43 protein-coding genes and 1 pseudogene (1 of these 44 cut by a window edge) are annotated in these 55,398 nt (G+C 67.8%); 28 read left to right on the top strand and 16 right to left on the bottom strand.

Going from position 1 to position 55,398, the window contains the following annotated elements; all coding sequences use genetic code 11:
• Positions 1 to 322, bottom strand: partial view of a nuclear transport factor 2 family protein gene (locus tag NM2_RS24460; RefSeq protein ID WP_067673220.1) — the 5' portion only. It extends 113 nt beyond the left edge of the window; 322 of the gene's 435 nt are visible here — the first part of the coding sequence; the start codon lies at positions 320 to 322; its stop codon lies off the left edge, out of view.
• Positions 323 to 413: 91 nt separating this feature from the next.
• Here NM2_RS24460 and NM2_RS24465 point away from each other — a divergent pair, with 91 nt between their 5' ends.
• Positions 414 to 899, top strand: coding sequence for a MarR family winged helix-turn-helix transcriptional regulator (locus NM2_RS24465; RefSeq protein WP_067673223.1), 486 nt, complete (start codon positions 414 to 416; stop codon positions 897 to 899).
• 545 nt (positions 900 to 1,444) lie between these two features.
• On the opposite strand, the gene NM2_RS24470 is transcribed toward NM2_RS24465, so the two are convergent.
• The 5 genes and pseudogenes from NM2_RS24470 to NM2_RS24485 form a co-directional block, all read right to left on the bottom strand.
• A complete protein-coding gene (locus NM2_RS24470; protein ID WP_067673224.1) occupies positions 1,445 to 2,395 on the bottom strand; it encodes a class I SAM-dependent methyltransferase in 951 nt (316 codons plus the stop codon).
• Between the two features lie 198 nt (positions 2,396 to 2,593).
• Positions 2,594 to 2,793 (bottom strand): annotated as a pseudogene (locus NM2_RS47775) (type I glutamate--ammonia ligase); the annotation flags it as partial.
• Positions 2,794 to 2,862: 69 nt separating this feature from the next.
• The gene (locus tag NM2_RS24475; protein ID WP_067673226.1) at positions 2,863 to 3,780 is read right to left on the bottom strand and encodes an acetoacetate decarboxylase family protein; all 918 of its coding nucleotides are present in this window, start codon (positions 3,778 to 3,780) and stop codon (positions 2,863 to 2,865) included.
• A gap of 149 nt (positions 3,781 to 3,929) precedes the next feature.
• Positions 3,930 to 4,643, bottom strand: coding sequence for a type 1 glutamine amidotransferase domain-containing protein (locus NM2_RS24480; RefSeq protein ID WP_067673228.1), 714 nt, complete (start codon positions 4,641 to 4,643; stop codon positions 3,930 to 3,932).
• Positions 4,644 to 4,919: 276 nt separating this feature from the next.
• A complete protein-coding gene (locus tag NM2_RS24485) occupies positions 4,920 to 6,212 on the bottom strand; it encodes an NADH:flavin oxidoreductase/NADH oxidase family protein (RefSeq protein ID WP_067673230.1) in 1,293 nt (430 codons plus the stop codon).
• 108 nt (positions 6,213 to 6,320) lie between these two features.
• Between NM2_RS24485 and NM2_RS24490 the strand changes: the two genes are divergently transcribed.
• Both NM2_RS24490 and NM2_RS24495 read left to right on the top strand, forming a co-directional pair.
• On the top strand, positions 6,321 to 6,905 hold the full coding sequence (locus NM2_RS24490; protein WP_067673232.1) for a TetR/AcrR family transcriptional regulator: 585 nt from the start codon (positions 6,321 to 6,323) through the stop codon (positions 6,903 to 6,905).
• Positions 6,906 to 7,239: 334 nt separating this feature from the next.
• Entirely contained in the window at positions 7,240 to 7,641 is a 402-nt protein-coding gene (locus NM2_RS24495; RefSeq protein WP_067673322.1) for a nitroreductase/quinone reductase family protein, read from the top strand.
• 187 nt (positions 7,642 to 7,828) lie between these two features.
• Here the strand turns inward: NM2_RS24495 and NM2_RS24500 are convergent, their stop codons facing one another.
• Positions 7,829 to 8,605 carry an IclR family transcriptional regulator gene (locus NM2_RS24500; RefSeq protein ID WP_067673234.1) on the bottom strand — a complete coding sequence of 259 codons (777 nt, stop codon included), beginning with the start codon at positions 8,603 to 8,605 and terminating at the stop codon, positions 7,829 to 7,831.
• Between the two features lie 250 nt (positions 8,606 to 8,855).
• Between NM2_RS24500 and NM2_RS24505 the strand changes: the two genes are divergently transcribed.
• The 9 genes from NM2_RS24505 (at position 8,856) to NM2_RS24545 (ending at position 17,440) form a co-directional block, all read left to right on the top strand.
• On the top strand, positions 8,856 to 9,899 hold the full coding sequence (locus NM2_RS24505; protein WP_067673236.1) for an NrtA/SsuA/CpmA family ABC transporter substrate-binding protein: 1,044 nt from the start codon (positions 8,856 to 8,858) through the stop codon (positions 9,897 to 9,899).
• Between the two features lies 1 nt (position 9,900).
• A complete protein-coding gene (locus NM2_RS24510; protein ID WP_067673238.1) occupies positions 9,901 to 10,740 on the top strand; it encodes an ABC transporter permease in 840 nt (279 codons plus the stop codon).
• On the top strand, positions 10,737 to 11,489 hold the full coding sequence (locus NM2_RS24515) for an ABC transporter ATP-binding protein (RefSeq protein ID WP_067673324.1): 753 nt from the start codon (positions 10,737 to 10,739) through the stop codon (positions 11,487 to 11,489). Before NM2_RS24510 ends, NM2_RS24515 begins: the two co-directional genes overlap by 4 nt.
• Positions 11,490 to 11,505: 16 nt before the next feature.
• Positions 11,506 to 12,531 carry an ABC transporter substrate-binding protein gene (locus NM2_RS24520; protein ID WP_067673241.1) on the top strand — a complete coding sequence of 342 codons (1,026 nt, stop codon included), beginning with the start codon at positions 11,506 to 11,508 and terminating at the stop codon, positions 12,529 to 12,531.
• Positions 12,528 to 13,658 (top strand): LLM class flavin-dependent oxidoreductase, encoded by a 1,131-nt coding sequence (locus tag NM2_RS24525; RefSeq protein WP_067673243.1) that lies wholly within the window; start codon positions 12,528 to 12,530, stop codon positions 13,656 to 13,658. Before NM2_RS24520 ends, NM2_RS24525 begins: the two co-directional genes overlap by 4 nt.
• Complete coding sequence (locus NM2_RS24530; RefSeq protein WP_067673245.1) at positions 13,655 to 14,824, top strand: LLM class flavin-dependent oxidoreductase; 1,170 nt, start codon at positions 13,655 to 13,657, stop codon at positions 14,822 to 14,824. Before NM2_RS24525 ends, NM2_RS24530 begins: the two co-directional genes overlap by 4 nt.
• Positions 14,825 to 14,832: 8 nt before the next feature.
• Positions 14,833 to 15,540, top strand: coding sequence for a class II aldolase/adducin family protein (locus NM2_RS24535; protein WP_067673247.1), 708 nt, complete (start codon positions 14,833 to 14,835; stop codon positions 15,538 to 15,540).
• 31 nt (positions 15,541 to 15,571) lie between these two features.
• Positions 15,572 to 16,513, top strand: a complete 942-nt coding sequence (locus NM2_RS24540) for an ABC transporter substrate-binding protein (protein ID WP_067673249.1) — start codon at positions 15,572 to 15,574, stop codon at positions 16,511 to 16,513.
• 183 nt (positions 16,514 to 16,696) lie between these two features.
• The gene (locus NM2_RS24545; protein ID WP_174575671.1) at positions 16,697 to 17,440 is read left to right on the top strand and encodes an IclR family transcriptional regulator; all 744 of its coding nucleotides are present in this window, start codon (positions 16,697 to 16,699) and stop codon (positions 17,438 to 17,440) included.
• On the opposite strand, the gene NM2_RS24550 is transcribed toward NM2_RS24545, so the two are convergent.
• Positions 17,403 to 18,671, bottom strand: coding sequence for a multidrug effflux MFS transporter (locus tag NM2_RS24550; protein WP_084531513.1), 1,269 nt, complete (start codon positions 18,669 to 18,671; stop codon positions 17,403 to 17,405). The two genes, NM2_RS24545 and NM2_RS24550, sit on opposite strands and share 38 nt — an antisense overlap.
• Positions 18,652 to 19,503 carry an alpha/beta fold hydrolase gene (locus NM2_RS24555; protein ID WP_174575672.1) on the bottom strand — a complete coding sequence of 284 codons (852 nt, stop codon included), beginning with the start codon at positions 19,501 to 19,503 and terminating at the stop codon, positions 18,652 to 18,654. Before NM2_RS24555 ends, NM2_RS24550 begins: the two co-directional genes overlap by 20 nt.
• A gap of 103 nt (positions 19,504 to 19,606) precedes the next feature.
• On the opposite strand from NM2_RS24555, the gene NM2_RS24560 reads away from it, so the two are divergent.
• The 14 genes from NM2_RS24560 (at position 19,607) to NM2_RS24625 (ending at position 32,273) form a co-directional block, all read left to right on the top strand.
• Positions 19,607 to 20,092, top strand: a complete 486-nt coding sequence (locus NM2_RS24560) for an FAS1-like dehydratase domain-containing protein (protein WP_067673251.1) — start codon at positions 19,607 to 19,609, stop codon at positions 20,090 to 20,092.
• Positions 20,089 to 20,511: an HTD2 family dehydratase gene (locus tag NM2_RS24565; RefSeq protein ID WP_067673253.1), complete on the top strand. Its 423-nt coding sequence runs from the start codon at positions 20,089 to 20,091 to the stop codon at positions 20,509 to 20,511. The genes NM2_RS24560 and NM2_RS24565 overlap by 4 nt, the downstream gene beginning before the upstream one ends.
• Positions 20,512 to 20,591: 80 nt before the next feature.
• The gene (locus NM2_RS24570) at positions 20,592 to 21,881 is read left to right on the top strand and encodes a Rieske 2Fe-2S domain-containing protein (RefSeq protein WP_067673255.1); all 1,290 of its coding nucleotides are present in this window, start codon (positions 20,592 to 20,594) and stop codon (positions 21,879 to 21,881) included.
• Between the two features lie 122 nt (positions 21,882 to 22,003).
• A complete protein-coding gene (locus NM2_RS24575) occupies positions 22,004 to 23,347 on the top strand; it encodes a M20 family metallopeptidase (protein WP_067673257.1) in 1,344 nt (447 codons plus the stop codon).
• Entirely contained in the window at positions 23,347 to 24,315 is a 969-nt protein-coding gene (locus tag NM2_RS24580) for a DODA-type extradiol aromatic ring-opening family dioxygenase (protein ID WP_067673259.1), read from the top strand. The genes NM2_RS24575 and NM2_RS24580 overlap by 1 nt, the downstream gene beginning before the upstream one ends.
• A complete protein-coding gene (locus tag NM2_RS24585; RefSeq protein ID WP_067673261.1) occupies positions 24,312 to 25,184 on the top strand; it encodes an alpha/beta fold hydrolase in 873 nt (290 codons plus the stop codon). The genes NM2_RS24580 and NM2_RS24585 overlap by 4 nt, the downstream gene beginning before the upstream one ends.
• A 387-nt stretch (positions 25,185 to 25,571) precedes the next feature.
• Positions 25,572 to 26,489 (top strand): ABC transporter substrate-binding protein, encoded by a 918-nt coding sequence (locus NM2_RS24590; protein WP_245718194.1) that lies wholly within the window; start codon positions 25,572 to 25,574, stop codon positions 26,487 to 26,489.
• A complete protein-coding gene (locus NM2_RS24595; RefSeq protein ID WP_157121284.1) occupies positions 26,489 to 27,295 on the top strand; it encodes an ABC transporter ATP-binding protein in 807 nt (268 codons plus the stop codon). Before NM2_RS24590 ends, NM2_RS24595 begins: the two co-directional genes overlap by 1 nt.
• A complete protein-coding gene (locus NM2_RS24600; RefSeq protein WP_067673266.1) occupies positions 27,292 to 28,128 on the top strand; it encodes an ABC transporter permease in 837 nt (278 codons plus the stop codon). The genes NM2_RS24595 and NM2_RS24600 overlap by 4 nt, the downstream gene beginning before the upstream one ends.
• Positions 28,129 to 28,139: 11 nt before the next feature.
• Positions 28,140 to 28,925: a class II aldolase/adducin family protein gene (locus NM2_RS24605; RefSeq protein ID WP_067673268.1), complete on the top strand. Its 786-nt coding sequence runs from the start codon at positions 28,140 to 28,142 to the stop codon at positions 28,923 to 28,925.
• Positions 28,926 to 29,075: 150 nt separating this feature from the next.
• Positions 29,076 to 30,086 (top strand): NAD(P)/FAD-dependent oxidoreductase, encoded by a 1,011-nt coding sequence (locus NM2_RS24610; RefSeq protein WP_067673270.1) that lies wholly within the window; start codon positions 29,076 to 29,078, stop codon positions 30,084 to 30,086.
• Positions 30,087 to 30,089: 3 nt separating this feature from the next.
• Complete coding sequence (gene fdxA, locus NM2_RS24615; RefSeq protein ID WP_040832015.1) at positions 30,090 to 30,410, top strand: ferredoxin; 321 nt, start codon at positions 30,090 to 30,092, stop codon at positions 30,408 to 30,410.
• Positions 30,410 to 31,258, top strand: a complete 849-nt coding sequence (locus tag NM2_RS24620) for an alpha/beta fold hydrolase (protein WP_067673273.1) — start codon at positions 30,410 to 30,412, stop codon at positions 31,256 to 31,258. Before fdxA ends, NM2_RS24620 begins: the two co-directional genes overlap by 1 nt.
• A 199-nt stretch (positions 31,259 to 31,457) precedes the next feature.
• On the top strand, positions 31,458 to 32,273 hold the full coding sequence (locus tag NM2_RS24625) for an IclR family transcriptional regulator (protein ID WP_084531517.1): 816 nt from the start codon (positions 31,458 to 31,460) through the stop codon (positions 32,271 to 32,273).
• 5 nt (positions 32,274 to 32,278) lie between these two features.
• On the opposite strand, the gene NM2_RS24630 is transcribed toward NM2_RS24625, so the two are convergent.
• The 5 genes from NM2_RS24630 to NM2_RS24650 form a co-directional block, all read right to left on the bottom strand.
• Positions 32,279 to 33,841 carry an AMP-binding protein gene (locus NM2_RS24630; RefSeq protein WP_067673274.1) on the bottom strand — a complete coding sequence of 521 codons (1,563 nt, stop codon included), beginning with the start codon at positions 33,839 to 33,841 and terminating at the stop codon, positions 32,279 to 32,281.
• A complete protein-coding gene (locus tag NM2_RS24635; protein WP_067673276.1) occupies positions 33,838 to 34,785 on the bottom strand; it encodes a quinone oxidoreductase family protein in 948 nt (315 codons plus the stop codon). Before NM2_RS24635 ends, NM2_RS24630 begins: the two co-directional genes overlap by 4 nt.
• 28 nt (positions 34,786 to 34,813) lie before the next feature.
• Positions 34,814 to 37,162 (bottom strand): CaiB/BaiF CoA-transferase family protein, encoded by a 2,349-nt coding sequence (locus NM2_RS24640; RefSeq protein WP_067673278.1) that lies wholly within the window; start codon positions 37,160 to 37,162, stop codon positions 34,814 to 34,816.
• A gap of 114 nt (positions 37,163 to 37,276) precedes the next feature.
• Positions 37,277 to 38,248 carry an ABC transporter substrate-binding protein gene (locus tag NM2_RS24645; RefSeq protein ID WP_067673279.1) on the bottom strand — a complete coding sequence of 324 codons (972 nt, stop codon included), beginning with the start codon at positions 38,246 to 38,248 and terminating at the stop codon, positions 37,277 to 37,279.
• A 26-nt stretch (positions 38,249 to 38,274) separates the two neighbouring features.
• The gene (locus NM2_RS24650) at positions 38,275 to 39,066 is read right to left on the bottom strand and encodes an enoyl-CoA hydratase/isomerase family protein (protein ID WP_067673281.1); all 792 of its coding nucleotides are present in this window, start codon (positions 39,064 to 39,066) and stop codon (positions 38,275 to 38,277) included.
• A gap of 325 nt (positions 39,067 to 39,391) precedes the next feature.
• On the opposite strand from NM2_RS24650, the gene NM2_RS24655 reads away from it, so the two are divergent.
• Positions 39,392 to 40,090, top strand: a complete 699-nt coding sequence (locus NM2_RS24655; RefSeq protein ID WP_067673283.1) for a DUF8020 domain-containing protein — start codon at positions 39,392 to 39,394, stop codon at positions 40,088 to 40,090.
• A 262-nt stretch (positions 40,091 to 40,352) separates the two neighbouring features.
• Here the strand turns inward: NM2_RS24655 and NM2_RS24660 are convergent, their stop codons facing one another.
• Complete coding sequence (locus NM2_RS24660; protein ID WP_067673286.1) at positions 40,353 to 41,243, bottom strand: alpha/beta fold hydrolase; 891 nt, start codon at positions 41,241 to 41,243, stop codon at positions 40,353 to 40,355.
• A 371-nt stretch (positions 41,244 to 41,614) separates the two neighbouring features.
• The gene (locus NM2_RS50970; protein WP_369690336.1) at positions 41,615 to 41,824 is read right to left on the bottom strand and encodes a helix-turn-helix domain-containing protein; all 210 of its coding nucleotides are present in this window, start codon (positions 41,822 to 41,824) and stop codon (positions 41,615 to 41,617) included.
• Between the two features lie 588 nt (positions 41,825 to 42,412).
• Between NM2_RS50970 and NM2_RS24665 the strand changes: the two genes are divergently transcribed.
• On the top strand, positions 42,413 to 55,398 hold a 12,986-nt coding region (locus NM2_RS24665), incomplete at its 3' end, for a type I polyketide synthase (protein WP_245718195.1).

Below are 55,398 nucleotides of genomic sequence, written 5' to 3' on the forward strand. Positions count from 1 at the left end.
CGGCCTCGGTTTTGTCGTCGATGACGAACACGGCGATGTCGTGAGCGCGCACCGTAGCGGTGTCACCGTCGAGGTCGATGACGAGGTTGCACTTGTTGTGCAGAGTCCCTGCGTAGGTGCCGTGGCCCGCGTGCACGAGTCCGATGAGCGCCTCGATGCCGCTGGCTTGCCCGCGCGGGGAGGTGACGACGACATCCTCGGTGAAGAGCCGGTCGGTCTCATCGAAGCTGCCCTCGTCGATCCACAGGCTGTGGCGGGCGACCAGGTCGGTGAGTTCGGCACGGTCGGCGAGGTCGCGGATCAGGGTTTCGGTGCTGGTCATAACAACATCCTCATTTGTTCGTAACTCTAACGTTTATGGCACTAACGAATCTAGATCGTTAGTGGCTCTAACGCAAGGGTATGCTGACTCCGTGCAGACCAGCGATGAACTGCGATTCGACGATGGTGAGCAGACCCCCGCCCGACTCAAAGGACAGCTGTCACGCCTCGTCGGAATGACAGCCGCCCAGACGCACCGCGTCGCGGGCGACGCCCTGCGCACGGTCGGCGCTCACAAGGACCACTTCGTGGCACTGGCCGCCCTCGCCGAGTTCGGCCCCGCGAGCCAGGCGGCCCTGTCCGGTCGCACCCGCATCTACAAGAGCGACCTCGTGTCGGTCCTCAACCACCTCGAAGACCATGGCTGGGTCCGCCGCGCCCCCGACCCGGCCGACAAACGACGCAACGTCATCACCATCACCGACGACGGCGAACACCGGCTCGCCGAACTCGACCGTGTCCTCGACCGGGTCAACGAACACATCATGGCCCCGCTCAGCCACGAAGAACGCACGCAAATGTTCGACCTGCTCGGCCGCATCAACGACCACCTCGCGAACCCCACCGACCACACCTGATCGCCAAACTCGCCTCGACCTAACCGGAACCCGTCACGGCCTCCACCGCCGAATGGTGAAAACCATTGGGAGATACGACCTAGGTGGCGGAAAGTCCGTGGCAGGTCGATCAACATCACTGACCAACCGGACAATCGTCCGGGCTCACGGCTTCTTCAGGTTCGCGCACTGAGAACGAGGTGACGAAATCGGTAGGCATGGATTCTACGCGAACGGGGTGTACAGCCTGTCGCGCTGAAAGCTGTTGCGGGTCAGCGGGAATGCTGATACCTGAGCCTCCGACAACATCAGATTCACCGAGGCCCGCCGCCCACAGCACGGTTTGCGAATATCGAGGACCGCGGCGACCCGACGGCACCAAGATCCCGGCACGGGCGCTTCGCTTCGCTGTCGAGAACCAGATCCCGCCCACCGAACGGCGCGGCGATCGCCGCTGCTGGTTTCCGGATAGGAACCAGTGACATTGCGTTGATTCCTCCGCATATCGCGACAAGAGTCCGCGGCCTCGGTCGCTCGGCTGCAGCCCGGTAGCGCCATGAGCATCGTTATGCCGATTCGGCGAGCACCGGGTCCGGAATGTCTCGGAGCGTGCCCGAGCGCGGCGCGGGCCGGTGCAGTCCGGTGTGCTTGGTGCAGGTGAACTGCATGACGTCGAGCCGGCCGTTGCGGAAGTGGTCGGCGCACGCGGTCATGTGGCCGATGTAGGCGTTGTAGGTGTCGTGCCCGGCGAGTTCGATCGCCCGATCGCGATGCTCCTGCAGCGCCGAGGCCCAGCACTCCAGTGTGGTGGTGTAATGCTGTCCCAGTCTCTCGATTCCGGTGATCATGAATCCGGCATCCTCCGCGTGCTGGGTGACCCCTTTGGGGTTGCGGCCGTTCGGTGGCAGGAGTCGGTCGCCCGGGAAGATGGTCCCGGGCGTGGACACCGCATCGGCAGCCGCGAACTCCGTCTGGTGGGCATCGGGACGGTCGGGGCCCGGTGCGACGACGGTCTGGATCAACAGCACGCCGTCCTCGGGCAGGGTCCGGTAGGCGAAATCGAAGAAATCGGGGTAGCGCTGCGGGTGGAGGTGTTCCAGCCTGCCGATACACACGATGCGATCGGGGCGGCGATCGAATTCCTCCCAGCCTTGCCGACGTACCCCGCCGTAGGGGTGGCCGCGGATCAGGCGGTCGACGAGCTGATTGCGGACATATCGGTGCTGGTGGCGGTTGCTGGTCAGCCCGATCGCGTTCACCCCGTAGGTGTCCATGGCGCGCAGCATGGTCGACCCCCAGCCGCAGCCGACGTCCAGCAGGGTCATCCCCGGCCGCAGATCGCACTTGTCCAAGGCGAGGTCGATCTTCGCGAACTGGGCTTGTTCCAGGGTGTCGTCCGGGTGCGTCCACAGCGCGCAGCTGTAGGTGCGGGTCTTGTCGAGGAACAGGGTGAAGAAATCATCCGGGAGTTCATCGCGAGACCGGACCGTACTGGGGATTGGTCCGGCAATAGTCATAATGGCGGATCCTCTTCGCAATCGAACACTGCCGTGTACGGGAAGCGGGGTAGCCCGCTCCCTGCGTCATCACCTGCACCTGGGAGGCACAACATCCTGTCAACGCTAAGCAATCTCACATGATGGACTGAATGCCTGTGAGCAGAATTTCACCTGCATGTAACTGTGCCGGGTGCGCAACGCGGGCGCGCGTCTGGTGGATGACTGAAAAATTCTTCGGCTAACTTCTTGCATTCGGGTGTTCGCTCCGGTGATGGGGGTGCGCACGGCGGCGGAGCGGTTGCGTTGGGAGTACACCAGGTTGATCGGGGCCTCGAAGCCGGGACCAGGCGGTGGTAGGAGTTCCCCGTCGGGTTGGTGAACGCCGGCAGCGACGGCGCGTGGTACAGGATGCCGCCTCGCCGGCCACGAGGAGATGTGGCGGCTTGATCTCGGTGCCTGTTGGTGCGTTTGTTGTTGCGGTGCAGCTATTTTCGGCTGGGAACCGAGGTGGGGACGGGCATGTGCAGGGCGAGCTGGCCCTCGGTCATGACATCGAGCCGCAGAGTTCTGATCGGGTTGAGTGAACGCAGGTCCTCGGCCAGCCGGCCGTGCCCGAGTTCGAGGTCGATGTTGCGTGGCAGCAGCGCGCTCCCGCCCGAGAGCATGTTGATCTCACTCTTGGTGGAATGCCAGGCGTCGTCCATCCGTGTGTAGGAGGTCAACGTCGACACACGTTCGCCGGTGCGATGCGCTTTCTGGGCGGGGGTCGGCGCGGAGAAGGCGATATCGGTCCGCCCGTCGGCGGCGGCTACCCGTGCGGTAGTGCGGCCGGGGTCGATCTGCACATCGATATCGGTGACCCATTTGGGGAAGCCGTACCCGTCATGCCCGCGTACCTGGGCGATCTGGGTGGATACCGGGAGCGAGAGCACGTACGAATGCAGGTGGTCGTCGCTGAGTCCGGCGAGCAGATCCACCAAGCCCGGGCCCCTGTGCCGGGCCGGGCGGACCGCGACGCCGATGCCGACTTCGGTGTAGAAGTCGATATCGCACACGTCGTAGCGGAAGAACATGACCGAGGCCAATCCGAGTCCCGGCGCGATCTCCAGCGGTGTCAACTCCACGGGCAGCCGGGCGCGGATAGTGCGGGAGCGGGCCAGGATCACCAGGCGCGCGGTCGAGATGCGGTAGTAGAAGTTCGGGGTGAGTGTCTTGCCGATACGGGAATCGACCTCGGTCTTGGGGGTGTTCCGGAAGAAGTCGACGCTGCTGACGTGCGGATCTCGGGCGATATCGTCCAGATCGGTCCTCATCCGGTATCTGTCGTAGAGGCCGCCCGCGGGGACGCTGAGGGTGCGGGTGCCCAGGATGACCTCGACAGTGTCCTGGCTGGTGGATGGCATGGGATGCAACTCGCTCACTCGAATGTAGGCGGTGTAAAGATCGGGTGGATGGCTGTATGTACGCGGAGTCGACAATGGATCCGCGGTCGATCTCGCAGCGGTGCGGTGCGGGCGAGAGTGCTACCCGATCGATGGCAGCGATGCTCGGTCTAGGTCGTCGAGTGCGTGCCGATATCGGCGACGAGCCGCTCGGCCAGTTGCCGCGAGGACTGGGGATTCTGTCCGGTATAGAGATTTCGATCGACAACGATATAGGGCCGCAACGGAATTAGCGCCTTGGAGTAGTTCACGCCGGTCTCTTTCAGTTTGTCCTCGAGTAGCCAGGGTGCTTTCTTCGCGAACCGGTTCAGCAGTTCCTCGCGGTTGGACAGCCCGGTCATCCGGTAGCCGGCGAACGGGGAATTGCCGTCGGGGGTGGTCCCGGCGAGAATCGCGGCCGGTGCGTGGCACAGCAGGGCGAGAGGCTTGCCGGACGTCAGGCGTTCGGTCAGTAGCGCACCGGAGGTCTCGTCGTAGGCGAGGTCTTCCATCGGGCCGTGGCCGCCGGGGTAGAACACGAGATCGAAGGCGTCCGGATCGACGCTGTCCAGCGCCACTGGATGGGCGAGGGCGTCAGCGATGCGCTCGAGGTAACTTCGCACCTCCCGGCGTTTCCGCGGCATGCCGCCGGCGATGCCGAGGCTGAGCCGGTCGAGTGTCGGCGCTTTCCCGCCTGGTGTGGCCACGGTGATGTGCCAGCCGGCTTCGGAGAAGATCCGGTGGGGAACCGCGACCTCTTCGGCCCAGTATCCCGAGGGGTGTACTGTGCCGTCGTTCAGGGTCCAGCGGTCCGCGGCCGAAATCACGAACAGCACTTGTGTCATAGCCCTTATACCTCCTGGGGCGGCGGTGGGGAGACTCGAAAATCTGTGTTTCAGCGTCCGGTCACAATCATGGCGACAATGCCGGTTCTCGTTTCGAACGATCGGGGGTGACCGGCGGGAAGTTTGCACTGTTAACATTAATGGTTCGAAGGGTGCGGGTCAATCCTGTTGCGATATCGCCGAGTTCGGCTGATGGATCCTCACCGAATCCCTGTGTAGGTTGCTCGCAGATTCTTTCGAGTGGCGGTCGGTTCGCGGGGACGACCGTGCGTGGACTCAGCGCACTGCCGCACGGGCGGTCGGGGTTGTGGTCTGTTCCCGTTGCTCGGATGTCAGCCATCGGGAGTAGTGGCGCAGTGCGCGCGCCTTCGCACGCTGGTCGGCGATGAGTGCGAGCGTCGGCCGGATGCCGGGGGCGGGCTCCTTCCCGGCCGCCATCCGCCGCATCTGGTAGCGGACCTGCGCCATCTGCGCCAGGGAGGCGAGCGGTTTGTCGGACCAGTTCACCGGTTTCAATGTTCCGGCCGCGCCGAGTCCTTCGCGCCACCGGTTGGGCAGATCGGGGGTGACCGCAAGCGCGGTGCCCATCCCGATGACGGCGACCTTCTCGGCCAGCACGTGTTCGGCGGTGTCGCTGCGCGTGATACCGCCGGTGAGCATGAGCGGGATCGGGCTGCTCTTTGCCAGGTTTGCGGCCAGTTCCAGGAAGTATGCCTCGCGCGCGGCCGTGCGTCCGTCGGTGGGCCGGCCGGACATGGCGGGGCTTTCGTAGCTGCCGCCGGATACCTCCACCAGGTCGACGCCCAGCGCGGCGAGCATGCCGATGACCTGGTGCGCGTCGTCGGCGTCGAAGCCGCCGCGCTGGAAGTCCGCGGAATTGAGTTTCACCGCCACGGCGAATTCCGGTGACACCACCGAACGGGTGGCGCGCACGATCTCGGTCAGCAGTCGTGCTCGGTTCTCGAGCGAGCCGCCCCACTCGTCGATGCGGTTGTTCACCAGCGGGGACAAGAACTGGGACAGCAGATATCCGTGTGCGGCATGGATTTCCACGCCATCGAATCCGGCCAGCTCGGCCCGCTCGGCGGTGATGGCGAACCGGTCGATCGTCTCGCGGATCTGGTCGACGGTCATCGCCACGGGCTTGGCGAATCGTTTGGAGTGCCGGCCCACGTCGACGGCGATATCCGAAGGGCCCCAGGCGACTCCGGGCATATTCGCCTGTACTTGGCGACCGGGGTGGCTGATCTGCATCCACATCGCCGCCCCGGCGGCCTTACCCGCCCACGCCCACGCCGCGAACGGCTCCAGTGGGGAGTCGGCGTCCAGGACGATGCCGCCGGGGCCGGTCAGCGCTTCCGCGTGCACCATCACATTTCCGGTGATCAGCAGTCCCGCGCCACTGGCTCCCCACCGCCGGTACAGGGCGATGGATCGCTCGTCCGGCAACTGCCCCTGTCCGGCTAGACCTTCTTCCATGGCCGCTTTCGCGATTCTGTTCGGTAACACCGAACCGGACCGCAGCTGAACCGGTGAGAACAGCCCGTCCTGTGCTGAAGCGCTGGGCATCGGCGATCTCCTTCGAATAGGGGATGGTCACAACACTCATATCGAGTATGCGGTGCTAACATTAGAGCAGAATGTAAGCGGCGTCAACACTTGTTAAAGTGGTTAGCTATGGCAACGTCGACCACGTCGTATCACCACGGCGATCTGCCCAATGCCCTGGTACGCGCTGCGGTGGAGCTGCTGGAGGAGGGCGGGGCCGCCGAACTGTCGCTGCGCGCGGCGGCGCGGCGGGCGGGGGTGTCCACCGCTGCGCCCTACCGGCACTTCGCCGACCGCGACGCACTGCTGTCCGCGGTTGCGGCGGTGGGCTACCGTGAGCTGGCCGAAGAGCTGGCCGCGGCGCACTCCGCGCAGGCGACGCCCGAAGGTCTGGCCGCGGTCGCGAACGTCTATGTCCGCTTCGCTCTGACACGTCCGGGAATGTTCCGGGTGATGTTCGCCGAACCGTGTGATCCGACCAGCCCCGAGCGCGTCGCGGCTGCGGAGGCGATCAATGAATACCTCAAATTACTTGTGCAGCAAGCATTTCCGGATGCAGATCCGGAGCCGATGGCCACTGCGGTATGGGCCCTGGTCCACGGTCTGGCCTTCTTGCATCTCGACGGCAAATTGGATGCCTCGTCGCCGGCGGCCGTCGCCGAACGCGTCGATTCGGCGGTGGCCGCAGTACTCGGAGCGGTGGGGCGAGGGTAGCGAACGCGACTTCGGCCGGGTGCGGTCGAGCGCACGTGACCGATGGGGATTCATCCAGCGAAACCGACCATGGGTCGAAGCCGGGCCGGCCGCTCGGACATGCTCTGGCGTCCTTGGGGGTCGCGGATGGTGAGCGAACTTCCCTCATGCGCGCGATGAAGATCGATCGAATGTTGACGTCGCTCACACCTCTGCTAATGTATGCGCCGTTAACTCCTGCTTCGGTGGTCGACTGGGGTCGCGAGCGGCGGCCCGGTCGTGAGCCGTGGCGAAGATTCGCGACAAGGGGCATGCGGTGGGTAAGAACGCGGTAAAAGACGGCGGGGCGAAGTTGATGAACCTCGCGCACCGTGTGGTTCTCACGGTCAGTGGAAACAGGTTGCTGGCCAATCCATTCGGGATGCCGGTGGTCGAATTGCATACCATCGGGCGGAAGTCCGGGCAGCCACGGTCCTGCTACCTCACCTCTCCGGTGCACGACTCGGATCGGGTGGTCCTGGTCGCATCGAAGGGCGGCGACGATCGGCATCCGGATTGGTACCGCAATCTCCAAGCTCACCCGGATGCCGAACTGGTGATCTATGGTCGTCGGCGCAGGGTGCGCACCCGCACCGCGAATCCGAAGGAGCGTGCGCAGCTGTGGCCGCAGATCACCAAGGCGTACAAGGGGTACGCGAATTACCAGACTCGGACCACGCGTGAGATTCCTGTGATCATCTGTGAGCTGGAGAGCTGATCGCACCTCTGCGACCCGCCGATTCGGGGGAAGTCGCACGCGGCGAATGCCGATGTCGGCAGCCCGGCCACCGCTGGTGGTCTGTCCCGGGTAGCCTGCCCCCAGCCGGGGCTCGACCGGTGCGCTCCGCGAGCAACAATTGTCGGGCGAAGGGCGTGCTGGATCGAGCATTATCCGTGATGTCTTCTCAGGATGTGGCGAAGCGGGCGGCAATGTCGGCGGCTGTCACCGTGGCCAGTTCGACGAGGAACGGGACTCGTTCGGGGATCATGAGGGTGGTCGGGCCGCGGAGGCCGAGGGCGAAGCGGCAGTCTCCTGCCGGGGTGAGGATGGGCAGGCCGATGGTGCGGAAGCCGGGGTCTAGTTCTTCGTCGTTGTAGGCGTAGCCGCGGGCGCGGGTGTTGTCCAGTTCGGTGCGGAGTTCGGTTGGGGTGGAGACGGATCGGGTGGTGCCCTCGTCGTAGGGGAGTGTGTCGAGGAAGTCATCGGGGGTGTCGGACCAGGCGAGCAGGGCCTTGCCCAGGGCGCTTGCGTGCAGGGGTAGGCGCACGCCCATCAGGCGGTGTCCGTCGGTTTCCCGCCAGCGACTGGTGCCGAGCAGAACGGCGTGAATGCTGTGGCGGATGGCGACCGAAGCATTCGCGCCAGTGGTGGCCGCGAGCTGCTCGAGGCTGGGCTCGGCGAGATAGATCCGATGCTGGCGGTACGCGATCTGACCGTATTCGGCCAGCGCTCCGCCCATGCGATACCGACTCGAGGCTTCGTCCTTGTCCAGGAATCCGGCCTGGACGAGGGCGGTGAGCAGTCTGTGAGTGGTACTGATCGCCAGCCCTTGCTGACGGGCGACTTCCGATACGCCGCGGTCCTCGCCGTCGCGGAAACAGTCGAGGACCGATAGGGCGCGGGTGACGGTCTGCACACCGGAGGATTCCACGAGCCCGACCGTAACACGGTCGGGCAGCATGGACGGTACAAGCTTTCCGATATTCGGAATGATGTCCGAAGGCCGATTTGTATTCACGATGCGTGAAAACCTGTACCGCTGAGTAAAATTGGTCAATAACCGGGACTTCGGCACCCCTGCATCTGAACGGCTGATCTGTCAAGCTTTCCGATCTTCGGAAAGCATTACCTCGTATCGAATCTCGCGCGGACCTACTGTCGCCGAGTAGTCGCTCGACTTCGGTCGATGAATTCGGAAGAGGTGCTCCACGATGTTCCGCACGCGCAGGCCACACGGCTGGCGTCTCGCGCTCGCGCTCGCTCCCGTCGTCGCTCTGGCCGCGGCGTGTGGCTCCGGAGCCGCTACCGACGCGGGCCCGGGTAAAGAATTGGTCTTGAAGGTGGCCGATCCGGGAAATTCGGGTCCGCTGGCGGTGGCCAAACGGGACGGGACCTTCGACAAGGCGCTGGCCCCACTCGGCGCGAAGGTCGAATGGGTCACCACCACACCGGGTTTCAGCTCCATGCTGAAGCTGTTCAACACCCGGCAACTCGACGTGTCCGGGGCCGCGTTCAGTCCCGTCGTGGGCGCACTGTCCAAGGACGTGGCCGTGCGGATCGCGGCGGTGCAGGATCCGGCGGGTAAAGACCAGAGCGGCATCATCGCCACCAAGGCTTCTGGTATCCACTCCGTGACCGATCTGGTCGGCAAACGGGTCGCGGTGAATCCGGCGGGCAAGGGCGAATATATCCTGCTCAAGGCGCTGGCCCAGGCCGGAGTCCCGGCCGACAAGGTGACGCGGGTTCAGTTGCAGCAGAAGGACGCCGCCTCTGCCTTCGCCACCGGCAAGGTCGACGCGTGGGCCTCGTTCCTGGTGCCGTACCAGGAGGCCAAGGCCAACGGCGGCGTCGAGATCGCCACCGAACAGAGCATCGGTTCCAAGGACAACACGGTGGTGGTGTTCCGCACCGAAATCCTCGACAAGCGACCGGAAGTCGCCGCCAAATATCTCGAAGTGCTGCAAGGGCTGACCGCCCAGCAGCACGACAATCCGACCGCGTTCGAGAACGTCTTCGAGCGCAGCGGGCCCACGGCGCTCAGCGGCGCCCGGCTGGCGGATGCGCTGCGGGTCGACGCGGAGGCCACCATTCCCCGGCTGCCGCGGGACTCCGATGCCGCGGACCTCGCCGATGTGGTGAACCTGTTCGCCGACAACGGCGTCATCAGCCGCAAGATCACCGCCGCCGACATCTTCTACGACCTGAAGGCCAAGCTGAGCCCCGATCAGCTGGCCGCAGTGCAGAAGGGGCGCTGAGATGACCGCCGTCGTCGCTCGTGCCGAATCGGCGGGCCCGCTCGCACCACCGCGCAGCAGAGTCGAGAAGCGCAGGCCCGCATGGCTTTCGGTGCCACTGCGCATCCTGCTGCCGGCACTGATCGTGGCCGGCTGGTGGATCGGTTCGGCGACCGGCGCACTGTCACCGCAGGTGCTGGCGGGGCCGCCGAAGGTCTGGTCGGCGTTCACCGAACTGGCGCGCAGCGGCCAGCTCGCCGACTTCGCGCTCGCCTCGTTCACCCGCGCGGCCTTCGGCGTCCTGCTGGGCGTGACCGCGGGTCTGTTACTCGGGCTCGCGGCCGGATTATCCAGTCTCGGTGAGGAATTGGTCGACTCCACGATGCAGATCGTGCGCGCGGTCCCGTTCCTGGCGCTGGTGCCGCTGTTCATCGCGTGGTTCGGTATCGACGAGCTGTACAAGGTGCTGCTCATCGCGGTCGCCACCATCGCGCCGATGTACGCCTACACCTACCTCGGGGTGCGCAATGTGGACCGCAAGGTGGTGGAGGCTGCGCGCGGATTCGGTCTGACCGGTACGCGGCTGGTGGTCGAGGTGATCCTGCCCTCGGCGCTGCCGGGCGTGCTCATGGCGCTGCGAGTGTGCCTGTCCATCAGCATCACCGGTCTGATCGCCGCCGAACAGGTCGGTACCAGCAAGGGCGTCGGATACCTGGTCACCCTCGCACAGGAATACAACCGGACCGACTACATGGTCCTGTGTGTCGTGCTCTACGCGCTGCTGGGTCTGATCTTCGACGGTGTGGTGCGGCTGATCGAACGCTTCGCGATGCCATGGCAGCGACAGGTGGCGATCCGATGACCATCGTGGATGAAACTCGCACCGTCGCACCGGCGGCCGTGCGCATCGAAGGGTTGCGAAAAGCGTTCGGCGACAAGGTTGTTCTCGACGGTGTGGATCTGACCATCCGCCGCGGCGAATTCGTGGTGCTGCTCGGTCCCAGTGGCACCGGCAAGACGACCCTGCTGCGTCTGCTCACCGGGCTGGAGGTGCCGGATGCGGGACAGGTGCTGGTACCTGCCGTCCGCACCACCGTCTACCAGGAGCCCCGGCTCATTCCGTCCAAGCGGGTGTTGGCCAATGTGGTTGTCGGGCAGCGCCGCGCGAAGTCGACGCGTGACGCGGGCCTGCGCGCCTTGGCCGAGGTGGGGCTCGACGGGAAGGCGCGCCAGTGGCCGGCCACCCTGTCCGGCGGTGAGGCCCAGCGTGCGGCGCTGGCCCGTGCCCTGGTCCGGGAACCCGAACTGCTGTTGCTGGACGAGCCGTTCGCCGCCCTGGACGCGCTGACCCGTTTGCAGATGCAGGATCTGGTCGGCGACCTCGTGGCCCGGCATCGCCCCGCCGTGCTCATGGTCACGCACGACGTGGACGAGGCGGTCCGGCTCGCCGACCGCGTCCTGGTCCTGGACCGCGGCCGCTTCGCGGTCGACATCGATATCGATCTCACCCACCCCCGGGACCGCACGGACCCCGAGGCCCTGCGCTATCGGGCGAGTCTGCTCGCCGAACTCGGCGTTGGACGCGTCGCCGACAACCACCGAACCCCTTGACCTTCAGGAGTATTCGATGACCGACACACTCTGGTACACGCGCTGCCCGGTCCCCACCGCCAGCGGTCTTGCGCACAGCCTCGGCTGGCTGGGGGATACCGCCCAGCGTAACGGCCTGCGGTTCGGTGTTCTGCAGGACGCCGGGCCGGAACTGGCCGGATCCCACTTCGATCACGGACTGCCCGGACTGATCCGCGAGGGCGGTAATGTGCCCGCGATCGCCGCCAGGGCGCAGGGCTCGCCGACCCGGCTGATCGGTCTGACCTGGATCGACGAGGCCCAGGCAATTCTGGTGGGCCCGGATTCGCCGGTGCGCACGCCCGCCGAGCTGGCCGGCCTGCGGATCGGTATTCCGGCCTGGGCGCAGGACCAGGCGCGCAGCTTCCCGCGAGCCATGGCGCTGCACGGCTTCACCAGCGCCCTGCGCCTGGGTGGGCTCGGCCTCGCCGACGTCACCGTCGTCGAGCTGGGCGTCGAACGAGATCCGCAGGTGCGCACCGAAATTCAACAGCGTGCTCGTCGAGTGACCTGGGGTGCGGAGGAACTCGTGCGCGGTGAGGTGGACGCCATCTATGTCAAAGGCGCACGCGCACAGGAAGTCGCCGCGCAGCACGGTTTGCGGGTGGCCGTGGACCTCGATGCCACCGAGACGAGGCGGCTGCGCGTGAACAACGGCACCCCGCGCCCGATCACGGTGCACCAGGATCTGCTCGATACCGCTCCAGAGGTGGTGATCGGTTTCCTCGCGCAGAGTCTGCGAGCCGCCGACTGGGCCGCCGACAACCTCGACGGTGTGCGCAGCGTGCTGCAACGCGAAACCCTCTCCGGCCCCGAAGGCGTCGCGGCAGCCTATGGGACGGACTTCCATCGCGGCCTGCACCCGACACTGGACGACGATCGGGTGGAACTCCTGGGTGTCCAGAAACAGTTCCTGTATACCCACGGATTCCTGTCCGCCGACTTCGATCTCGAATCCTGGGTTGCCCCGGAACCGCTGGCACGCGCCCGCGAACTCGTCGCCGCCGGGCAGGTAGCGGCATGACCGAATTCCTGTGGCGGCTGCCCAGCCGCGGCGACGGTCGGCGCGCGCGCCCCGAACTGCGCCACCGCGGCGGCTTCTCCGATCCGGCACCCATCCCGGCGACGGGTATCGGTGCCCCGCGAGCGGCCGATCGCGAGCCCACCGACGTGCGGCCCGGCCGTTTCGGGCCCTTCGACGACCTGCATCAAGTGATCGATGCCGCCGAACTGGCCGGACTCGACGGGGTTCTCGCCCCCTACGATCCGCTCGGCGAGGAATCCTGGATCGTGGCCGGGGGAGCGTTGCGCGCGACCCGCCACAGCCGGGTCGTCGTCGAATTCCAGCCCGCCTTCGGCACTCCGGTGTACGCGGCCAAAATGTCGGCCACCCTGCAGCGATTGTCGGGCGGGCGGCTGGGATGGCGGCTGGCGGTGGATACCGACACCGAGGACGGGCGCAGCCGTGGTGACCGCGTGACCGGAGACGATCGCTACACCCGAGCCGCCGAATTCCTCACCGTGGCACGCGGGGTCTGGAACTCCGAACCCGTGCCGGGCGCCGGATTCCGCGGCACCGGGGTCGAGTTCGCGGGGGAGTACTTCGACGTGATCGACGGCGGTTTCCGTGGCGTATTGTCCGGCCTGCCGTTCCCTGAAGTCCAGCTGTCAGGCACTTCCGCTGCCGCACTGGATCTTTCGGCCCAGCACGGCGATGTGCACCTGTTCACCGAAACACCCCACGGTCCGGCCGAAGAGCTGGCGGGGCTGCGAGCCCGCACCGCCGAGACCGGCCGCACCGTGCGCGCCGGGCTCGAACTGCCGATCATCGCCCGCGAAACCGAGGACGAAGCCTGGGCGCGCGCGGAAAGGCAATGGCGCGAGGTGCGTCCGGACGGCCCCGGTGCGCGCTCGCTGAGCTTGGGGGACGGGCGCTGGGCAGGCTTCGACGCCATCGGACATCCGCAGACCATCGGCCTGGTCGGCAGTTACGAGCAGGTGGCCCGGCAGCTTCGGGCATACGCCGCAACCGGATTCGACACCGTCGTACTCACCGGCCACCCGCACATCGAAGAGGTGCACCGCGCCGGCGAGCACCTGCTGTTCCTCGCCGATCCGGCCACACGAACGCTGAAGGAGGCCGCGGTATGACCATCGATATCTACTGGCGCATCGGCATGGAAGGCGACCAGGCCTCGTTGCGCACGCCGCGCCGCTACAACCGCGGCAACGTCGGCGGGTACGGGCCGGGCAACATCGCTCCGGCCATCCGGGGCGGAGAACTGGACGGCTACAGCTACATCGACCATGTCGCCGCCGTCGCCAGGGCCAGCGAGTCCGCCGGATTCCTGGGCGGGTTGCTGCCCTCGTTCCCGGTCACCGAGGATCCCTGGGCCTTCGCCGCCGCACTGGCCCGCGAGACCACCACCTACCGATTCATGGTCGCCTTCCAGCCGGGCTTCCTGCACCCGGTGCAAGCCGCGCGAATGTCGGCGAGCCTGCAGCGTGCCACCGGGGGCCGGCTCGTCTACAACATCATCAGCGGTGGTGGTGGGCCTGCCCAATTGTGGTGGGGCGACAAGGTTTCCCACGACGACCGCTATGCCCGCACCAGCGAATTCCTCGACGTGCTGCGCGGAGTCTGGGATGGCGACCCGTACTCGCACGACGGCCGCTTCTTCCGCACCGAGGGCGCCGCACTGCCACCGGGCCTGGCCGGTCAGCCCTTCCCGGAGGTGTACTTCTCCGGGTCCTCGGGCGCCGCGGTCCAGGCCGCCGGCCGGCATGCGGACTACTACCTGTCCTGGCTCGAGCCGTTCGGCGACCTGCGCGCCAAATTCGACGGCGTGCGCACCCACGCCGAGAAGATCGGTCGCACACCGAAATTCGCGGTCCGCATCGACATCCTGGCCCGGCACACCGAAGAGGCGGCCTGGGACGAGATCCGCAAGGGCTGGGCCTTCGTCGACCGGGACGCGGCCAACCGTGCCGCGCAGGGCGATTCGGTGGGCGCGGGCCGCATCAAGGGCTGGGTACCCGAAACCATCACCGGCTACCGGGATCTGGAGGTGCAGCCCAACGTCTGGTGCGGGTTCAGCCTGATTCGCGGCGGCCCTGCCTTCGGCCTGGTCGGCAGCTATGAGCAGGTCGCGCAGCGTCTGGACGAGCTGATCGACCTCGGCGTCGACGCCTTCATCCTCGCCGGTAACCCGCATCTCGAAGAGGCCTACCGCGTGGGGGAGGAAGTGCTGCCACTGCTCGGCCGCTCCCGCCTGACCACCACGGCCGGTGCGTCCGCGCTCACCCACGCCCACTAGGAGAAATCATGACCAGCACCGAGATTCGGCTCGGCGACACCGTGGCCGACTTCGTAGCCGCCGCGACCCGTGACGCGGAGAAGGCGTTCCGGGTATTCCGCGATACCGGCACCGTGACCGGCAACGGAACCGTCAACTTCGTCGAACGCGTGCCCGGGGCGGACATCGCCGTCGCACTGAACGAACCCGGGCCCTGGGCCGAGGACCGCAGCGTGCAGCCCGTAGTGGCGACGTTCGATGGAGAAGTGTTGTCCGGCAACGGCTCTGCCGGTTTCGTCACCGGCTACGCCCCGGTGTTCCGCGCCCATCCGGAGATCACCTCCGTGGTGCACGTGCACAGTCCCTGGTTGGGTGGCTGGGCCCAGACCCACCGCACCTTCCCCATCCGCTACGCGGCCGTGCAGCGCCTGACCCTGTCGCGGGAGATCCCGCCGCACATCGACCGCAGCATCGGCGCGGGTGCGTTCGTCCTGGACCGGCTCACCCAGGATCCCGACCTGATCGCCATCTTCGAGGCCAACGGCGGCGCGAACGTCATCGGCCGCGCCGGACTCCTGGACCTGGCGAAACTGGTGGTTCTGCTGGAAGAGGGAGCCCAATACCAGGCCATCGCCGAAACCCTCGGCGGCTCAGTCGAATTCGACAAATCCAATCTGGCCGTGCAGTGGGGTCGCACGGGTCTGGCCGACGAGGCCCGCCGCCGCGGCCTGATCTGATTCGTCCCGCAACAACTTTCGAGGAGCACCCGTGACCGTTCGTGTCGGCTACTTCCCGCACAACAACTCCCTGTTCGTCCTGCGCCACCGCGGCATCCTGGAACGCGCACTGCCCGATGTGGAATGGGTGGATCTGCGCGCCCTGCCCCAGCCCGGCCGCGCCGACGTGAAATCCGCGCTGCCGTCGGTGCATTCGGACTACCTGTTCACCGAGGACGGCTACGACTTCATCGGCACCGGCTTCACCCCGCCGATCACCGCACTCGGCAACGATCGCGACATCGTGTACGTCGGCATCTCCGGACCTCGCATCGAGAACGGGCGTTTGGTCACCAAGGCAGGCAACGGAATCGAGTCGGTAGCCGACCTGAAGGGCAAGCGGGTCGGGATCGCGCACGGATCCTGGCAGACCACCCTTCTGTTGTTCGCGCTGGAGAAGGCAGGACTGGGTTGGGCCGATATCGAACCGGTCGACACCGATGTCCACGACGGCGGCGCGCTGCTGCTCGACGGCTCCCTCGATGCCTGGGTCGGCGCCTATCCTGGCCTGACCGCGGTCGAAGCTGCCACGACATTGCACACCCTCGTCGACACCGAGTCCGTGTTCAGCCACCCCTCCCTCTGGTTCACCCGCCGCGAGTTCGCCGAGAACAATCGCCCCGCACTGGAAGCCGTCATCACCGCGCTACAGGAATCCGACGCCTGGATCGTAGAGAATCCGCGCCATGCGGCCCAGTACTTCGTCGACGACATCGTCGCCCGCGGTGGCACCGCCGACCTCGACGCCTGGGAAGCCGCCCTGCGCGGCCGACCGTTCGGGATCGGCCCGGTGACCGAGGAATTCCTCGACGAACAGCAGCATGCCGCCGACCTCCTCGCGGTGAACAAGCTGCTCCCCAAGACGATTCGAGTTCGGGACGCGGTCGAACCCTCCATCGGAGATTTCGTCGCCAAGGCGGCGACCAGGGACTGACCCTCACAACTCGAGAACGAGGCTGCCGCGAACAGAAGAAGCCGCCGTAGCCATGCGCTCTTCGACATGATGGTGCGCTCGGACGCCACTGGCGAAATCCCCCCATGGATCGCAATGCGGGCAAACGGTATGGTGTGCAGACCTGGTCTGGAGAGTGGACCGCCCGGGTTCGTGGAGGCGATCATGCAATCGGTACTGGGTAAGGCGCAATTGCTGCTCGAGGCATTCGATGCCGAGGCGGGGGAGCTGTCACTGACCGAACTGTCACGCCGCAGCGGGGTCGCCAAGGCTACGACGTTCCGGCTGGCGACCGCGCTGGTCGAGTGGGGTGTTCTCGAACGAGCCGGGACGAGCTACCGTCTCGGCCTGCGTCTGTTCGAGCTCGGACAGCTGGTGCCCACGCAACGGGTGCTGCGCGATGCCGCCCTGCCGTACCTGCAGGAACTGCATGCCGCGACCGGCGCGACGGTGCATTTCGCGATTCGGGACGGTTTCGACGTGCTCTATATCGACAAGATCGTCGGCCATGGCGCGATCGAGATGCCGTCCCGGGTCGCGGGACGGCTGCCGCTGTACGCGACCGCGACGGGCAAGGCGATCCTCGCGTTGTCCGCCGCCGATGTGGTCACCGGGGTTGTCGAGAACGGGCTGCCGGCCTACACCCGGCGGACGGTCGCGTCGGCGGCGCATCTGCACCGCCAGCTCGTCACGATCCGGCGGAACATGCTCGCGGTGGAGGCAGAGGAAGTAGCCCTCGGTGTGGTCAGCGCGGCGGTGCCCGTGTTCGGGTCGCACTCGGTGCTGGTGGGGGCGGTCGGCATGTCTACCACCACCGCACGGATGCGACTCGAGCGGATGTCCGGCCCGCTGAAGACCGCCGGCGCCGGTATCACCCGGACACTGGGCTCTCTCGCGCGCTCGGCCTAGCACCCGGGACGGGCGGACGTCTGCTGCTCACCGCGCCCAGGGCGGCGAAACCGAGCCCGGCCGATGCGGTCGTCACGATCGCCACCGCGAGGCTGGTATTTCCCAGCAGCCCGACGATCGGTGCGACCACGGCCGCCGCGCCGAACTGTGCGAAGCCGACCATCGCGGCGGCCGTGCCCGCTATCGCGCCGTGCTGGGACAACGCCAGTGCGGGCGCGTTCGGCATCACGAATCCGGTGGCGCCGAGCAGGGCCAGGACCGGCAGCGCGAAACCGGCGAACCCGCCGGTCGCGGTTGCCGCGAGGACGATGAACGCCACACCGACCGCCGTACTCACCAGCAGCGAGACCAGGCTGATCCGCAGCGGGGACCATCGCTTCAGTAGCGCGACGTTCAGCTGGGAGGCGCCGATCAACACCACCGCCCCCGCCGCGAAGGCGAAACCGTAGGTCTGCGATGTGAGCCCGAACTGGCCTTGCATCACGAAGGACGACCCGGCGATGTAGGCCCACAGGACCGACCGGCCCAAGCCGCACACCAACACCAGGACGAGGAACCGCGGATCACCGATCAGGGTGCGATATCCGTTGAGCGCGTGCGAGATTCCGCGCTCGGCTCGCGCGTCGGGCGGCAGTGTCTCGGAAAGGGCGCAGGCGCCGAGCAGCATCATGCCCGCACCGAGCCCGGCCAGTACGAGGAACACCCCCTGCCACGAGACCGCGCTGAGCACCAACCCGCCGACCGACGGCGCGAGAATGGGAGCGACGCCCATCACGAGCATCAACCGGGACAGCACGATCGCGGCGGCGCGACCGACGAACAGGTCACGCACGACCGCCATCGCGATCACCCCCGTCGCGGCGGCACCGAAACCCTGGAGGGCGCGCAGGGCGCCGAGTGCCGCGACCGAAGGTGCGAAGAAGCATGCCACCGAGGCCGAGACGTGCACGGCGGTGCCGACGAGCAGTGGCCTGCGCCGCCCATAGCTGTCCGACAACGGGCCCACGACGAGCTGGCCGATCGCCAGTCCCGCCAACGTGCCCGTCAAGGTGAGCTGCACGGCGGTGTCGGTCGTGTGGAAATGTGCCGAAATCGTCGGCAGCGCAGGCAGATACATATCCACGGTGAACGGCCCGAGTGCGGTGAGCACCCCCAGGACGAGCACGAGCCGAATCCGGTCCGCGCCCTCGGGCGGGCGCACCGGAACCGCGTCACGAATGTTGTTGGTCAAGGAAGCCGGTCACCACGGAGTAGTAGTCGTACGGCCGTTCCTCCTGAAGGTGATGCGACGCCTTGTCCATCACGTACAGGTGTCCGTGCTCGATCATTCTGGCCAGCATCAACGGGTAGTCCGGCGTGAGGAAGGCGTCGTACATTCCCCAGGCGAACAACACCGGCGCGGTGATCATCCCGAGTTCGGCGGTGAGATCCTGCCAGTCACCCCGTGGGTTGTCCGACGCCGCCGCGAGAGCCATCTCCTCCGGGTCGAGACTCTGTTCGTAGCGCATGTCGAGGGTCTCGGACGGGAGCTTGTCGCCGTCGAACCACTCGAGGCGGGTGATCAGCTGACGCATCTTCTCCCGGGTGGGACCTTCTCCGCCGTAGTAGACGTCCCGGGCCGTCCGCCCGCGGTGACCGTTCTCCGGTAGCGGAGCGAGCGGGCCGTGGAACACCGGCATGCTGCCCGTGATCACCAGCGCGCGCACCCGGTCGGGGTATTTGGCCGCGAGGTTGAGCGCGATCGTTCCGCCCCACGAGTTGCAGACGAAGTCGGCGCGGTCGATGGCCAACTCGTCGAGCAGCGCGACGATCTTCGCCGCGTGGAAATCCCACATCGGGCCGGTGATCGTGCACTTCTCCGACCGGCCGTACTGCAGGATGTCGACCAGTATCGCCCGGCGGTCACGCGCGAAAAGCGGTGCGACAGGACCGAAGTCGGACCAGGCGGTGCAGCCCGGTCCGCCGCCGTGCAGGAAGATCGTGGGGTTCCCGGCACCGAGGTCGTGGTAGTGGAACTTCACGCCCGCCGCGTCGGCGTACAAGCTGTTCGGTAGTTGAGCCATGCGCACACTTGACGGCATTTCGCGAGTGGTGTGAAGGATCGGGGTCCGCTGGGCGGTCCCGGTCTGTGGCCGTGCCCCGGTGCGCGCGGTTAGCTTGCGGCGCATGCGATCAGATCTGCGAACGGCCCAGGATCGGGCTCACGCCCTCCTCGGCACCGTCGAGCACCGTGATCTCGGCCCGTTGCGGGTTACCGAGGCGGTGGCCTTCGCGCGCGCGTGCGGCGAACGCGACCCCCGGCTGCTGGACCCCGGATCGACAGGCTTCCAGGTGCATCCCCTGTACCTGCCCAGCCTGTTGCGCGGGCCCGACGGCGGCGTCGACGGGGACTACCGCGAAGACGGCATGTTCCGCGACGAGGTCCCCGGCACCGATGGACTGGATGTGCGTCTGATGGCGGGTGGGCAGAGCATCGCCTTCCACCGGCAGACGCCGCTCGGGGATCCGATCGCGGTGCGGCGCACGCTCGATGACGTGGCGTGCAAAGGCCGGCCGGGCTCGGAGTTTCTCCTGATGACGGTGTCGAAGGTCTTTCGAGCCGCGCGGGCCGGAGCACTGGCCACCGTCACCGAAAGGTTCATCGTCCGATGACGGCCCCGCACAGTGCGCATGCCGTCACAGGCCAGGGCATCGACCCTGTCGTGCTGCGGACCGACCCGGTGCGCCTGCTGCGCTTCGGCGCTGTCACGCACAACGCGCACCGCATCCACTACGACCCGGTCCACGCCGCGAGCGAGGGCCTGGACGCGCCCGTGGTGATGGCCCAGCTACACGGTGCGTTGTTGTTCCGCGCGGCGGCCGAGTTCGCCGGCGGGCCCAGTGGCGTGGTCTCCGTGGGATGGCGCAACCGCGCGCCCGCGTACGTGGGGTGTGAACTCGTCGTGACCGGCGTCGTCCGCGAGGTCGCCGACGGGCTCGTCACGCTCGAATTGCGGGAGCACACCGGGGACGGCGTGCTGTGCGCCGAAGGTGAGGCCGTGGTGGTCGCAAACGCGGACCGGGTCTGCTGAGTAAACCGAATCCGTTGGCGTCCGGCCAGGACTCGCCCAGTATTCGCACTATCACTCATCTCGTCTCGGGAGGACTTCACATGACTGGTGTCGAGGCGCCGAAAGCCGCGCAGGAGGTGCCTGAGCGTCCGCGTGCGGCCGGAAGGCAGGACTGGACGGCTTGGCCCAAGTACGATGCGGCCGGCAGCGGGTACCGCGGCTACTGGTATCCCGTCACCTGGTCCAACCACATCACCGGGACCCCGCAGAGCTACACGATCTGCGGGGAGAAGCTCGCACTCATCCGGGACGCGGGGAAGGTGTACGCGCTGCACGACCGCTGCCCCCACCGTGGGGTGCCGCTGTCGGAAGGCGACCAGCAGTTCCCCGGCACGGTCAGCTGCCCCTACCACGGCTGGACCTATCGCCTGACCGACGGCAAGCTCGTCGCGGTCATCACCGACGGCCCGGATTCGAAGATCTGCGGCAAGGTCGAGGTGCAGACGTACGCGGCGCAGGAGCGACTGGGGTTGGTCTGGGTCTACATCCCGATCACCCGCGAGCCCGCCCCGCCGCTGGACGAGCAGTTGCCGCGCGAACTCGTCGAGAACGAGGGCATCGTCGGCGGTCGTATTCAGCCGCGTGCGGGTAACTGGCGTTTCGCCTGTGAGAACGGCTTCGACGAGGGGCACGCGAAATATCTGCACCGCACCTCGCTGTGGCGGCTGTTCAAGCCGATGCCGACCTGGAACATCACCCGCATCGTGCGCGAGGGCCGATGGCTCTACCGCGTCCAGGACGAGGTGTATTGGGAGGCGGAATTCCCCGGCGTGGGGAAGTGGACCAACAAGCGGTGGTGGAAGAAACGGCCGGACGAGACGAAAGTCTCACAGATCGGCAACGTCGGCGCCGGACTGGAGGTGAATCCGGTCATCGCGGCGCAGAACTTCCCGGGCTTCGCGTCCCTGTCCATGCCCGGCGTGCTGCGCATCGCCTACCCCGACTTCATCCACTACGAGTTCTACGTGCCGGTCGACGACGACAATCACCGATATGTCGGTCTGATGGTGAATTTCGTGACCGGGGTGCACAAGCTCGGCTTCTACGCGAAGTACCTCGGGGCGATCCGCTGGCTGTTCCACGGTCAGTTCTCCGGGCAGGACGCGTGGATGGTCGAGGTCACCGACGCGCCGCCGGAAAAACTGTACCGGCCCGACGTCTCGCTGACCGCATGGCGCAATCTCGCCGAAGAGGAGTACGCCGAAAAGCTCACGGCCGCTGTCGAATTCGTCAAGCAGCCGGTGGCGCAGGCGCGTGCGCGCCGGGCGTCGGCGAAACAGAACGGCACCGGCGAGGCGGCCTCCGCACGCTCCGTTCCGTCCAGTGAATAGGGGAAGTACATGCTCAAGACACTGATCGCCTTCGTCGCGGGCGGCGCTGCCGTCGTGGGCGCGCCCGCCGCGTGGCGGATTCTCGCGCGGCACAGCAATACCCAGGTACACCAGGTTCGTCGATGACCGTCGTGGAAGCGGATGCGCTGGCCGGGCTGGACCCCCGGCGACGCCGCTGGGCCGAGGCGGCTTGCGCACGGGTGGACCGGAACCGGTTGCGCGAGTTGCTGACCGGCCTCGTCGACATCGCGAGTCCCACCGGTGACGAGGCGCCGCTGGCCCGGCACATCACCACCACCCTGGCCGCGGCGGACATCGAATCGCAGACGATGTATCTCGATGACCGCCAAGCCAATTCGTGGGGCCGGGTGCGCGGCGACGGCACCGGACCGGACCTGCTGCTGTACGCGCCGATCGACACCGTGACCACGGGCGACCCCGACGAGGATCTGCCGTGGGTCGGTGAATCGCTGCGCGCGGACATGCTCGCGCGAGCCACGGCGGTCGAGGACTACGTCATCGGGCTGGGCGCCTCCAATCCGAAGGGGCACGCCGCCTGCGTGCTGGCCGCGGGAGAGGCGATCCGGGCGGCCGGCGTGCCGCTCACCGGAGACCTGCTGCTGGGTTTCGGGGCCGGTGGGATGCCGACCAACGCCCGTCCCGGCGTAGGCAATCCGCGGCGGAACACCGGTCAGGGCGTCGGCTGCTCCTTCCTGCTCGAACAGGGGGTGTGGGCGGATTACGCCCTCATCGCCAAGCCGGGGTGGACCGTCTCGTGGGAAGAGGTCGGCCTGGCCTGGTTCGAGATCACGGTGCACGGCAGCCACACGTACGTGGGCTCGCGGCACCGGTTGCCGTACCGGAATCCGGTGGCCCTGGCCGGGGCGGTGGCCACCCGGCTCGAGGAATGGTTTCCGCGGTACTCGCGAGCGCACGACGACGGGCTCGTCCAGCCGCAGGGCATGGTGGCGAACATCCGCGGCGGCTGGGAGCGCACCGCGTCGTTCACACCGGCCTGCGTGCGCATGATGGTGGATCTGCGCCTGAGCCCGCGCACCACGCCCACCGCGGCCAAACGCGAATTGGTCGCGGCCGTGCGGCGCATCGCCGCCGAACTGGACATCCGCGTCGACGTGGAGCAGATACTGGCGATTCCGGGTGAGCGTTCGGATCCACGGATGTGGCTGTGCCGCAAGGCTGTCGAGGCGTGGGAGGCGGCCGAAGGCGTTCCGCACCGGGAGTTCCGGGACGCGAGCGGCGCGACCGACGCGAACATCCTGCGCGGCCGAGGGATTCCCACCGTGCGGGTCGGCATGCCGAAGGTCGTCGACGCGCCGTTCGAGGTCGATTTCGCGATGGGCATGAACACGGTGGACCTGCGGGACGCGGAGAAGCTCACCAAGTATCTGGTCCGTGTCGCACTCGACACGGTCACCCGCAGCCTCGAGGAAGTAGGGATGGCCTGATGGCGACGATCGTGCTGGGGGTCGGAGCCTCGCACAGCACTCTGATGAACACCCACTGGGAGCAGACCACGCACAAGGCGGAAGCCGAGCGTTTCCGCAACGCCCTGTACGTCGCGCGGGAACGGATCGCGGCCGCAGCGCCGGACGTCGCGCTGATCATCGGCTCCAACCACTTCCGCGGATTCTGGCTGGATCTCATTCCGGCCTTCACTCTCGGTGTGGGGGAATGTATTTCGAGCGGCGAATCCGGAACTCCGAAGGGGCCGCAGCCGGTCGATGTCGAGTTCGCCCGCTACCTGGCGAACACCGTGATCGAAAGCGGCCGTTTCGATCTGGCGTACTCGGCGCGGCTGCAGATCGATCACGGGCAGTCCCATGCGATCCAGTACCTGCTCGACGGACTCGATGTGCCGATCGTGCCGCTGGTGGTCAACGTTTTCGCGCCACCCCTGCCCACCTTCGCGCGGTCCGCGGAACTCGCCACCGCGATTCGCGCGGCGGTCGCGAGTTTCCCGGCGGACAAGCGGGTCGTCGTCATCGCGTCCGGCGGGCTCTCGCACCGGCTGCCCTGGCCGGACTGGCGCGACCCGCACGGCGAGGACGAGGATTTCATGGTCCGGGCGTGGCTGGACGGCCGGGAGAACTGGTCGGACTACGACGTGCGCCGCCGCGAGATCATCCGGGCCGCGCAGGCCGCCATCACGCCCGAGTTCGATGATCACCTGCTCGACCTCTTCGCGGCGGGCAAGGCCGCCGAACTCGCCGAGTACACCACGAACTATGTCCAGGAGGCGGCCGGGAACGGCGCGCAGGAGCTGCGCACCTGGCTCATGATGGCCGCCATCCTGGACTACATCCCGGCGGAACGCCTTGCCTACGAGGCCATTCCGGAATGGCTCACCGGAATGGGCGTCGCCGTACTCGACCCCTCTCCTCGCAACTCGTCATCACGAAGGACACGATCATGACAATCTGGAACGAACTGGCCGGGCTCGACTTCAGCCTGACGACCGTCGATGCGAACGGCATTCCTACCCGCGCGCTGCGCGCCGGCACCGGCGAGGAAGCGGTGGTGTTCCTGCACGGCACCAGCGGCCATCTCGAGGCGTTCGCGCGCAACATCCCGGCGCACGCGCCGCACTACCGATGCCACGCCATCGACATGCTGGGGCACGGCTACACCGGCAAGCCGGACTATCCCTACGAAATCCCGCGCTACGTCGAGCATCTGGTCGACTACCTCGACGCGGTCGGAATCCAGCGGGCACATCTGGTGGGTGAGTCGCTCGGCGGCTGGGTGGCGGCCCATCTGGCGAGTGAGCTGCCCGAGCGCGTGCTGTCGCTGCAACTGCTCGCCGCGGGCGGCACGGTCGCGAACCCCGCCATCATGGACCGCATCAAGACCTCCACCACGAAAGCAGTGCGCAGCAACGACATTCAACTGACGCGGGACCGGCTGCGGCTGCTGATGCACGATCCGGCGGATGCCACCGAGGAACTCGTCGAAGTCCGGCACCGGATCTATCACCAGCCCGATTTCGTCGCGAACATCCACAACCTGCTGTCCTTGCAGGAGATGGAGGTTCGGCAGCGCAACCTGCTGCGGCCGGACCGGCTCGCGCGCATCCAGGCGCCGACGCTGGTGGTCTGGGGCCACGAGAATCCCTTCGGTGACGTCCCGGAGGCCAAGAAGATGGCCGAGGACATCCCCGGCGCGCGGCTGCAGCTGTACCCCGAGTGCGGCCACTGGCCGCAGCACGAGCAGGCGGAGCAGTACAACCCGCTGAGTCTGGACTTCCTGGCCGAGGCGTCCGCGAAGGCTACGGCACCGGCCTGAGACAGGACGATGCCGATATCGGTGGCCGGTCACGCATGGTGGTGCGTGACCGGCCACCGCCCGTTGACGGCTGGCGCAGAACGTGGCGCGCGTATGCATGGGCGATCGCCCGCACTGGACCCTATGAAAATACTCCGGCCGCAAATGGATTATTGCCGCGATGTTTCCGGAATCAGTGCCCGTGACGCGCTGGATGTTGCGTCGGCGTAAGGCCGTCGCTGCGGGTTCATTCGGCGGACCGAGATGATTTCCAGCCCTGACGTACATGGCTAAGTTGCTTCACACCACCGCACGAATGCGGCCCAGATCACAGAACGAAGGTGTCGGTATATGGCCTGGCGATCTCCATTCCGTAGCGCTGCACTCGCAGCGGTTGTCCTTGCCACGATGGCGGCAGCCGCGTGCAGCCGCCCGGCCACGCACAGCACCGCCGACTCGGCAGGCGGTTCGATCCGGATCGCGGTGGGCATCGATGCCTCCTACGCGCCGTTCTTCGTCGCCGACCACGAGGGACTGTTCAAACAGGCGGGTCTGGATGTGCAACTGGTGCAGTTCGGTCGGGGCGGTGAGGCCGTCGACGCCCTCTCGACGGGGCAGGTCCAGATCGCGGGCAGCTCCGACACCACCACCATCGCGCAGCTGCGGGAAAATCCCGCGCTGCGGGCGATGTACTCCTACGAATCCTCCGGCGACTACATCAAAGTCGTGTTGCGCAACGGGATCGATGCGCCGGCCGCAGGACAGAAAATGGGCATCGTCCCCGGCCTGAGCCAGATCTCCACGGAGAAATATCTCGAAGCGCACGGCGTGCGGCCGGACTCGGTCAAGATGATCACGGCTACCCCGACCGACATGCCCGCGCTACTGAGCCGCGGCGACATCGACGGGTACGTGCTGTGGGAGCCGTGGCCCGCCGCGGCGCTGAGTCAGCACACCGGACATGTCGTCGCCCGGACCGGCGACTACAACTGGCTCTACCACCACTGGGCGATCACGACCCAGCCGTGGCTGGCCGCGCACGAGGACACCGCGCGCAAGGTCGCCCAGGTTCTGGACAAGGCCACGCAGCTGGTCGAATCCGATCCGCCGGCTGCCGCGGCGGCGACGAAATCCGCGGTGAACGTAGCCGAGGACCAGACCATCACCGCGATCAAGGAAATCGACTTCGGTGTCCACAATCTGACCGCGCAGGACATCGTGTCGGCGCAGTCGGTCGTCGATTTCTACAAGAAGATCGGCGCCCTGCGCGACCAACCGGACCTACAGTCGGCGATGCTCATCGACTGGTACAGGAAGAGTGCGTGATGAGTGTAACGGCAATCAAAGGCGTTCCCGTCGAAATCGAAAGCCTCGGAATAAGTTTCGGTGCCGCGGATATCGTCTCGGGAATTGATCTACAGGTGCGGGAGGGCGAATTCGTCTGTCTCCTGGGCCCCAGCGGATGCGGGAAGTCGACCCTGTTGTCGTCGATGGCGGGCTTCATCGAACCCACCGTCGGGGAAATCCGCTGTGACGGTACGACAGTCAGGCGAGGCAACCCGCACGCGGGCATGGTCTTCCAGAGTTCGGAGGCGCTCTTCGAGTGGATGACCGTCAGCGGGAACGTCTCCTACGGACCGCGCATGCACGGGGCGAGCAAGGCCGAACAGGTGCGGATCGCGGCGGAATACCTGGCCATGGTGGGCCTGCCGCACTCGGGTGACAAATTTCCCTCGCAGCTCTCGGGCGGTATGCGCCAACGCGTGCAGATCGCCCGTGTGCTGGCCAATCAGCCCTCGCTGGTCCTGATGGACGAGCCGTTCGGCGCCCTCGACGCGCAGACCCGGCAGGTCCTGCAGATCGAACTGGACAAGATCTGGCGGCACACCGGCTGCACCGTCGTATTCGTCACCCACGACATCGACGAGGCGCTCACGCTCGCCGATCGCGTGGTGGTCATGTCCGCCGGACCGCGGGCCCGCATCAAGAGCATCTACCAGGTCGACGCGCCTCGCCCGCGCGATCGCGCCCATCCCGACGTTATCGATCTGTACGAGCAACTGCGCGACGACATCCGTGCCGAGGTCGTGGCGTCGTTGCGGAACCAAGGTATCGAGGAGGACGAGCTGTGACCGCCATCGTGCAGCGCCCCGCAACGTCGGCTGGAAATGCGAATGCCAAACGGACACAGCGCAAATCGCTCGCGGCGGCGGGGCGGGTGACCCGCACCGCGCTGCTGTGGGTGGCCTCGGGGGTGCTCGGTCTCGCGGTGTGGTCCTTCCTCGCGTGGTGGTACGGGCCGACGACCATCGCCTCTCCGGGGCAGGTGTGGTCCGCGGCGGTCGAACTCACCCAGCGCGGCGTGCTGTGGGCGTCCGTCTCGGCGTCCGCGCAGCGAATCCTGCTCGGTTGGAGCCTCGGCGTCGTGATCGGCGCCCCGATCGGCATCCTGATGGGGCGCGTCAACCTGGTGCGTCAGTTGCTGGACCCCTATATCGAGTTCTTCCGCTTCATCCCGCCGATCGCCTTCGTCACGCTGGCGGTGGTGTGGTTCGGCATCGGCGAAACCTCCAAGATCGTCCTGATCTTCTACACCTCGGTGTTCATCGTGACGGTGAGCACCATCGCGGCCACGGTGGCGATCAGCGAGAACAAACTCCAAGCCGCGACGAATCTGGGCGCGAACCGGCTGCAACTGATGAAGACCGTCGTGTTGCCCTCGGCGGTGCCGGGCATCGTCACCGGGGCCCGGCTGGCGATGGGCAACAGCTTCCTGACCATCGTCTCCGCCGAGATCGTGGCCGCCGATCGCGGTATCGGCTCGATGATCTGGCAGGCCCGCAACTACGGCCGGATCGACTGGACGTTCGTCGGGATCATCGTGCTCGGCATCATGGGGTTCGTCTTCGACCGCGTGCTGCGGTTGCTCTCGGCGAAATTCCTGTCCCGGTACGGCGTCAAATAGAAAGGGCCACAATGGATCAGCCTCCTACAATCGCCGAGCTGGCCGGGATCCCGGGCCGCCCGGACTCGGATGATCTCGACGAGGAACGGCGGCGCCGCAAAACCGCGGTGATCGGCGGCTATCGCATCCTGTCGCGTTTCGGGCTCGACGAAGGCATCTCCGGGCACATCACCGCACGCGACCCCGAACGCCCCGATACTTTCTGGACCGCGCCCTTCGGACGGCATTTCGCCACGGTGACGCCCGATGAACTGCTCCACGTCGCCTCGGACGGCACGATCCTGTCCGGCCGGGGCCCGCTGAACCGGGCGGCGTTCGTGATCCACTCGAAAGTGCACGAGGCCAGGCCGGAGGTCGTCGGCGCCGTGCACGCCCACGGATTGCAGGGCAAGGCGTTCTCCTCGCTGCACCGCTTGCTGTCTCCGATCACGCAGGACGCCTGCGCATTTCACGACGACCACTCGATCTACGAGGAGTACCACGGCGTCGCACTCGACGAGGAGGAAGGCCGCCGTATCGCGCAGGCGCTCGGCGCCAACAAGGCCGTGATACTCACCAACCACGGACATCTGACCGTCGGCACCTCGGTGGAGAGCGCCGTGTGGTGGTACGTGTCGATGGAACGCTCGATGCAGGCCGAACTGACCGCCCGCGCGGCCGGGGAACCGGTTGTCCTGCACGACAAGATCGCGGCTCAGACCTATGCGGCGGTGGGTACCGAGAAGGTCGGCTGGTTCGCGTACTCGACCATCATCCAGAAGATCGCGGCGGAGGAACCGGAATTGTTCGCCGCCTGAAGAACGATCCGTCATTTCCATCCGCCGGGCCCGGCGGCCACTTCGTGTGGCTGCCGGGCCCGTTTCCTGCGCCGAACTCGATCCGGACGGAGTCTGCTGACCGGACCGAGTTCATTTATCAAGGGCCGTAAGCTGATTAGCGTTCGCGCTGTGAACGAATCGCCCCTCCTCTCGACCACCACCGAACTCGACGTCGACATCCTTGTCGTCGGCGCCGGCCCGGCGGGACTCTACGGCGCGTACTACGCGGGTTTCCGCGGGCTGCGCGTTGCCGTGCTGGACGCGCTCGCCGAGCCGGGCGGGCAGGTGAGCGCGATGTACCCGGAGAAGTCCATTCTCGATATCGCGGGATTCCCGTCCGTGCGAGGTCGTGACCTGATCGACGGGTTGCTCGCGCAGGCCGCACCGTTCGACCCGGTCTATCTGCTCGGGGAGCAGGCGTTGAGCCTGTCCCACGACGCGTCCGGCAATGCGGTCGTCGCGACGAGCAAGGGACGCACCATCACCGCGGGCGCGGTCGTCCTCACCGGTGGTATCGGCACCTTCACACCCCGGCCGCTGACGAAGGGCCTGGACTTCCTCGATCGGGGACTGAGTTACTTCGTTCCCGACCCGTCGGTGCACGAGGGGAAGGATGTGGTGATCGTCGGCGGCGGCGACAGCGCGTTCGACTGGGCCGTCCATCTCGAGCCGATCGCCAACTCGGTGACCCTGGTCCACCGACGCGACAGGTTCCGGGCGCACCGATCGACCGTGGCCAAGGTGTCCGACAGCTCGGTGCGGGTACTGGTCAACGCCGACGTCGCGGCCGTGCGCGGCAACGGCTGGATCGCCGAGGTCGACATCGCGCACAAACTCGACCGCTCGACGACCACTCTGCCCGCCCAATCCGTCATCGCCGCACTGGGTTTCACCGCGGATCTGGGTCCGCTGACCGAATGGGGACTCGACATCGATTCTCGGCACATCGTCGTGAACACCCGCATGGAAACCAATCTCGCGCGCGTGTACGCGGCCGGCGACATCACCGACTATCCCGGGAAGGTTCGTCTGATCGCGGTCGGTTTCGGGGAGGCTGCCACCGCGGTGAACAACGCGGCGGCCGTCCTGGATCCGGACGCGGAGATCTTCCCGGGGCATTCCACCGAACAGGAGGACTGACAGATGGCATTCGTGATAGGCGAGGCCTGCATCGACTACACCGACCGCTCGTGCATGGAGGAATGCCCGGTCGATTGCATTTACGAGGGCGAGCGCAAGCTGTACATCAACCCGAACGAGTGCATCGACTGCGGCGCATGCGAATTGGCCTGCCCGGTGGAGGCGATCACCGTGGACCGCAAGGCCGCACCGGAATTCAAGGAGGACAACAAGAGGTTCTTCCTGGATATCCTGCCGACCCGGACCGAGCCGGTGGGCAATCCGGGTGGCGCGGCGAAGATCGACGCGGTCGGCGTCGACACACCGATGGTGGCGGCGTACTGATGGGCGCGAACCTCCGATTCGCTTATGCGGACACGTCTTTCGGTCAGCTGCACTACGCGGAGCAAGGGGACGGTCCGGTACTGCTCCTACTGCACCAGACGCCTCGCTCCTGGGACGAATTCCGGGAATTGATCCCGTTGCTCGCCGACGAGCACCGCGTGATCGCGATGGACATGGTGGGTTTCGGCGCGAGCGCGAAACTCCTTGCGCCGCAGACCATCGAGCTCTACGCCCAGGGTGCGTGGGAACTGCTCGACGCGATCGGCGTCGACCATGCCGCCGTTCTCGGGCATCACACCGGCGCCGCGGTGGCGCTCGAGCTGGCTGCCACCGGCAGCGAACGGATCGCCGCGGTGGTGCTGTCGTCCTGTCCGTGGACGGACGAGCGCTACCGTACCGACCACGCCACCGGAGCCGGTGTGGACCGCGCGCAGCAGAGCGAGGACGGTGCGCATCTGCGGACGCTCTGGGAACTGCGCAGACCGTACTATCCGGCACCGGTCGCGGGGTTACTGGACCGGTTCGTCCGCGACGCCCTCGCCCCCGGCGTCGACCCGGCCGAGGGGCACCGCGCATGCGCCCGCTACCGGATGGAGGACCGGATCGGTTCGGTGACCGCCCCCGTACTCCTGATCGGTGCGGGCGAGGATCCGTTCTCCATGCCCAACCTCCCGGTGCTGAGCGCCCACCTCACCGCGGCCCGCTCGGTCCGCAGCGCCACGATCGAGAACGGTACCGTCGCGCTCATCGAGCGCGAGGCCGCGGCAATAGCCTCGGCGACGCGGGAGTTCCTGGCATCGATAGAGGTCACCGGGGCCGATGTAAACACTGTGAAACGGGTCCACTGAGCGAACCCTGTGACGTGCCTCTCATGGCATTCGGCCCGTAGCGTGACGACATCAGGTGAGCGCGCCCGCGGTCGGCCGAATCGACAAGTTCCGCTCGCCGCGGCCCACCAGGAGGTATCCCTTGACGACAGCCACTCGAGGACCCGGTGGAATCGGACCGGTAGTGCCGATTGCGCAAGCCCAGCAGTCCGGCACCGACATGCCCACCGTGCTCGGCAAAGCCCGACTGATTCTCGACACGTTCGACAGTGAAAGCAGTGATCTGTCCCTGACCGAACTGACCCGCCGCAGCGGCGTGGCGAAAGCGTCGGTCTATCGGCTGGCCGGCGAGTTGGTGGAGTGGGGCCTGCTCGAACGAGCGGGCACCAAGTACCGGCTGGGTCTGCGGTTGTTCGAACTCGGTCAGCTCGTGCCCCGGCAGCGGATCCTGCGCGACGCGGCGCTGCCGTACATGGAGGATCTACTGCTGGCCACGCAGGAAACGGTGCATTTCGCGGTTCGGGACGGTATCGACGTGCTGTATATCGAGAAGATCGTCGGTCACCGCGGGCTCAACGAGCAGTCGCGTGTTGCGGGCCGATTGCCGCTGTACTGCACGGCCACCGGCAAGATCATCCTGGCGTTCTCGCCCCCGTCGGTGTTCGACGAGGTCGTCGAGCAGGGGTTCACCGCGCTCACCCGCCGCACCACCATGTCCGTGGGTGTGCTGCGCACCCAGCTCGAGCGGATGCGCAAGGAGCAACTGGCGGTCGAGGTCGAGGAGACCCGGCTCGGCTACATGAGCGTCGCCGTGCCGGTGTTCAGCGGCCCGCGCGTGCTCGCGGGCGCCCTGTCGGTCACCGCGCCCACCGCCCGGCTCAACGTCAGCCGCATCACCGGCGCTCTGCGGACCGCGGGTGTGGGTATCACGCGGACACTGCACGCGATGCGCTGCACGCATACCGCGGGTGAGACGGCGCCGCGCGAGAGTGCGTGCAGTGCCGCGATGTGTTCGTTCAACGGGTGCGGGCGCTGACTCCGCTATCGCGTACGGGTCGGCCGGAAGCCTTCGCGCTGCGCGTCCCAGGTGTCCGGCCCGACCCCGCGAGCCCGTAACTCCTGCTTGCGCACCTTGCCGGTCTCGGTGAGCGGAAGTCTCGTCACCAGGTCGACGTAGCGGGGGAGCGCGAAGTAGGCGAGGTCGGCCTCGGCGAAGCGCAACAGGTCCGCGGGGTCGAGCACGGTGGCCTCGCGCGGCACGATCGCGGCCATCACCTCGTCCTCCGCGAGCTCGGACGGCACCGGGAAGACCGCGACCTGCGCGACGTGCGGGTGCCGGGACAGTACCGACTCCACCTCGGTCGCCGAGATGTTCTCCCCGCGCCGGCGAATCACGTCCTTGAGCCGGTCGACATATCGGAACCAGCCGTCCGGGCCGCGGATCACCCGGTCTCCGGTGCGCAGCCAGGCGCCTTCCGCCGGGACGGCATCACCGAGATACCCGGCCGCGAATCCACCGCGCCGCAGGCTCCGGACCACCAGTTCGCCCGGGGCGCCGTCGGCGACGGGACGGCCCTGGTCGACCACCCCGGCTTCGTAGCCGTCCAGCACGGTGCCGACGAAGCCGTCCCGACGCCGTCCCGGCAGCGACCCGAGGACGAGATTCGTTTCGGTGGTACCGAATCCGTCGATGAGGTCGATGCCGAAGCGGTTGCGGAACGGTTCGTACAGGTGCGCCGGCGTGGCGGGCGACAGCGCCCGGGTGACCCGGTGGGCCCGCTCGCTCGGGGACGGCGGCCGGTTCATCAGCATGGGCACCATGGCGCCGAGCAGATAGGTCACCGTGGCGCCGGACTCCTGCACCGCGGACCAGTAACCGCTTGCCGAAAATCGTTCTCCCAGTACGAAAGTGCCGCGCCAGACCAGCGCCTGGAACAGCGTGCCCAGGGCGTTGGTGTGGAACAGCGGCAGGCAGTTGTACAGGACGTCGCCCGCACGCAGACCCAGCGAGCGCCCGACTCCCGCACCCCACCAGAGGAATTGGGCGTGCGGGCAGCGAACGCCCTTGGGCGGGCCGGTGGTGCCCGAGGTGAACAGCACCGCGGCGAGATCGAGATCGGTCACCGGTGCCGGTGCGCGGGGCGGATCGGTCATCGCCGAATCGACCCGGGGGGCAGTATCCGAGCCGGCCAGCCAGCACACGCCCGCGAACCGCGTCGCCTCGACCTGTGCGGCATACCGTGGCTCGGTCAGCAGCCGGCGCGCCCCCGACTCGACGAGTACGTGGCGCAGACCCTCGCCCCGCAAAGCCACATTCAACGGCACCACGACGGCTCCCAGCCATGAGCAGCCGAGGAACAGGTCGACGAGTTCCACGCGATTGTCCAGCAGTGCCGCGACCCTGTCTCCGGCTCGAACTCCTTGCGCGTGTAGGGCTTTCGCCATGGATGCTGCCCGCGCCAGAAGCTCGCGATAGCTCACCGCGACCGGCCCGGCACGCACCGCGATCCGCTCCCCGCACTCCTCGGCCCGCAGAACCAGGAGTGCGGGAATGGTCATCGCCGCGGGAAGTCCCGGTTCGCCGTGAAGCGCCTCGCTGCTCATGGCACGACGACGGCGCGCCCGGCCACCTTGCCTTCGCGCATCAGTTGCAGGGCGTCGGCGACCCGGTCGAGCGGGAACTGTTGCACCGCCAGCCGCACCTCACCTCCGGCGAGCTTGCCGATCAGGTCGGGAGCGAGTTCGGCCTGCCGGGCTCCCTTGCGAATCATGTTGACCGGCAGGATCTTCACGTCGCTCAGCAGCCAGTTGGGCAGATCGAGAGCCAGTTCGGTGCCCAGTGTGTAGCCGATCAGCGCGGCCCGTCCCCCCGGCACGACGCGGCCGAGCAGCGGGGGCAGCACATCGCCCCCGAGGGTGTCGATCAGGACCTCGGCGACGGGCTCGTCACCGAGTTGCTCGGCCAGTGCGGAGCCCCGGCCGACGACCGGGCGTACCCCGTCGGGCAGCAACTCCACCTGGTCCTGCCGGGGGACCACGCCGATCACATCCGCGGCACCGGCGAGCAGGGCGAATTGGGCGGCCATCGAGCCGACCGCACCCGACGCGCCGGACACGATCACGCGTTCTCCGGCACGGACCTCCGCGATGTCGTGTACGGCGACGTACCCGGTGGTGCTGGGCAGGAAGAAGGTCGCCGCCACCTCGGGCGGGAGATCGGAGTCGAACGGCGTGAATGCTCTGTCCGCCGCGACGAGATACTCTGCCCAGCAACCGTTCTTGGTGAGCCCGATGCCGCCGCCCCGGACCAGCACCCGCGTCCCCGCGGCGAAGGTGTCCGACTCGACGACCGTCGCGGCGCCGTCGGTGCCGCCGATGTGCGGCAGTGGTGGCTTGATGTCGAATGTGCCACTGGCCACGGTCATGTCGAGGTGGCCGAGCGCAGCCGCGTCGATCCGCACCAGGGTCTGGCCCGCCTTCCGGGCGGGGATGTCGATGTCGTCGAGGACAGGTGCCTCACCGAAACTGTGTAGCCGCGCGGCGCGCATATATCTCCTTCGTGTGCGGGTGAGTGGTTCAGGAGAGGATCGACGCCGCACGCAGCTGCGCGATCCGGTCAGGTGGGTACCGCAGCACGTCGTGCAGAACCGAATCGGTGTCGGCACCCAGAAGTGGTGCGGCGGTACGGATTTCACTGACCGTACGATTCATCCGGACGGGGGCGGCCTCGTGCAGGAAGGCGCCCGCGCGGGGGTGTGCGCGCCGCACGTAGAAACCGCGAGCGCGCAGATGGACATCGCTGTCGACCAGATCTCGGCCGTCCTGTACCGAGCCCGCGGGCACGTCCGCGTCTTGCAGGGTCTCGGTGACCGTCTGGACGGGCAACGTCCTGGTCCACGCGGTGATCGCCGCGGTGATCTCCGAGTCGCGCGCCCGCCGTTGTTCGGCGGTGCGGAACTCGTCGGCATCCGCCCATTCGGGGCGTTCGATCAGCTCGCACAGGGCACGCCAGTCGGCGTCGTGGCGCACCGCGATCGTCACCCAGCGATCGGAGCCCAGACAGCGGAACACGCCGTGTGGCGACCACGCGTCCTCGGCGTTCCCCTTGGGTTCGGGAACCTGCCCGGTCCCGGTCGACCGGATCACCGCGGTGCCCATGTGTGCGGCCATCGCCTCGAGCTGCGAGAGGTCCACATGCTGGCCGCGGCCGGTGCGGTCGCGGTGTTCGAGCGCGGCCAGGGTGGCCGTCGCGGCCTGCAGTCCGGCCACGATATCGCCGTGGCCGTAGATGACGCCGACCACGTCGTCGGCATCCCAACCGGTCAACGCCGTCAGACCGGTACTGGCCGAGACGATGTCCGCGTACGACACCCAGCTGCTGCGTGGCCCGGTGTGGCCCATGCCCGACATCGAGACGTACACGATGTCGGGTCGCAGTTCGCGAAGCCGCTGGTAGCCGAGCCCCATCTTCTGCAGCACCGACGAGCTGAAGTTCTCGATCACGACATCGCTGGCGGCGATCAGGTCGGCGAGTACCGCCAGACCCTCGGGTGTGCGGGTATCGAGGGTGATACTGCGCTTGTTCCGGTTGACGTCGTTGAAATAGCCGCTGGTGTCGGGATCGTCGTGCGGGCCGCGGGACAGGTGCATGGCGGGGGAGAAGCGCGTCGGGTCCGGGCGGCCCAGCGATTCGACCTTGATGACCTCGGCGCCGTGATCAGCGAGAATTCTGGTGCAGTAGGGGCCGGCCAGGACCCAGGTCAGGTCGAGCACCCGGATGCCGTCGAGGCTGCGCCTGCCGGACTGCGCGTCTTGTTTCGGGAATGAACCTGTGACAGTGCGTTTTTCGGATATCAGCGATTGGTCGGCGCCGAGCCGGGGTACCACGAGTTCACGGATCCGCCGCCCTTCCGGGAACGCGAAGCCGAAGCCCAGATCACGAGTCACCTCGTCGCCGGAGACCACATCCAGGAAGAAGTCGCGGTCGTTCAGTTGCGGATTGACGAGCAGTTCGGCGGGACCGTCCACCGCGGCCCAGGGCAGTTTGCGTTCCTGTGCGCGGACGGCGAACTCCTCTTTCGGCCATTTCGCCAGAAAGCGTTGCAGGACAGCGAAAATATGCTCCTGGTGGATTTTCCGTTCCACCGGATCGCACCAGCGCGGGTCGTCCAGGTCCTCCTGCGCTCCCTCCTCGATCAGCCAGCGCAGCGTTTCGTCCCACATCCGGGGGCTGCCGCCGAGTCCGCCGCCGAGGAAACCGTCCGCGGCGGTGAACAATCCGTGTGGCACCAGTGGATGCACCCGTCCCGGCCGACCGGGAACACGATCCTCGTGCAGGTATGCCAGGGTGCCCGCTTCCAGGCTCGCCGCGACGCACTCCTGCGCCGAGATGTCGACGAACGGCGCTGGGCCGAAACGCCGGGCGCGCAGGCCGAGCAGCGCGCCGATCGCCGCGTTGACCCCGGCCAGTTGCTCGGCCTGTCCTTCGGGCAAGCACAGCGGCGGGGCGTCGGGCGTACCGACCTGCGCCATCATGCCGCCCATCGCGGCAACCGTGAGATTCGTTGCTGCCCAAGAGCTGTGCGGGCCGGACTCGCCGAATGGCGTCACGCGAACGTGTACCGGTGAATCATGCTGGGTGGCAGGCATTTTCGATCGAACGTCGGTGCCGTCGAGCAGGATGTCCGCGCCCGCGACCAGACGCCCGAGCGCGTCCCGATCGTCCTCGGCGGCCAGATCCAGCACGACCGACCGCTTACCCGCGTGCCAGTGGGCGAACGCGTATCCGTCGAGTTCGCGGCGGGCCGGGTCGCCATCCGGGGGCTCGACCAGGATGACCTCGTAGCCCAGACCGACGAGTATTCGCCCGGCGAATCGAGTGAACGGGCTCGACAGTTCCACGACGCGGACAGTGGATTCGGCCACTGGTACTCCATTCCGTACGGTGTGCGAGCCTCCCGCGGCGCTGCACCGGGCACGACGGCCGGGGGCCGATGGAGGGTCATGATTGTGTTCTGCCGGCCGGGCCTCGCCCGGCGCCTACCGCGCGTTGCGGGGGAACCAGCCGCTGAGCATGACCCCCTGCGGATCGATCTGCCCGCTCAGCTTTCCCTGACCGCGGAAGAAGTCCACCAGTTCTCGTGCTTGCTGGATATCGGCGGACGTGAAATCGCGTCCCTTGAAATCGATCTGGGTCAGCTGGCCGCGAGCTTCGGCCGGAGTCATGTGGATGGCGTTCGCCACAGCCTTCGCCGCCCGGTCGGGATCCGCCGCGATGATGTCCGCGGCCTGCGCGATCACGCGGAACACCTGTCCGGCGAGTTTCTCGTGGCCCGAGAGCCAGCTCTGTGACGCCAGCAGCCACTGCGAGTATTTCGCGCCGAAGTTGCCTGTCGTCCCGGCGATCTGCCCGCCCGTGGCCACCGCTCGTGAGACCCAGGGATCGAAGGAGATGAACCCGTCGATATCGCCGCGTGCCAGCAGGGCGGGCTGTTCGGGAGGACTGGTCGTCACGAGGGTCACCGACGCCGGATCCAGACCCACGCTGCGCAGGTAGCGGTCGGTGAAGTACAGCCCGATACCCGGGAAGACGCCCATCTTCCGGATGGACTTCGGCGTGACGCCGTTGCGCAGCACCACCCGGAAGTATCGATCGGAATCCTCGTACACGCCGAGCGCCCGGAGTCCGGGATTACCGGCCATGACGGTGAGCGCGGTGGAGTCCGCGTTCCCGGACAGTTCCGAGGTGCCCGCCACCACGTTCTGCGCCCCGGCCGCGCCGCCCTCGGTCTGGATGACCTGCACATGCAGCCCTGCCTTGGCGAACATGCCCTCGCTGTCGGCGAGGAAGATCGGCGCGTACGAGGGGTCGACGCCGACCGAGATGCGAACCAGGTCGCCCGCGTTGCCGACAGCCTGCGTGGCCGGCCGGGTGCACGCGGTGGCGGCGATCGTGATAGCCGCGACTGTCGCCACCACGGCGACCCCGTATCGCCGGAGAACTCTGATCATGTGTGGGATCCCTTCGGATTCTCGGGTCAGCGACCGGTGAAAGTAGGCGGACGTTTGTCGAGGAACGCCTGCAGGCCCTCCGCGGCATCGGCTGTCCGGATCAGCTCGAGCACCGCCGCGAACTCGACGTCGAGTGCCTGCTCGAGTGGTAACGAAGCGCCCTCGCGCACAACGCGTTTGAGCAGACCGATCGTGCGAGTCGGCTTGGCCGCCAAAGCATGTGCGGTCGAGCGGACGCAGTCGTCGAATTCGGCGTCGGGAACCACCCGGTCCACCAGCCCGATGTGCAGCGCGTCCGTGGCGGTGAGGCGGGCGCCTTCGATCATGAGCAGCTTGGCCCGGTGCGCGCCCAGCAGCCGGGGCAAACGCTGGCTGCCGCCCGCGCCGGGAAACAAGCCGAGCGAGATCTCGGGAAAGCCGATGGTCGCGGACTCCGTCATCATCCGCATGTCACACGCCAGAGCGAGTTCGGCTCCGCCGCCCAACGCATGTCCGTTGAGGGCCGCCAGGACGGGCTTCGGTGCGGTCTCGAGCATCCGCTGGACCTCGACCCACGGACGCATCGCCCGCTGGGTGGCTTCGGTGAGTTCACGCATGACCGTGATGTCGGCGCCCGCGACGAAGAATCTGCCGGTACCTCGCAGGACGATGCACCGCACGTCGGGGTCATGCACGAGCGGCGCGAGCACCGCCAGGAATTCCGCGATCAACGCGGGATCGAAAGCGTTCGCCGGCGGGCGGTCGATCGTGACGGTCCCAACCCCGTCCGATATCTCCGGTCGGAGGAATCCGGTGACCTGTCCGGTCTTCTCGGGCATTCGGTGCCTATCTCGATGTGCGGGAACGGTCGAGGAGTGAGTATCGAGCAGCCGCCCGGTTCTGAAAACGAATGAGGTCCGCTGAGCAAACCGGAGGCGAAGTCGACCAGCCCTTGAAGTCGGCCGGTCAGCTGAGCGGACCCGATCCATTGACATCGCGCGACGCGCTGGGGCACCGTTCCAGCACTTCCTACCCGGAAGTGATGTGGGTCTCACGGAGACCGGACAGCACATCGATGGACAGATCCGCCCGGTGCTCTCGCGCCGGGCATCCGGCGCACCCGGCGCGTCGTCCAAATGAGCAGCCGGGAGGAAAGAAAAAAAGATGAGGAAAATCGTCACCGTGACTGCGGGTTTGGTGGCCGCGGTCGGGATCGCGTCCGGTTCCGCCGGCGCTGCGCCCCCGGCGCAGCACGCGGTCGGCTTCACCGCCCACGCCACCGACACCCGGTCGATCGTCACAACCGATGCCGGATCGTTGGTCGTGCAGAACGGCATTTTCAAGGTCAAGGCCGCCAACGGCACCGTGGTCGCCGGCATGCCGCTGACTTTCCGGGTCGATGACTTCGAGTTCCCGATCGCGGCCGACATCGCCGGCCGCACGGCCACCCTGACGCCGCAGTTCGACAGGGCGCACGCGACCTACAAGCCGGTCTCCCTGCCGTACGAGAACACTGCGCCGTGGAAGACCCCGTACGACCGTGAGCAGGCCGCCTGGTCGCGGTTGACCAGCACGATCACCATGGGCGCCACGCTGGGCACCTTGGTCGGCGGTCTCGGTGGCGGCGCCGTCGGCTGTGTGCTCGGCGGTATCGCCGGTGCGACGGTGGCCGCAGCGACGATCGTCGGTCTGTTCGGCGCATTCATTCCCGCGGCGGCCATCGGCTGCCTCGGCGGCATCGTCGCCGTCGGCGCGCTGGGTACCCTCGCGGGCCAGATCCTGATCACCGCACCGGCGGCGATCGCTGCCGCGGTCCAGTACTTCACCACCATCAATCAGCCCCCGGTGAACCCGGCCAAGTAGGTCCCGGAGCCGCCGGAACACAGAAATACAGGTCATCCCCGGCTTTTAGCCGGGGCTGACCTGTATTCGCGCTGTCGTCGGGATCGTGTCGCAGCACCGCGGTGCGGTATCGCTTCAGAGGCAACAGGTTCCGGGCGTCATGGCTGGATGGGCCGGGCTGTGCCCAGCAGGACGGTGCGAACAGCTTCCGGATCGGTCGTGAACTGTGCGGCCCGGGTCAGTGATTCGTCGACCATGTCGGCGAATCATTCTGCGCCGTTGTTCAACCTTCGCCGTCGCGTTGCGGCGCCCATTCCCGGATCGCGGCGATGATCTGATCGGGCGCGTCTTCCTGGATGTAGTGGCCCGCGCCTTTCAGGATGACGGTGCGATGCCGGGGAAAGACGCGCTCCCAGCGGCGACGCTCCGGTTCGCGGAACGCCACATCCTTCGTCGGCCACACCAGCAACGCGGGCTTGTCACCCAGGGCGGGCAGCCCTCGCTCGATCTCGGCGAGAAACGGTCGGCTGCCGAGGATTTCGCGAGGGAACACGTGCGTCGGACGCCTCGACTCGGACGTCGGGAACGGCCCACGGTAGGCCTCCATCACCGACTCCGATAGCTTCCGGCGGCGGACACCGAGCGGTATGAGCTTCTCGACGAAGAAGTTTCGACGCAGAATCAGGTAGCTGCCGATCGGGCCGCCCAGCGTCCGGGAGAACACCTGCGTTCCGAGATCCGATTTCGGCCAGGCCCAGGTATTGCCGATCACGAACGCGGCGAAACGATCCGGATGCCGCGTCGCGACCGCGAACCCGATCGGTCCGCCCCAATCCTGCACCATGAGCGTCACGCCCGACAGGTCGAGCTCAGTGACGAATCGCTCGACGACCCTCGCGTGCTCGGCGGGCGTGAAACCGTATTCAGGCCCCGGGCGTGAGAGGCCGAACCCGGGGTAATCCAAAGCGATGCAGCGAAATTGGCCGCCGAGATGGGTGATCAACTCACGGTAGAGAAACGACCAGGTGGGGTTGCCGTGCAGAAGTAGCAGGGGTGGACCGACGCCTTCGTCGACGTAATGGACGCGAGCGCCGGCCAGGTCGAGATAGCGGTGTTCGAAGGGGTATGAGTCTCGGGGCACCCAGGACGGAATTGCCGGTGTGTCTTCGGACATGTCGACCTCCTCGGGCGAAGCATAAGGGTGGGTGGTCGTTCGATCGGTGGACCCCTTTTCTGCGCGTCGACCGGTCGCACGGTGATCGAGCACGCCTGAAAACCCGCGGCACGGGCGCGAGGAACTCCGCGCAGATTGGCATCGCAAGCCCGCAGGGAGGGCGTGTCGGGGTCCCGCGCGGAGTTCCTCGCTGTCCCGCCGCGAGCCAGCCGGGCAGATACTCCCGGCATCGCTTCTGGTGGCATCGGTCACACATCGGTCACACTACCGCGCACCCGGGGCTTTCCTGGGAAACGAAACACCAGCTACTCCGCGCGCCCGCAGCTATACACCGGCCCGGCCTCACCGACGCATGGGGAGCGGCTGATACCTCATGCTGAGGCTGGTCGGCCCCGGGCACCTGGCCCGGTCAGTGGGTTGACCTGCCCGCGTTCCATTCTGGGTCCAGTGCCTCGAACCCCCGGTTCGTTGAAATCGTGGATCACTTGCCGCACATAGGCTTCGCTGACCTGCAGCAACCGGGCGATCGCGGGGACCGGCCCGCGTTGCGCCGAGGCCATAACCACAATGGCACGCCGCATCCTGATCGGTTGTTCGCCCCTCTGCCGGAGTCACCTCTCGCACAAACACTTCCGGCTTTCTGGCCACCGGCACCACCTCCACCGGGAGCATCGCCGGTCACAGGCTCACGATCAACTCGACACCCGGTTACCACGGCAACCTTCCTGGACGAGGCACTAGTCCCACTGTTGGCAAGCCCGGAGTGGTCAATTACTGTTCAGTAACTATGAGTCCTGTGCTGTTGTACGAACCCCGAAAGGGATCCTTGTGATAGATCACGGCGCCGTCGCGTAGATGCGTCGTACGTACCTCGCTCGGGCACTACCCCTTCTCCGCGCGCCCCAACGCTCCGGCAAACCCCGCATCGCACCGATTTCCGGTCGCTCGCGGATCGGCTGCCGCACGAAACCCGGCATACCGGAGCGGTCGGCAACCTCTGCTCCGGGCCGAAGCCGGCCGCGCGTGGATGACGCTCATATATCGTTCGGGACTCTTCGCTGGGCCGTGAACGCGTCGAAAAACGTTGTATAGAAGCAGAATTCGCACCCCGGAGCAATGGTGAGGGTTGTTCGCGAGTTCACGCGTTCATCGAGGAAGGAATTTCAGAGGTGACCGGATCGGCAAATGCCGTCGCTATCGTCGGTATGTCCTGCAGAATGCCGGGGGCGGCCGATCTCGACGATTACCGGCAACTGCTCAGAGACGGGCGTACTGCCGTCGGCGGGGCCCCGGCCGGACCGGAGGAAATCACCGAGCGCGCCGGCTTCCTCGGCGCCGCAGCCGAATTCGACGCGGACTTCTTCGGGATCTCGCCCGACGTGGTGCAGGCGATCGACTCGCGGCACCTGTCGGCGCTGGAACTCGGTTGGGAGGCGCTCGAGAACGCGGGCGTGGTCGCCCACCCGCTCGACGGCCTGCGGTGCGGTGTCTTCGTTTCCGGCGCCGAGCAGCACAGCATCGCTGAGCGCCTGTCGGCTCACTTCGGCTTCGAGGGCCCTAGCGTCGCGGTCGACGCCGCGCAGACGTCGTCGTCGCTGGTGGCGGTCCGGCTGGCATATGAGAGCCTGCGCAGCGGCGACAGCGATCTCGCGCTGGCCGGCGGGGCGCCGGAGAGCGGCGACGGTGGCGGGATGGTGGTGTTGAAACCGCTCACCCGGGCAATCGCCGACGGTGATCGGATCCATGCCGTACTTCGTGAAGGTGCGGTCGGCGACGAAAGTCGAGCGCCGAGCGCGCCGGATATCGCGAGCCTGATCGAGGCTGCATTGCGTCTGAGCCACGCGGAATCGGTGGCCGGTCCGGGCCGCACCGACCTCGGGCTGATCGTGACGCCGCCGCCGGCCGAGGAGTCCATCGCCCCGGCTGGCGGCACGGCCGCGGTGGTGCCGTGGGTGGTCTCGGCCCGAAGCGAGAGCGGCGTGCGGGCCCAGGCGGACCGGTTGCGGGAATGGCTGATGCGCCGCCCGGAGCTGGACGTGGTCGACGTGGCCCACTCGCTGCTCACCACGCGAGCCCAGATGCCTTGGCGCGGAGGCGTTGTCGGGCGGGACCGCGCGGAACTGCTGGCCGGCCTGGCGGCATTGGCCGACCCGGCCGCACCCGCCCCGGCGATCGATCCGATCACCGGCCGGTTCGAGCGGCGGCGCATCGCCTTCGTCTTTCCGGGCAATGGCAGCCAGTGGGAGGGAATGGCGCTGGGTCTGCTCGATTCGGACCGCGTCTTCGCGGAGTCGATCGCCGAATGCGAAGCGGCCCTCGCCCCGTATGTGGACTGGTCGCTGACGGCGGTGCTGCGCCGCGACGCGGACGCGCCCGCGCCGACGACCGCGGATGTGGTGCAGCCCGTGCTCTTCGCGGTGATGGTCTCGCTGGCCCGAATGTGGCGAGCGGCCGGTGTAGAGCCTGATGTCGTGGTCGGCCATTCGCACGGCGAGGTGGCCGCCGCCCATATTGCCGGTGGACTGTCGCTGGCCGATGCGGCGCGGGTGGTGGCGCTGCGGTCCCGGGCGATCGCCGACGAGCTGGTCGCACAGGGCGGAATGGCCTCGGTCGGGCTGGACGCCGGCGCGGTGCGAGAACGTCTGTCGAAGTACAAGGACCGGCTCGTGCTGGCCGCGGTGAACGGCCCGTCGCAGAGCGTGGTTTCCGGTGACGTGCCGGCACTCGAGGAGTTCCTGGCCGACTGTGCGCGCGAGCAGTTGCGGGCCCGCCGGGTAGCGATCGACTATGCGTCGCATTCGCCGGCGGTCGAGCGGATCCGGGAACGGCTGCTCGCCGAACTCGCGCCGATCCGCCCACGGTCCGGCTCGGTGCCGTATTTCTCCCCCGTCGTCGCCGACCGGGTGGATACGGCGGAACTGGACGCCGAATACTGGTATCGGTCGGAACGGGAACCGATCCGATTCGCCGATACCGTTGCGGCACTGATCGACGCGGGTATCACCGGTTTCATCGAGGTCAGTCCGCATCCGGTACTCACCATGGGTATCGCCCGGACCGCCGAGGCGGTGGGCGCCGACGGGCCGGCTGTCATCGGAACACTGCAGCGCGGCGCGGGGGACCGAGCCCGATTCCTGACCTCGCTGGTCCAGGCCTACTGCGACGGTGTGCCGGTGGACCCGGCCGTGCTGGTGCCCGGCGGAGCGCGGGTCGAACTGCCGCCGTACGCGTTTCAGCGGCCCAGCGTCCGGACCGGTGCATCGGTCGGCTCGGCAGGTCCCGATGCGGCGGCCCCGGCCTCCGCGGGCGGCGGCGCGGGGGACGACAGCCCGCTTGCCCGCATTCTGCTGGCTGCCCCCGAATATCAACGTCCGACAATCGCTCTCGATATCGTTCGCGAACATGCTGCCGCGGTGTTGGGCCACGACTCTGCCCGGACGATCCGGCCCGACCTGCCGTTCACCGATCTCGGTTTCGACTCCGTCAGTGGGCTCGAACTGCAGAACCGGCTGAAGCGGGTCACCGGTGTAGCGCTGCCGGCGTCGCTCGTCTTCGACCATCCGACCGCGAACGCGGTGGCCGCTCTGCTGCACGCCCGGGTCACCGGCACCGACCGGGGGACGCACCGGGCGACACGACGGACGAGCACGGACGAACCGATCGCCATCGTCGGTATCGGTGCCCGATTCCCCGGTGGTGTGCGGTCGGCCGAGGACCTGTGGGACCTGACCGCCGAGGCCCGGGATGTGATCGGCGATTTCCCTACCGACCGGGACTGGGACCTGGAGCGGTTGTTCGATCCCGATCCGGGCACGCCCGGAACGGTGTACACCCGCCGCGGCGGATTCCTCAGTGACGCAGGCGATTTCGACCCGGAATTTTTCGGTATCAGTCCCCGCGAAGCGTCGGCGATGGACCCGCAGCAGCGACTGTTTCTCGAAACGTCGTGGGAGGCGCTGGAGGACGCGGGGATCGACCCGACGTCGTTGCGCGGCAGTGACACCGCGGTATTCGTCGGCGCCTGCTCCTCGGGCTACTCGCGCAGGGTGACCGGCGAGCTGGAGGGGTACCGGCTGACCGGCACTTCGCACAGCGTCGTCTCGGGTCGCGTGGCATACGTGCTCGGGCTGGAAGGTCCGGCCGTGACGGTGGATACGGCATGCTCGTCGTCGCTGGTGGCCCTGCATCTGGCCTGCCGGGCGCTGCGCCAGGGCGAGACGTCGCTGGTGCTGGCCGGCGGTGTGACCGTTGCGGCGAGTCCGTATCTGTTCGTGGACTTCGCCCGCCAGCGTGGACTGTCTCCCGTCGGCCGGTGCAAGGCGTTCTCGGCCGATGCGGACGGCGTGGTGTGGTCCGAGGGCTCGGGCGTGCTCGTACTCGAGCGGCTTTCCGACGCGCAGCGGCTCGGCCACCACGTTCTGGCCGTTGTTCGCGGTAGTGCGGTCAACCAGGACGGCGCGAGCAACGGATTGACCGCCCCGAACGGGCCGTCGCAGGAGCGGGTGATCGCGCAGGCCCTCGCCGACGCCGGGATCTCGGCCGCCGCGGTGGACGCGGTGGAGGCACACGGGACCGGCACCACCCTGGGCGATCCGATCGAAGCGCAGGCGCTGATCGCCGCGTACGGCCAGGGGCGTGATGCCCGGGAGCCGGTGCGGATCGGTTCGGTGAAGTCGAATATCGGCCACACCGTGGCGGCCGCCGGGGTCGCCGGTGTGATCAAGATGGTGCAGGCCCTGCGGCACGAGCGGCTGCCGCGCACGTTGTACGCCGAAACGCCCTCGCCCCATGTGGATTGGTCCGCGGGGGCGGTGCGGCTGCTGACCGAGCCCGAACCATGGGTGGCCGGCGACCGGGTGCGGCGGGCTGGGGTCTCGTCGTTCGGGATCAGCGGCACCAACGCGCATCTGATTCTCGAAGAAGCACCGGACGCCGTGCCCGTGGCGGCCGCGGACGACCACGCGGCTGCTCTGCCTGTCGTTCCGCTGCTGGTGTCGGGCAAGGGGGAGGCCGGACTGCGCGCGCAGGCTGCTCGGCTGTGGGCCTGGCTCTCGGAGCGGCCGGAGCTGGATATCGCCGACGCCGCCTACGCACTCGCGACATCGCGGGCGCAGCTCGAGTCGCGCAGTGTGATCCTGGGGCGCGATCGGGACGAGGTGCTGGAGAGGCTGGCGAATTTCGCCGAAACCGGAACCGGCACCGGGGTGATCGACGGCGTCGTCGGCTCGGGCCGCACGGCCTTCCTGTTCACGGGGCAGGGCGCCCAGCGGGTCGGGATGGGTTCGGGTCTGTACCAGGCGTTTCCGGTATTCGCGGCGGCATTGGACGAGGTGTGTGCGCACTTCGACCCGTTGCTCGGCCGTTCGCTGCGCGAGCTGATGTTCACCGATACCGGGGATGTGCTGGATCGGACCGAGTTCACCCAGCCCGCGCTGTTCGCCTTCGAGGTGGCGCTGTATCGCCTGCTGGAATCGTTCGGCCTCACGCCGGACGTGCTGATCGGCCATTCGATCGGAGAGGTCGCGGCCGCCTATCTCGCGGGCCTGTGGTCGACCGCGGACGCCTGCCGGTTGGTGGCGGCGCGTGGTCGCCTGATGGGTGCGCTGCCGCCGGGCGGCGCGATGCTGGCCGTCGAGGCAGCCGAACCGGACGTGAACGAGGTCGTCGCGCGGTATTCCGGACACGTGTCCATCGCCGCGGTGAACGGGCCCGAGGCCCTCGTGGTTTCGGGAACGGCGACGGCGGTCGCCGAGATCGAGGCGCTGTTCGTCCGGCGCGGGCGCAAGACGTCGCGACTGCGGGTCGGGCACGCGTTCCACTCGGCGCTCATGGAGCCGATGCTGGACGAATTCGCCTCTGTCGCAGCTGAATTGACATATAGTCGGCCGCGCCTGCCGGTGGTGTCGAATCTGTCCGGCCTGCTCGCCGGAGACGAGCTGCTGGAGCCGTCCTACTGGGTGCGGCACGTGCGAGAAGCGGTGCGCTTCGCGCCGGGGATCGAGACGCTGATCGCCTCGGGAGTGCGTCGATTCCTGGAGGTCGGTCCCGACGGCGTGCTCACCGCGCTGACCCGGCAGACCCTCGGGGAAAGCGCGGAGTCGGTGGTGATGGCGGCCGCGCGCCGGGACCGCGAAGAGGCCGTGCAGTTGTCGACGATGTTGGCGCAGGCTCACACATCCGGTGTCCGGGTCGATTGGACGGCGCTGTTCCCCGCTCGCCCGCGGCATCGAATTCCGCTGCCCACGTACGCGTTCCAGCGTCGGCGCTTTTGGCTGCCCGATGTCGCGGAGAACGCCGATGTGCGGCTGACGGGACTGGACCGCACCGAACATCCGCTCGTGGGTGCGGCGGTGTGGCTGCCGGACGCGGACGGGGTGGTGCTGGCGGGCCGGCTGTCGCTATCGAGTCATCCATGGTTGGCCGATCACGTGATCGGCGGTTCGGTCGTGGTGCCGGGGACGGCATTCGTGGAGCTGGCGCTGCACGCCGGGGCGGTGGTCGGCAGCCCGCGACCGGCCGAGCTCATCGTCACCGCCCCGCTGATCGTGCCCGCGACGGGCGCCGTCGAACTACGGGTGATGGTGAGCGGTCCCGATGCGGGCGGTTCCCGGCAGCTGTCGGTGCATTCGCGGCCCCAGCACGACGTCGAAGCGGAGCGGGCACCCTGGGTGCGCCATGCCACGGGAACGCTTGTGGCACAAGCGCCCTCGTCTCCCGCGCAACAGCCGGACACCCGGCCGCCGGCCGCGGCGCAGCCGGTGTCGATCCACGACGCCTATACAGAGCTGGCCGGGCGCGGCTACGACTACGGTCCCGCTTTTCGTGGGCTGACCGCACTGTGGCGGCACAACGGCGAGATTTTCGCCGAATTGACGTTGCCGGAGCAGGCGCAGTCCCCGGACGGCCGAACGACGGGGTACCCCTCGGCGGGCCGATTCGGTGTGCATCCGGCGTTGCTGGATGCGGTTCTGCACGCTCTGCTCGCCGGCGGCCTGGTGGACGCTTCGACGCCGGATACGATTCTGGTGCCGTATTCATGGGAGAACATCGACCTCCGTGCCGTGGGGGCCACCTCGCTGCGGGCCCGGTTGGCGGCGGCCGATGCCGGGGGCGGTGATCGGCGGATCACGGTGTCGCTCACGGATTCCCACGGCGCGCCCGTTGTCGGGATCGGTGCGGTGACCATGCGCCCGATTCCCGTCGGAGCACTCGGCGACGCGGCGGCGGATCGGTCCGGCTTGTATCGAATCAATTGGGAACCCGCGCCGCAGGATGCGGCGGACCCGTCCGCATCGACTCTCGCCGCGCTGTCGGGCGCGAATGTCGCCGGCGTTGCCGAGACGTATACCTCGCTCGCCGACATCGTTGTGGCCGAAGAACTTCCGGCCGCGGTCATCTGGCGGGCGCCCGTCCATGCCGTCGGCAGCGATCCCGCGGCGATGGACCCGGGCCCGGTCCGGACCGGGGTGCACGCCACCCTGGCGATGGTGCGGTCGTGGCTCGCGGCGGAACGGATGTCCGATGTCCGGTTGGTGGTGGTCACCACGGGCGGATCCGGGCCGGTCGGCGCGGGTGCGCACCCGGCCGCCGCGGCGGTGTGGGGATCGGTGCGCAGCGCGCAGTCGGAGCATCCGGATCGGTTCGTGCTGATCGACGAGGACCCCGCCGAGCCGCTGTCGGCCGACCGCGTCGCCGCGGTCCTGCGTTCGGGGGAGCCTCAGGTCGCGGTGCGCGACGGGCAGATTCTGGTGCCCCGGCTGACACGAGCCCCCGCGCCGGTGGCGAAGCCGACGACGCCGCTGGCGGACGCGACGGTGCTGATCACCGGCGGCACGGGTGGTCTCGGCGCCGTGTTCGCCCGTCACCTCGTCGCCGAACACGGTGTGCGACGGCTGGTGCTGACATCGCGGCGCGGTCACGAAGCGCCCGGTGCGGCCGCGTTGGTGCGCGAGTTGACGCAGGCCGGCGCGGATGCCCGCGTGGTCGCCTGCGATGTCGCCGACCGGGACGCGGTACGAGATTTGCTGGGCACCATCGCAGCCGACGACCGGTTGGCTGTCATCCATACCGCCGGGGTCTTGGACGACGGAACCGTGGAATCGCTGACCGCCGAACAGGTGGATCGAGTTCTGGCGCCGAAGGTGGACGGGGCGTGGCATCTGCACGAGCTGACCCGGGACCGCGATGTCGCGGCGTTCGTGCTGTTCTCGTCGATCGCGGGGGCGCTCGGCTCGGCTGGGCAGAGCAACTACGCGGCGGCGAACGGCTACTTGGATGCGCTGGCGCAGCGGCGGCGGGACGCGGGCCTGACGGCCACAGCGCTGGCCTGGGGGCCGTGGAAACAGGACAGCGGCATGACCGGTGAACTCGACCGCGCGGCCGTGGCGCGCTGGGAGCGAATGGGTTTCGGTCAGCTCGACGATGCCGAGGGCGTGCGGCTGTTCGACCAGGCCCTCGCCCATCCCGAGGCGCAGCTGGCTCCGATCCGGTTCGATGCGACGGCAGTGCGCCGGCAGACCGATGCCGCCGCGGTTTCCGCGGTCCTGCGCGGCTTCACGCGGCGCGTATCCGTGCCGGTGGCCCGGACGCCCGGCTCGCTCGGCGCCCGCTTGGCCGCGGCGCCCGACGCCCGGCGCGCAGAGCTGGTACTCGACCTCGTGCGAGAGCACGCGTCCGCGGTGCTGGGCTACACCTCGCCCAGCGAGGTCGATGTCGAAAAGCCTTTCAGCGTCATGGGTTTGGACTCGCTGGGCGGTGTGGAGTTGCGTAACCGGCTCGGCAAGGCGACGGGCGTGCGGCTGCCCTCGACCCTGGTATTCGACCACCCCACACCGGCGGCGGTGGCGGCGTTCGTGCGGTCGCTCGTGGAACAGAAGACGGCGGACGGGTCCGCCGGCGCAGCCGCGGACCGCGGCGCGACACCGATCCGCGCGGACGAACCGATCGCCATCGTCGGGATGGCGTGTCGCTATCCGGGTGGTGTCGGATCGCCGGACCAGCTGTGGGACCTGCTGATGTCGGAAACCGACGCGATCAGCGAGTTTCCCACCGATCGCGGGTGGGATCTCGAGCGGCTGTTCGATCCCGATCCGGAGCATTCCGGGACGTCCTATATCCGTGAGGGTGGATTCCTCACCGGCGCAGGCGATTTCGATGCCGGATTCTTCGGGATCGGGCCCCGGGAGGCGTCCGCGATGGATCCTCAGCAGCGGCTGCTGCTCGAGGTGGCGTGGGAAGCGTTGGAGGATGCGGGAATCGACCCGGCCTCGTTGCGGGGCAGCGATACCGGTGTCTACACGGGCGTGATGTACCAGGACTACGCGGAGGTGACGCGTAAGGCCGGGGCCGAGGTCGAGGGCTATGCCGTCACCGGTGTCATGGGGAGCGTGGCGTCGGGGCGGGTGTCGTACGCGCTGGGTTTGGAGGGACCGGCGCTGACCGTCGACACCGCGTGTTCGTCATCGTTGGTGGCGTTGCATACCGCGTGCCGCGCATTGCGCCAAGGAGAGAGCTCACTGGCACTGGTGGGTGGCGCGACGGTGATGGCGACACCGATGGTGTTCGTGGAGTTCTCGCGGCAGCGCGGTTTGGCCCGGGATGCCCGGTGCAAGTCGTTCTCGGCGGCCGCGGACGGGATCACCTGGTCGGAGGGGGCGGCGATGCTGGTGGTCGAGCGATTGTCCGATGCGCGGCGGCTGGGCCACGACGTCCTTGCCGTCGTGCGCGGGTCGGCGGTGAATCAGGACGGAGCGAGCAACGGCCTGACCGCGCCGAACGGTCCTTCCCAGGAGCGAGTGATCATGGCGGCGTTGGCCGATGCCGGTCTGACGCCGTCGGATGTGGACGCGGTGGAAGCACACGGGACCGGGACACCACTGGGTGATCCGATCGAGGCGAACGCGTTGCTCGGCACCTACGGACAGCACCGGTCGCAGCCGCTGCTGCTCGGCTCGTTGAAGTCGAATATCGGCCATGCGCAGGCCGCCGCCGGGGTGGGCGGCGTGATCAAGATGGTGCAGGCGCTGCGGCATCGGATGTTGCCCCGGACCCTGCATGTGGACGAGCCCAGCCCGCACGTGGATTGGTCGGCCGGTGCGGTCGAGTTGCTGACCCGCGCCCGGCCCTGGCAGGACGACGGGCGCGTCCGGCGTGCCGGGGTGTCGTCGTTCGGGATCAGCGGCACCAACGCGCATGTGATTCTCGAGGAAGCGCCCGTGCCGGCCGGGGCGTCGGGCTCCGAGTCCGGGCCGGACCACCCGCGGCCCGTCGACGCCGACCGGATCTTCACCTGGGTGGTGTCCGCACAGAGCCGGGAAGCGCTGCCGGAGCAGGCGGTTCGCCTCGCGCAGTGGGTGGGGTCGCATCCGGATGCGCAGCCGGGCGATATCGCGCATTCACTGTTGCGGCACCGCTCGCAGCTGGAGTGGCGCGCTGCGGTGGTGGCACGGGAACCGGCGGATCTGGCGGCCGGTGTGGCGCGGCTCGCCGAATCGGCTTCCGGCGCCGACGGCGTCGTGTCCGGGCGTGCCGTCGCGCGTCGGGTGGCATTCGTGTTTCCGGGGCAGGGCAGCCAGTGGATGGGTATGGCCGCCGAATTACTCGCCGCGGGTGGGGTATTCACGGAGGCGATCGCCGAGTGTGAGGCCGCGCTGGCACCGTTCGTCGATTGGTCGTTGACCGCGGTGCTGCGCGGGGAGCCGGACGCGGCCGCACTGGAACGAGTGGATGTGGTCCAACCGGTGCTGTTCGCGGTGATGGTGTCGCTGGCGCGGCTGTGGCGGGCGAACGGGGTGGAACCCGTTGCGGTGCTGGGACATTCGCAGGGCGAGATCGCCGCCGCCGTGGTCGCCGGCGGGTTGTCGACCGCCGATGGCGCCCGGGTGGTCGCCCTGCGTTCCCGGATCGTCGCCGAGGAGCTCGCGGGCTACGGCGGCATGGCCTCGGTGCGCTTGACCACCGAGGCGGTACAGCAGCGTATTGCCGGATTCGGCGACCGGATCTCGGTGGCGGCGGAGAACGGTCCGGGCGAAACCGTGGTGTCCGGCGAGGCATCCGCACTGGACGAGTTCGTCGCCGCCTGTGCGGCCGATGGTGTGTGGGTACGGCGGATTCCGGTGGACTACGCATCGCATTCGATTGCGGTGGAAGCGATTCGGGATCGAGTGACGGCGGAGCTGGCCGCCGTCGAGCCGATGCCGGGTTCGGTGCCGTTCTTCTCGACGGTGTCCGCGGACTATGTGGATACCGAGCAGTTGGATGCCGACTACTGGTACCGGGGGCTACGCGCGCAGGTGCGGTTCGCGGAATCGGTGGCGGCATTGGCCCGGGCCGGGGTGAACGCATTCATCGAGGTGAGCCCGCACCCGGTCCTGACGGTCGGGATGGCTTCGACCGTGGAATCGCTCGGGATGGCCGACCGGGTGGCGGTGTTCGGCACGTTGCAGCGTGATCGCGGGGGTCCGGAGCAGATCGCCGTGGCGCTGGCGCAGGCGCATTGTGTGGGCGTGGCAGTGGCGCCCGCGGCGCTGGCCTCCCACGCCGATCGGGTGGCGTTGCCGACCTACGCGTTCGAGCACCGGCGGTACTGGCTGCGGCCCGGCGTCGCGCCCGACGTGCGGCAATCTGGTCTGGCCGAAGCCGGACATCCTCTGCTGGGCGCGATGCTGCGACTGCCGGATTCACCCGACGTGGTCTTCACCGCCAGGCTCTCCACGGCCGATCAGCCGTGGCTGGCCGACCACGCCGTCGCGGGCGTCGCCCTGCTTCCCGGCGCCGCGCTCGTGGAGCTGGCGTTGCACGTCGGAACGCTGCTGGGAACCCCGCGGGTGGCGGAATTGGTGCTCGAGGCGCCGCTGCCGGTGCCTACCACCGGTGCGGTCGAATTGCGGGTCATGGCAGGCGGTCCCGATGAGACCGGGGCACGGCCGGTGACGGTGTACTCCCGTGCGCACGACGCCGACGAATCCGAGGAATGGACGCGGCATGCGGTGGGATCGGTCACCGCGCAGACGGACACCCCATCGGCCGACTCGGGAACGGCCGCCTGGCCGCCCGCGGGGGCGACGGCGATGCCGGTCGCGGATGCGTATGCGGTCCTGGCCGAGCGGGGATACGAGTACGGGCCGGTGTTCCAGGGACTCACGGCGCTGTGGCGGCGCGATGACGAGGTGTTCGCCGAGGTCGCGCTGCCGGAAACGGCGCGGCCGCACGGCGGTGAGTTCGGGATTCATCCCGCCCTGCTGGATGCCGCGCTGCACGCGATCCTCCTGGGCGACTTGCTCGCCGACGCCGGCCCCGATGCCGTGGCCGTTCCGTTCTCGTGGGAGAACGTCGAGCTGTACGCGACCGGGGCGACGTCGTTGCGGGTACGAGCGGCACGCTCCGGCAGCGATCGAATCGCCGTGACCGTGACCGATGCCGCGGGCGCGGTGGTGGCCGAGGTGGCGGCGCTGACGCTGCGGCAACTCCCGATCGACACGCTCCTGGGTGCTGCCCGCCGTCGCAGTGACGGCGTCGGTTACCGAGTGGAATGGGTGGCACTGCCGTCCCCGGACGAACCGGGCGACGTCGATGTCGAGGGCCCCGCACAGGACGAGGAAGTCGTGACGGTGGCAGGCCGGCGGGTGATGGTCGTGCGCTTCGATCCCGTCCGTTCGGCGAGCGGCAGCACAGCCGGCGATCTCCCTGCGGCCGTGCGGGATTCGGTCACCGAACTGACGGTGCGAATGCAGCGGCTGCTGGCGCGCGACGAACCGATCGTGGTGGTGACCCACCAGGCGGTGGCCACGCATCCGGGCGAATCGGTGGAGCTGTCCGCGGCCGCCGCGTGGGGTCTGTTGCGAACGGCGCAGAGTGAGCACGCGGATCGAATCCTGGTCGTCGACGTCGACGACCAGGATGATTATCGGCGTGCCGTGGCGGTGGCCATGGCGATCGGTGACGAGCCCCAGCTGGCCGTCCGGCGCGGGGCGTTGTATTCCCCCCGGCTCAGCCGCGGTCCGGGCGATCTCGTCGGCGCGAGCGAGCTCATTCGCTCGCGGGCATGGCGGTTGGCCCATTCTGGTAAAGGCACCTTGACCGGTGACAACCTCGCCCTGGTGGAGACGCCGGAGGAGTTGCGGGAGCTGGCCCCCGGTCATGTTCGGATCGCGCTGCGCGCGGCGGGTGTGAACTTCCGCGATGTGCTCATCACCCTGGGCATGGTGTCGGATGCGACTGCCGGATCCCAGTCGATCAGCGCGACCATCTGCGTCGAGGGCGCCGGCGTCGTGCTGGAGGTGGCGCCGGACGTCACCGAATTCGCGCCGGGCGACCGGGTTTTCGGATTCACGTCGGGGGCCGGCGCGGTGACGGTCACCGATCGGCGACTGCTCGCCCGGATACCGCGCGGCTGGTCCTTCGCCCAGGCTGCCGCGGTTCCGGTGGTGTACGCAACCGCCTATTACGGCCTCGTCGATCTGGCCGGGGCACAGCCGGGCCAGACGCTGCTGCTGCACGCGGCCACCGGGGGCGTCGGCCTGGCGGCGATTCGATTGGCTCGGCATCTGGGGTTGCGGGTGTTGCCGACGACGAGCCGGTCCAAATGGGATGTGTTGCGCGCGCTGGGATTCGACGATTTCGAGATCGGTGATTCGCGCACCCTGGATTTCGAGCAGAAGTTCTTCGACGCCACCGCCGGACGCGGCGTGGACATCGTCTTGAATTCGCTGACGCTCGAATTCGTGGACGCGTCGTTGCGGCTGATGCCGCACGGCGGCAAGTTCATCGAGATGGGTCACCTCGACGAGCGTGACCCCGGGCAGGTGGCCGCCGATCACCCCGGCGTGGACTACCACCACTTCATGCTCCTGGACGTGCCGCCGGATCGGTTGGGCCAGATCCTGACCACCGTCGTCGAACTCTTCGACGCCGGTAACCTGACGCCCTCACGGATCACCGCGTGGGATCTACGCCAGGCGCCGGAAGCGTTCCGCCATATGAGTCAGGCTCGGCATATCGGCAAGAACGTGCTCACCGTGCCGGCCCCGCTGCGGCCCGAGGGCACCGTGCTGATCACCGGGGGTACGGGCGGCCTGGGCGCCGTGATCGCGCGGCAGCTGATCACCGAATACGGTGTACGCCGACTGGTGCTCACCGGCCGGCGCGGCCCCGCGGC

The organism is Nocardia miyunensis NBRC 108239, from assembly GCF_001613065.1.
GTDB lineage: Bacteria > Actinomycetota > Actinomycetes > Mycobacteriales > Mycobacteriaceae > Nocardia > Nocardia miyunensis.

What these genes read in the sequence shown, in the direction of transcription:
- NM2_RS24470 (WP_067673224.1), bottom strand. Translation starts at nt 2,395, where the DNA reads ATGACTATTGCCGGACCAATCCCCAGTACGGTCCGGTCTCGCGATGAA.
- NM2_RS24475 (WP_067673226.1), bottom strand. Translation starts at nt 3,780, where the DNA reads ATGCCATCCACCAGCCAGGACACTGTCGAGGTCATCCTGGGCACCCGC.
- NM2_RS24480 (WP_067673228.1), bottom strand. Translation starts at nt 4,643, where the DNA reads ATGACACAAGTGCTGTTCGTGATTTCGGCCGCGGACCGCTGGACCCTG.
- NM2_RS24485 (WP_067673230.1), bottom strand. Translation starts at nt 6,212, where the DNA reads ATGCCCAGCGCTTCAGCACAGGACGGGCTGTTCTCACCGGTTCAGCTG.
- NM2_RS24490 (WP_067673232.1), top strand. Translation starts at nt 6,321, where the DNA reads ATGGCAACGTCGACCACGTCGTATCACCACGGCGATCTGCCCAATGCC.
- NM2_RS24495 (WP_067673322.1), top strand. Translation starts at nt 7,240, where the DNA reads ATGAACCTCGCGCACCGTGTGGTTCTCACGGTCAGTGGAAACAGGTTG.
- NM2_RS24500 (WP_067673234.1), bottom strand. Translation starts at nt 8,605, where the DNA reads ATGCTGCCCGACCGTGTTACGGTCGGGCTCGTGGAATCCTCCGGTGTG.
- NM2_RS24505 (WP_067673236.1), top strand. Translation starts at nt 8,856, where the DNA reads ATGTTCCGCACGCGCAGGCCACACGGCTGGCGTCTCGCGCTCGCGCTC.
- NM2_RS24510 (WP_067673238.1), top strand. Translation starts at nt 9,901, where the DNA reads ATGACCGCCGTCGTCGCTCGTGCCGAATCGGCGGGCCCGCTCGCACCA.
- NM2_RS24515 (WP_067673324.1), top strand. Translation starts at nt 10,737, where the DNA reads ATGACCATCGTGGATGAAACTCGCACCGTCGCACCGGCGGCCGTGCGC.
- NM2_RS24520 (WP_067673241.1), top strand. Translation starts at nt 11,506, where the DNA reads ATGACCGACACACTCTGGTACACGCGCTGCCCGGTCCCCACCGCCAGC.
- NM2_RS24525 (WP_067673243.1), top strand. Translation starts at nt 12,528, where the DNA reads ATGACCGAATTCCTGTGGCGGCTGCCCAGCCGCGGCGACGGTCGGCGC.
- NM2_RS24530 (WP_067673245.1), top strand. Translation starts at nt 13,655, where the DNA reads ATGACCATCGATATCTACTGGCGCATCGGCATGGAAGGCGACCAGGCC.
- NM2_RS24535 (WP_067673247.1), top strand. Translation starts at nt 14,833, where the DNA reads ATGACCAGCACCGAGATTCGGCTCGGCGACACCGTGGCCGACTTCGTA.
- NM2_RS24545 (WP_174575671.1), top strand. Translation starts at nt 16,697, where the DNA reads ATGCAATCGGTACTGGGTAAGGCGCAATTGCTGCTCGAGGCATTCGAT.
- NM2_RS24555 (WP_174575672.1), bottom strand. Translation starts at nt 19,503, where the DNA reads ATGGCTCAACTACCGAACAGCTTGTACGCCGACGCGGCGGGCGTGAAG.
- NM2_RS24560 (WP_067673251.1), top strand. Translation starts at nt 19,607, where the DNA reads ATGCGATCAGATCTGCGAACGGCCCAGGATCGGGCTCACGCCCTCCTC.
- NM2_RS24565 (WP_067673253.1), top strand. Translation starts at nt 20,089, where the DNA reads ATGACGGCCCCGCACAGTGCGCATGCCGTCACAGGCCAGGGCATCGAC.
- NM2_RS24570 (WP_067673255.1), top strand. Translation starts at nt 20,592, where the DNA reads ATGACTGGTGTCGAGGCGCCGAAAGCCGCGCAGGAGGTGCCTGAGCGT.
- NM2_RS24575 (WP_067673257.1), top strand. Translation starts at nt 22,004, where the DNA reads ATGACCGTCGTGGAAGCGGATGCGCTGGCCGGGCTGGACCCCCGGCGA.
- NM2_RS24580 (WP_067673259.1), top strand. Translation starts at nt 23,347, where the DNA reads ATGGCGACGATCGTGCTGGGGGTCGGAGCCTCGCACAGCACTCTGATG.
- NM2_RS24585 (WP_067673261.1), top strand. Translation starts at nt 24,312, where the DNA reads ATGACAATCTGGAACGAACTGGCCGGGCTCGACTTCAGCCTGACGACC.
- NM2_RS24590 (WP_245718194.1), top strand. Translation starts at nt 25,572, where the DNA reads ATGGCGGCAGCCGCGTGCAGCCGCCCGGCCACGCACAGCACCGCCGAC.
- NM2_RS24595 (WP_157121284.1), top strand. Translation starts at nt 26,489, where the DNA reads ATGAGTGTAACGGCAATCAAAGGCGTTCCCGTCGAAATCGAAAGCCTC.
- NM2_RS24605 (WP_067673268.1), top strand. Translation starts at nt 28,140, where the DNA reads ATGGATCAGCCTCCTACAATCGCCGAGCTGGCCGGGATCCCGGGCCGC.
- fdxA (WP_040832015.1), top strand. Translation starts at nt 30,090, where the DNA reads ATGGCATTCGTGATAGGCGAGGCCTGCATCGACTACACCGACCGCTCG.
- NM2_RS24620 (WP_067673273.1), top strand. Translation starts at nt 30,410, where the DNA reads ATGGGCGCGAACCTCCGATTCGCTTATGCGGACACGTCTTTCGGTCAG.
- NM2_RS24625 (WP_084531517.1), top strand. Translation starts at nt 31,458, where the DNA reads ATGCCCACCGTGCTCGGCAAAGCCCGACTGATTCTCGACACGTTCGAC.
- NM2_RS24630 (WP_067673274.1), bottom strand. Translation starts at nt 33,841, where the DNA reads ATGAGCAGCGAGGCGCTTCACGGCGAACCGGGACTTCCCGCGGCGATG.
- NM2_RS24635 (WP_067673276.1), bottom strand. Translation starts at nt 34,785, where the DNA reads ATGCGCGCCGCGCGGCTACACAGTTTCGGTGAGGCACCTGTCCTCGAC.
- NM2_RS24645 (WP_067673279.1), bottom strand. Translation starts at nt 38,248, where the DNA reads ATGATCAGAGTTCTCCGGCGATACGGGGTCGCCGTGGTGGCGACAGTC.
- NM2_RS24650 (WP_067673281.1), bottom strand. Translation starts at nt 39,066, where the DNA reads ATGCCCGAGAAGACCGGACAGGTCACCGGATTCCTCCGACCGGAGATA.
- NM2_RS24655 (WP_067673283.1), top strand. Translation starts at nt 39,392, where the DNA reads ATGAGGAAAATCGTCACCGTGACTGCGGGTTTGGTGGCCGCGGTCGGG.
- NM2_RS24660 (WP_067673286.1), bottom strand. Translation starts at nt 41,243, where the DNA reads ATGTCCGAAGACACACCGGCAATTCCGTCCTGGGTGCCCCGAGACTCA.
- NM2_RS50970 (WP_369690336.1), bottom strand. Translation starts at nt 41,824, where the DNA reads ATGCGGCGTGCCATTGTGGTTATGGCCTCGGCGCAACGCGGGCCGGTC.